The sequence below is a fragment of the Buttiauxella brennerae ATCC 51605 genome (assembly GCF_001654925.1).
Lineage (GTDB): Bacteria > Pseudomonadota > Gammaproteobacteria > Enterobacterales > Enterobacteriaceae > Buttiauxella > Buttiauxella brennerae.
Genome location: NZ_LXER01000022.1, coordinates 1 through 57,671, shown reverse-complemented (window position 1 = coordinate 57,671; position 57,671 = coordinate 1). Strand labels below are relative to the sequence as shown.

54 protein-coding genes and 6 tRNA genes (1 of these 60 running past the window's edge) are annotated in these 57,671 nt (G+C 49.8%); 33 read left to right on the top strand and 27 right to left on the bottom strand.

The genetic code is table 11. The features are described 5' to 3' along the window. Together hemF and amiA are read right to left on the bottom strand one after the other, a co-directional pair. Window positions 1-165 carry the start of an oxygen-dependent coproporphyrinogen oxidase gene (gene hemF, locus M975_RS13460; protein ID WP_064560193.1) on the bottom strand. It extends 741 nt beyond the left edge of the window, so 165 of the gene's 906 nt are visible here — the first part of the coding sequence; the start codon lies at window positions 163-165; its stop codon lies off the left edge, out of view. Window positions 166-170: 5 nt separating this feature from the next. Continuing rightward, window positions 171-1,043 (bottom strand): N-acetylmuramoyl-L-alanine amidase AmiA, encoded by an 873-nt coding sequence (amiA, locus tag M975_RS13455; RefSeq protein WP_064560389.1) that lies wholly within the window; start codon window positions 1,041-1,043, stop codon window positions 171-173. Window positions 1,044-1,249: 206 nt separating this feature from the next. On the opposite strand from amiA, the gene M975_RS13450 reads away from it, so the two are divergent. From M975_RS13450 to M975_RS13395, 12 genes are all read left to right on the top strand, one after another. Beyond that, complete coding sequence (locus M975_RS13450) at window positions 1,250-1,675, top strand: GNAT family acetyltransferase (RefSeq protein ID WP_064560191.1); 426 nt, start codon at window positions 1,250-1,252, stop codon at window positions 1,673-1,675. Beyond that, on the top strand, window positions 1,675-2,121 hold the full coding sequence (locus tag M975_RS13445; protein WP_064560189.1) for a DUF2919 domain-containing protein: 447 nt from the start codon (window positions 1,675-1,677) through the stop codon (window positions 2,119-2,121). Before M975_RS13450 ends, M975_RS13445 begins: the two co-directional genes overlap by 1 nt. A 64-nt stretch (window positions 2,122-2,185) precedes the next feature. After that, entirely contained in the window at window positions 2,186-2,761 is a 576-nt protein-coding gene (locus tag M975_RS13440; RefSeq protein ID WP_064560187.1) for an RpoE-regulated lipoprotein, read from the top strand. 101 nt (window positions 2,762-2,862) lie between these two features. Next, window positions 2,863-3,762 carry a Dyp-type peroxidase gene (locus M975_RS13435; protein ID WP_064560185.1) on the top strand — a complete coding sequence of 300 codons (900 nt, stop codon included), beginning with the start codon at window positions 2,863-2,865 and terminating at the stop codon, window positions 3,760-3,762. A gap of 297 nt (window positions 3,763-4,059) precedes the next feature. Beyond that, window positions 4,060-5,076, top strand: coding sequence for a sulfate ABC transporter substrate-binding protein (locus M975_RS13430; RefSeq protein WP_064560183.1), 1,017 nt, complete (start codon window positions 4,060-4,062; stop codon window positions 5,074-5,076). After that, window positions 5,076-5,909, top strand: coding sequence for a sulfate/thiosulfate ABC transporter permease CysT (gene cysT, locus M975_RS13425; protein WP_064512920.1), 834 nt, complete (start codon window positions 5,076-5,078; stop codon window positions 5,907-5,909). The genes M975_RS13430 and cysT overlap by 1 nt, the downstream gene beginning before the upstream one ends. Continuing rightward, complete coding sequence (gene cysW / locus M975_RS13420; protein WP_064512918.1) at window positions 5,909-6,784, top strand: sulfate/thiosulfate ABC transporter permease CysW; 876 nt, start codon at window positions 5,909-5,911, stop codon at window positions 6,782-6,784. Before cysT ends, cysW begins: the two co-directional genes overlap by 1 nt. Next, window positions 6,774-7,874, top strand: a complete 1,101-nt coding sequence (gene cysA, locus M975_RS13415) for a sulfate/thiosulfate ABC transporter ATP-binding protein CysA (protein ID WP_064560181.1) — start codon at window positions 6,774-6,776, stop codon at window positions 7,872-7,874. Before cysW ends, cysA begins: the two co-directional genes overlap by 11 nt. 71 nt (window positions 7,875-7,945) lie before the next feature. Further along, a complete protein-coding gene (gene cysM / locus M975_RS13410) occupies window positions 7,946-8,857 on the top strand; it encodes a cysteine synthase CysM (RefSeq protein WP_064560179.1) in 912 nt (303 codons plus the stop codon). A gap of 212 nt (window positions 8,858-9,069) precedes the next feature. After that, complete coding sequence (locus M975_RS13405; protein ID WP_064560177.1) at window positions 9,070-9,927, top strand: helix-turn-helix domain-containing protein; 858 nt, start codon at window positions 9,070-9,072, stop codon at window positions 9,925-9,927. 75 nt (window positions 9,928-10,002) lie between these two features. Further along, window positions 10,003-11,307 (top strand): MFS transporter, encoded by a 1,305-nt coding sequence (locus tag M975_RS13400; RefSeq protein ID WP_064560175.1) that lies wholly within the window; start codon window positions 10,003-10,005, stop codon window positions 11,305-11,307. Between the two features lie 45 nt (window positions 11,308-11,352). Continuing rightward, entirely contained in the window at window positions 11,353-14,019 is a 2,667-nt protein-coding gene (locus M975_RS13395; protein ID WP_064560173.1) for an alpha-L-rhamnosidase, read from the top strand. A 91-nt stretch (window positions 14,020-14,110) separates the two neighbouring features. Here the strand turns inward: M975_RS13395 and crr are convergent, their stop codons facing one another. The 5 genes from crr to cysZ form a co-directional block, all read right to left on the bottom strand. After that, the gene (gene crr, locus M975_RS13390) at window positions 14,111-14,620 is read right to left on the bottom strand and encodes a PTS glucose transporter subunit IIA (RefSeq protein ID WP_034459029.1); all 510 of its coding nucleotides are present in this window, start codon (window positions 14,618-14,620) and stop codon (window positions 14,111-14,113) included. 40 nt (window positions 14,621-14,660) lie between these two features. Beyond that, a complete protein-coding gene (ptsI, locus tag M975_RS13385; protein ID WP_064560171.1) occupies window positions 14,661-16,388 on the bottom strand; it encodes a phosphoenolpyruvate-protein phosphotransferase PtsI in 1,728 nt (575 codons plus the stop codon). A gap of 44 nt (window positions 16,389-16,432) precedes the next feature. Next, window positions 16,433-16,690 (bottom strand): phosphocarrier protein Hpr, encoded by a 258-nt coding sequence (gene ptsH / locus M975_RS13380; protein ID WP_034459025.1) that lies wholly within the window; start codon window positions 16,688-16,690, stop codon window positions 16,433-16,435. A 393-nt stretch (window positions 16,691-17,083) separates the two neighbouring features. Further along, entirely contained in the window at window positions 17,084-18,055 is a 972-nt protein-coding gene (cysK, locus tag M975_RS13375; RefSeq protein ID WP_064560169.1) for a cysteine synthase A, read from the bottom strand. 152 nt (window positions 18,056-18,207) lie between these two features. Continuing rightward, a complete protein-coding gene (cysZ, locus tag M975_RS13370; RefSeq protein WP_064560167.1) occupies window positions 18,208-18,969 on the bottom strand; it encodes a sulfate transporter CysZ in 762 nt (253 codons plus the stop codon). Window positions 18,970-19,199: 230 nt separating this feature from the next. Here cysZ and zipA point away from each other — a divergent pair, with 230 nt between their 5' ends. The 3 genes from zipA (at window position 19,200) to M975_RS13355 (ending at window position 22,505) form a co-directional block, all read left to right on the top strand. After that, window positions 19,200-20,204: a cell division protein ZipA gene (zipA, locus tag M975_RS13365; RefSeq protein WP_064560166.1), complete on the top strand. Its 1,005-nt coding sequence runs from the start codon at window positions 19,200-19,202 to the stop codon at window positions 20,202-20,204. Between the two features lie 68 nt (window positions 20,205-20,272). Beyond that, window positions 20,273-22,291 (top strand): NAD-dependent DNA ligase LigA, encoded by a 2,019-nt coding sequence (gene ligA / locus M975_RS13360; RefSeq protein WP_064560164.1) that lies wholly within the window; start codon window positions 20,273-20,275, stop codon window positions 22,289-22,291. 1 nt (window position 22,292) lies between these two features. After that, window positions 22,293-22,505: a DUF3820 family protein gene (locus tag M975_RS13355; protein ID WP_064560162.1), complete on the top strand. Its 213-nt coding sequence runs from the start codon at window positions 22,293-22,295 to the stop codon at window positions 22,503-22,505. Window positions 22,506-22,515: 10 nt separating this feature from the next. Here M975_RS13355 and M975_RS13350 read toward each other — a convergent pair whose 3' ends face one another. Then, window positions 22,516-23,505, bottom strand: coding sequence for a bile acid:sodium symporter family protein (locus M975_RS13350; protein ID WP_064560160.1), 990 nt, complete (start codon window positions 23,503-23,505; stop codon window positions 22,516-22,518). A gap of 90 nt (window positions 23,506-23,595) precedes the next feature. Between M975_RS13350 and M975_RS13345 the strand changes: the two genes are divergently transcribed. Next, entirely contained in the window at window positions 23,596-24,525 is a 930-nt protein-coding gene (locus tag M975_RS13345) for a LysR family transcriptional regulator (protein ID WP_064560158.1), read from the top strand. On the opposite strand, the gene M975_RS13340 is transcribed toward M975_RS13345, so the two are convergent. The 5 genes from M975_RS13340 to M975_RS13320 all read right to left on the bottom strand — a co-directional run bounded on the left by M975_RS13340 (window position 24,522) and on the right by M975_RS13320 (window position 25,437). Next, a complete protein-coding gene (locus M975_RS13340; protein WP_064560156.1) occupies window positions 24,522-24,866 on the bottom strand; it encodes a FlxA-like family protein in 345 nt (114 codons plus the stop codon). The two genes, M975_RS13345 and M975_RS13340, sit on opposite strands and share 4 nt — an antisense overlap. Window positions 24,867-25,054: 188 nt before the next feature. After that, window positions 25,055-25,130 (bottom strand) — tRNA-Lys (locus M975_RS13335). Between the two features lie 3 nt (window positions 25,131-25,133). Then, a tRNA-Val gene (locus M975_RS13330) sits at window positions 25,134-25,209 on the bottom strand. Window positions 25,210-25,242: 33 nt separating this feature from the next. Then, window positions 25,243-25,318: transfer RNA gene (locus M975_RS13325), tRNA-Val, on the bottom strand. Between the two features lie 43 nt (window positions 25,319-25,361). Beyond that, window positions 25,362-25,437: transfer RNA gene (locus tag M975_RS13320), tRNA-Val, on the bottom strand. A 374-nt stretch (window positions 25,438-25,811) separates the two neighbouring features. Here M975_RS13320 and gltX point away from each other — a divergent pair. Further along, window positions 25,812-27,227 carry a glutamate--tRNA ligase gene (gene gltX / locus M975_RS13315; protein WP_064560154.1) on the top strand — a complete coding sequence of 472 codons (1,416 nt, stop codon included), beginning with the start codon at window positions 25,812-25,814 and terminating at the stop codon, window positions 27,225-27,227. A 63-nt stretch (window positions 27,228-27,290) separates the two neighbouring features. On the opposite strand, the gene M975_RS13310 is transcribed toward gltX, so the two are convergent. Beyond that, window positions 27,291-27,644 (bottom strand): YfeC-like transcriptional regulator, encoded by a 354-nt coding sequence (locus tag M975_RS13310; protein ID WP_064560152.1) that lies wholly within the window; start codon window positions 27,642-27,644, stop codon window positions 27,291-27,293. A 223-nt stretch (window positions 27,645-27,867) separates the two neighbouring features. Between M975_RS13310 and M975_RS13305 the strand changes: the two genes are divergently transcribed. From M975_RS13305 to M975_RS13290, 4 genes are all read left to right on the top strand, one after another. Further along, window positions 27,868-27,943: transfer RNA gene (locus M975_RS13305), tRNA-Ala, on the top strand. A gap of 48 nt (window positions 27,944-27,991) precedes the next feature. Beyond that, window positions 27,992-28,067, top strand: a tRNA-Ala gene (locus M975_RS13300). A gap of 290 nt (window positions 28,068-28,357) precedes the next feature. Further along, the gene (locus M975_RS13295) at window positions 28,358-30,553 is read left to right on the top strand and encodes an EAL domain-containing protein (protein WP_064560151.1); all 2,196 of its coding nucleotides are present in this window, start codon (window positions 28,358-28,360) and stop codon (window positions 30,551-30,553) included. A 36-nt stretch (window positions 30,554-30,589) separates the two neighbouring features. Beyond that, window positions 30,590-32,230 carry a diguanylate cyclase gene (locus tag M975_RS13290; protein WP_064560149.1) on the top strand — a complete coding sequence of 547 codons (1,641 nt, stop codon included), beginning with the start codon at window positions 30,590-30,592 and terminating at the stop codon, window positions 32,228-32,230. Window positions 32,231-32,283: 53 nt separating this feature from the next. Here the strand turns inward: M975_RS13290 and M975_RS13285 are convergent, their stop codons facing one another. Then, entirely contained in the window at window positions 32,284-33,471 is a 1,188-nt protein-coding gene (locus M975_RS13285; protein WP_034458999.1) for a NupC/NupG family nucleoside CNT transporter, read from the bottom strand. A 289-nt stretch (window positions 33,472-33,760) separates the two neighbouring features. On the opposite strand from M975_RS13285, the gene M975_RS23590 reads away from it, so the two are divergent. Then, the gene (locus tag M975_RS23590; protein WP_420535613.1) at window positions 33,761-33,850 is read left to right on the top strand and encodes a hypothetical protein; all 90 of its coding nucleotides are present in this window, start codon (window positions 33,761-33,763) and stop codon (window positions 33,848-33,850) included. Next, window positions 33,831-35,069, top strand: coding sequence for an Nramp family divalent metal transporter (locus M975_RS13280; RefSeq protein WP_064560147.1), 1,239 nt, complete (start codon window positions 33,831-33,833; stop codon window positions 35,067-35,069). The genes M975_RS23590 and M975_RS13280 overlap by 20 nt, the downstream gene beginning before the upstream one ends. A 77-nt stretch (window positions 35,070-35,146) precedes the next feature. Here M975_RS13280 and M975_RS13275 read toward each other — a convergent pair whose 3' ends face one another. Together M975_RS13275 and mgrA are read right to left on the bottom strand one after the other, a co-directional pair. Beyond that, the gene (locus M975_RS13275) at window positions 35,147-35,503 is read right to left on the bottom strand and encodes a DUF2502 domain-containing protein (RefSeq protein ID WP_064560146.1); all 357 of its coding nucleotides are present in this window, start codon (window positions 35,501-35,503) and stop codon (window positions 35,147-35,149) included. 152 nt (window positions 35,504-35,655) lie between these two features. Then, complete coding sequence (mgrA, locus tag M975_RS13270) at window positions 35,656-36,645, bottom strand: L-glyceraldehyde 3-phosphate reductase (protein WP_064560145.1); 990 nt, start codon at window positions 36,643-36,645, stop codon at window positions 35,656-35,658. 258 nt (window positions 36,646-36,903) lie between these two features. On the opposite strand from mgrA, the gene M975_RS13265 reads away from it, so the two are divergent. After that, complete coding sequence (locus M975_RS13265) at window positions 36,904-38,562, top strand: alpha-keto acid decarboxylase family protein (RefSeq protein ID WP_064560143.1); 1,659 nt, start codon at window positions 36,904-36,906, stop codon at window positions 38,560-38,562. Here the strand turns inward: M975_RS13265 and M975_RS13260 are convergent. Then, window positions 38,559-39,794, bottom strand: a complete 1,236-nt coding sequence (locus M975_RS13260; protein WP_064560140.1) for an ion channel protein — start codon at window positions 39,792-39,794, stop codon at window positions 38,559-38,561. The genes M975_RS13265 and M975_RS13260 overlap by 4 nt on opposite strands. Before the next feature lie 222 nt (window positions 39,795-40,016). Here M975_RS13260 and glk point away from each other — a divergent pair, with 222 nt between their 5' ends. Beyond that, complete coding sequence (gene glk / locus M975_RS13255) at window positions 40,017-40,982, top strand: glucokinase (RefSeq protein ID WP_064560138.1); 966 nt, start codon at window positions 40,017-40,019, stop codon at window positions 40,980-40,982. A gap of 47 nt (window positions 40,983-41,029) precedes the next feature. Here glk and M975_RS13250 read toward each other — a convergent pair whose 3' ends face one another. The 3 genes from M975_RS13250 to M975_RS13240 all read right to left on the bottom strand — a co-directional run bounded on the left by M975_RS13250 (window position 41,030) and on the right by M975_RS13240 (window position 44,817). Beyond that, window positions 41,030-41,761, bottom strand: coding sequence for a LytR/AlgR family response regulator transcription factor (locus M975_RS13250; protein ID WP_064560137.1), 732 nt, complete (start codon window positions 41,759-41,761; stop codon window positions 41,030-41,032). Beyond that, window positions 41,758-43,464, bottom strand: coding sequence for a sensor histidine kinase (locus M975_RS13245; protein WP_064560135.1), 1,707 nt, complete (start codon window positions 43,462-43,464; stop codon window positions 41,758-41,760). Before M975_RS13245 ends, M975_RS13250 begins: the two co-directional genes overlap by 4 nt. A 111-nt stretch (window positions 43,465-43,575) precedes the next feature. Further along, window positions 43,576-44,817, bottom strand: coding sequence for a DUF1479 domain-containing protein (locus M975_RS13240; RefSeq protein ID WP_064560133.1), 1,242 nt, complete (start codon window positions 44,815-44,817; stop codon window positions 43,576-43,578). A gap of 242 nt (window positions 44,818-45,059) precedes the next feature. Between M975_RS13240 and alaC the strand changes: the two genes are divergently transcribed. Next, the gene (alaC, locus tag M975_RS13235) at window positions 45,060-46,298 is read left to right on the top strand and encodes an alanine transaminase (RefSeq protein ID WP_064560131.1); all 1,239 of its coding nucleotides are present in this window, start codon (window positions 45,060-45,062) and stop codon (window positions 46,296-46,298) included. Between the two features lie 65 nt (window positions 46,299-46,363). Here alaC and M975_RS13230 read toward each other — a convergent pair whose 3' ends face one another. Then, complete coding sequence (locus M975_RS13230) at window positions 46,364-47,221, bottom strand: LysR family transcriptional regulator (RefSeq protein ID WP_064560129.1); 858 nt, start codon at window positions 47,219-47,221, stop codon at window positions 46,364-46,366. Between the two features lie 97 nt (window positions 47,222-47,318). Here M975_RS13230 and M975_RS13225 point away from each other — a divergent pair, with 97 nt between their 5' ends. Further along, window positions 47,319-47,825, top strand: a complete 507-nt coding sequence (locus M975_RS13225; RefSeq protein WP_064560127.1) for a phenolic acid decarboxylase — start codon at window positions 47,319-47,321, stop codon at window positions 47,823-47,825. 92 nt (window positions 47,826-47,917) lie between these two features. Here the strand turns inward: M975_RS13225 and ypdK are convergent, their stop codons facing one another. From ypdK to M975_RS13215, 3 genes are all read right to left on the bottom strand, one after another. Beyond that, window positions 47,918-47,992, bottom strand: a complete 75-nt coding sequence (gene ypdK / locus M975_RS23585) for a membrane protein YpdK (protein WP_115631778.1) — start codon at window positions 47,990-47,992, stop codon at window positions 47,918-47,920. 345 nt (window positions 47,993-48,337) lie between these two features. Beyond that, complete coding sequence (locus tag M975_RS13220; protein ID WP_064560124.1) at window positions 48,338-48,541, bottom strand: hypothetical protein; 204 nt, start codon at window positions 48,539-48,541, stop codon at window positions 48,338-48,340. Between the two features lie 148 nt (window positions 48,542-48,689). Then, window positions 48,690-49,385: a TetR/AcrR family transcriptional regulator gene (locus M975_RS13215; RefSeq protein WP_064560122.1), complete on the bottom strand. Its 696-nt coding sequence runs from the start codon at window positions 49,383-49,385 to the stop codon at window positions 48,690-48,692. Window positions 49,386-49,467: 82 nt separating this feature from the next. Here M975_RS13215 and M975_RS13210 point away from each other — a divergent pair, with 82 nt between their 5' ends. The 4 genes from M975_RS13210 (at window position 49,468) to M975_RS13195 (ending at window position 52,851) form a co-directional block, all read left to right on the top strand. Continuing rightward, window positions 49,468-50,964, top strand: a complete 1,497-nt coding sequence (locus M975_RS13210) for an MDR family MFS transporter (RefSeq protein WP_064560120.1) — start codon at window positions 49,468-49,470, stop codon at window positions 50,962-50,964. Between the two features lie 51 nt (window positions 50,965-51,015). Beyond that, a complete protein-coding gene (locus M975_RS13205; protein WP_064560118.1) occupies window positions 51,016-51,783 on the top strand; it encodes a LamB/YcsF family protein in 768 nt (255 codons plus the stop codon). A gap of 102 nt (window positions 51,784-51,885) precedes the next feature. Then, window positions 51,886-52,392, top strand: a complete 507-nt coding sequence (locus M975_RS13200) for a hypothetical protein (protein ID WP_064560116.1) — start codon at window positions 51,886-51,888, stop codon at window positions 52,390-52,392. 12 nt (window positions 52,393-52,404) lie between these two features. After that, the gene (locus M975_RS13195; protein WP_064560114.1) at window positions 52,405-52,851 is read left to right on the top strand and encodes a DUF421 domain-containing protein; all 447 of its coding nucleotides are present in this window, start codon (window positions 52,405-52,407) and stop codon (window positions 52,849-52,851) included. A 45-nt stretch (window positions 52,852-52,896) separates the two neighbouring features. Here M975_RS13195 and M975_RS13190 read toward each other — a convergent pair whose 3' ends face one another. Beyond that, window positions 52,897-53,805, bottom strand: a complete 909-nt coding sequence (locus M975_RS13190) for an SDR family oxidoreductase (protein ID WP_064560111.1) — start codon at window positions 53,803-53,805, stop codon at window positions 52,897-52,899. A 196-nt stretch (window positions 53,806-54,001) separates the two neighbouring features. Between M975_RS13190 and M975_RS13185 the strand changes: the two genes are divergently transcribed. Further along, window positions 54,002-55,213, top strand: coding sequence for a multidrug effflux MFS transporter (locus M975_RS13185; protein ID WP_064560109.1), 1,212 nt, complete (start codon window positions 54,002-54,004; stop codon window positions 55,211-55,213). Between the two features lie 177 nt (window positions 55,214-55,390). Here M975_RS13185 and M975_RS13180 read toward each other — a convergent pair whose 3' ends face one another. Beyond that, the gene (locus M975_RS13180) at window positions 55,391-56,191 is read right to left on the bottom strand and encodes a MipA/OmpV family protein (RefSeq protein WP_064560107.1); all 801 of its coding nucleotides are present in this window, start codon (window positions 56,189-56,191) and stop codon (window positions 55,391-55,393) included. 912 nt (window positions 56,192-57,103) lie between these two features. Between M975_RS13180 and M975_RS13175 the strand changes: the two genes are divergently transcribed. Then, the coding region (locus tag M975_RS13175) for a retention module-containing protein (RefSeq protein WP_157093383.1) at window positions 57,104-57,671 on the top strand (568 nt) is incomplete at its 3' end.

Here is a 57,671-nt window from a genome sequence, read left to right as displayed (position 1 = left end):
GATATTCCCACCGCGCAACACCCGACTGCGCCCGCCACCGCCGCCTTCGCGCTGCCAGCTGTCTTCTTCAAATGCAGCGCCATCAATATTGCTCAGTTGCTGGCAAATGGTGTCCTGCAATTGCAGCAGGAATTGTTTTACGGCTTGAATATCAGGCAAGTTCATAGGGTTCAACGTTTCTTACTGTGGGCTTTTTGGTTATCAAACCAATGGAAGTAGCTAATGATGCCGGAGGCAATCGCATTAGCAATTTTCTGGCGAAACGCGGGAGTGCCTAATAACTTCTCTTCACCAGGGTTGGTGATGAATGAAGTCTCAACCAGCACAGACGGAATCGAGGGTGATTTCAGTACCACAAACGCCGCTTGTTCGGTATTGCGGCTGTGCAGTTTGTGCACGGGCTTTATCTGTTTAAGGATATGCGAGCCGAGCGTAAGGCTGTTTTTGATGGTGTCGGTTTGCACCAGGTCGAACAGAACCTGTTGCAGGTACTGATCTTTATGTTTGACCTTGCTGCCCGCGACATCATCGGCGGCGTTTTCTTTATCAGAAAGGTATTTTGCCATTGCACTACTGGCACCGCGATTGGAAAGGGCAAACACCGACGCACCGGCAGCAGACGGGTTGGTAAAACCATCGGCATGAATCGACATAAAGAGATCGGCCCCGTGTTTGTGGGCGATTTCTACGCGATCATACAGCGGGATAAATTCATCGCTGGTACGTGTGAGTTTGGCCTCTATCCCATTGCTTTTAAGGATGTTTCGTACATTTTTAGCAATGGCCAGTACGACATGTTTCTCTTTAGAACCATTATGACCAATTGCGCCGGTATCTATACCGCCGTGGCCTGGGTCGAGCATCACTACCCGACGGCCACCCGATTTTTTAGTCGGTTTGCTGTGGTTAGTGGTGGTTTTAAGAGGTTTCGTCTCGGAGCTGGCCAAAGCCTTATTTACGCCCGTTAAAGTTAAAGCAGCCAACCCAGTAAGCAGTAACTGGCGGCGGGTAGTCAGATGCGTCAGTGATTTAATTTTGCTCATGCGGCTAATATTTTTATCTTTAAAATTGCAGATAGGCATTTATAGCGTATCGGCAAAGGGTAAACGACAAGCATTTGTGGGATTTTCATTACCAAAAATGAATGAGTGGCTAGTATGTCATTTTTTGCCTCGTTTTGCGGCAGATATTGGCTAAACAGAAACTTAACGCCATAATCACTGTTTTAGACTTTCAGGTGGCTAATACCATGGAAATACGTGTTTTTCGCCAGGATGACTTCGAAGAAGTCATTACGCTTTGGGAACGTTGCGACTTACTGCGTCCATGGAACGATCCTGAAATGGACATTGAGCGCAAACTCAATCATGACGCGGATCTGTTCTTAGTCGCAGAAGTGGGCGGTGAGGTCGTTGGCTCGCTGATGGGCGGATATGACGGCCACCGGGGTTCAGCTTATTACCTCGGCGTTCACCCGGAATTCCGTGGTCGCGGCATCGCCAATGCGCTGCTTAGCCGACTGGAAAAGAAGCTTATCGCGCGTGGCTGCCCAAAAATCCAAATCATGGTGCGTGAAGAAAACGACCTGGTGATTGGCATGTATGAGCGGCTCGAGTATGAGCAGCAAGATGTCATTTTGCTCGGTAAACGGCTGATTGAAGACCAGGAATATTAATGCCTGATCTGTATCCACCTGCGGATTACGATGCTCACGGTAATCTGAAAACACCTTTTTTGTTCTGGTGTACCCTTCTTTTGCAAGCGCGAACCTGGTTTGTCCTCGTGCTGGCGGCAGCATCCCGCCAACAAGGTGACGCCATCCTCGGCGTGTTTTATCCCGACCGCGATAATTTTTGGTTTGGGCTGCTACCGGGTGTCCCTGCCGCACTGGCATTTATGATCAGTGGCCGCCGCCATTTATACCCACGATTGTGGGCCGCCTGGCGCTGGGTATTGGTTGCCGCACAATGGGTGGTCCTTGGCTGGCAACTGCTGATGATCTGGCAGGGGGAAGAGCTGACTGGCGTGACGCTGGCGCTGTTAATTGCCGATATTTTTGCCTTGTGGTGGCTCATAACCAGCCGCCGTTTACGCGATTACTTCACTCTCAGCCAGGAATAACCTGGCACTTTTGGGAAAGTTTGCACTCCAAAGCGCGTATCCATGCTTAACAAAGGAATTTCTAATGAAAACACTGCGCCTGATGTTGTTAGGGTTGCCACTGGTATTGACGGGTTGTTCGACGCTTTCGTCCGTTAACTGGTCTGCGGCAAATCCGTGGAACTGGTTTGGTTCGTCGATTGAAGTCAGCGAAAAGGGCGTCGGGGAGCTAAATGCCAGCACGCCGATGGATGAAAAAGCAGTCAGCAGCGCATTGAATGATAACTACCGTTTACGCAGCGGCATGAAAACCGATAACGGTGAGATTGTTCGCTTCTTTGAAGCGATGGATGACAAAACCGTGATGGTCGTCGTCAACGGAGAAAAAGGTACTGTCGGCCGTGTTGATGTCATGGATAGCAACATCGAAACCGACAGCGGCGTGAAGATTGGCACTACCTTTAGCGACCTGTATGACAAAGCATTTGGCGCATGCGTCAAAGGGACGGGGGATGATAGCGAAGGTGTTGAATGCAAAGCTAAAGATAGCCAGCACATCAGCTACATTTTTAGCGGCGAATGGCATGGCGGGCAAGAGTTGATGCCGTCTGACGATACGCTCAAAACCTGGAAGATCAGCAAAATTATCTGGCGTCGATAAAAAGTCACCGCTGGCTTGCGCCTTCTCAAGAAGGGGGCGCCGGAATTAGGTATCATAGGATGATCAACGCCACGGTGAGTGGCGTGCATTTAGGAGGATTCATGTCTCGTGTTCAAACTGGCATTCTGCCAGAACATTGTCGCGCCGCCGTTTGGCTGGAAGCGAGTGTGCAGGGCGATTTCGACGCTATTCGCCAGGGCTGCAAAACCTTTAATCAGTCACTGAGTGCGCTTCAGGATAAATTCCCTGATGCGAATTTAGGTGCAGTGGTGGCATTTGGTTACGACCTGTGGCGCGATTTAAGCGGCGGTGTGGGTGCGACTGAGCTGAAAAATTTTGCTCCGTTAGGCAAAGGCCTGGCTCCTGCGACGCAGCATGACGTGATGATCCATATTCTTTCTTTGCGCCATGATGTGAATTTCTCTGTGGCTCAGGCAGCGCTTGCGGCCTTTGGCGATGCACTGAAGATTGAAGAAGAAATCCACGGTTTCCGCTGGGTTGAAGAGCGCGATCTGAGTGGTTTTGTTGATGGCACCGAAAACCCGCAGGGCGAAGAAACGCGCCGTGAAGTCGCGGTGATTAACGACGGTGTGGATGCAGGCGGCAGCTATGTGTTTGTCCAGCGTTGGGAGCATAATCTCAAGCAGCTTAACCGCATGAGCACCCAAGAGCAGGAAATGATCATTGGCCGTACTAAAGAGGCCAATGAAGAGATTGACGGTGATGAGCGCCCGGAAACATCTCACCTGACGCGTGTCGATTTGAAAGAAAACGGTAAAGGCCTGAAAATTGTGCGCCAGAGCCTGCCATACGGCACGGCGAGCGGTACCCACGGCCTGTACTTCATCGCTTATTGCGCCCGCTTGCATAACATTGAGCAGCAACTGCTGAGTATGTTTGGCGAAACCGACGGTAAACGTGACGGCATGCTGCGTTTCACTAAGCCAGTGACCGGTGGTTATTATTTCGCGCCGTCTTTAGACAAGCTTCTAAACCTGTAAGGGCTACCTTACTCGCCATTCTGGCACCGGGCAGTGCTCAAAATCCTCACGTACTTCATGTACGCTCCGGTTTTTGCGCGCTGGCCGTCGTCAGACTGCCTTCGCCGCTAACGCCCTACCTTTGGATACCTGAAATAATTAGACCCAACACAGCCGTAACTTGAGGGCTGACGGGTATATATCCCTTTCTTATTGCAAATCACCAAACGATATATAAAACCGTTACAGCTTTGACACTCGTTATAAATACACTGGTAACCATAAAGCTCGATCGTTATCACATTTATAAGGGTGCCAATGGCCATAACGTCCGTTAAAAAAGTCTGGAGCGCGATTGTTGTTTCTGCATTGCTGGCAGGTTCAGCTCATGCTACAGAACTGCTGAACAGCTCTTATGATGTGTCTCGCGAGCTGTTTGCCGCGCTCAATCCGGCCTTCCAGAAACAGTGGGCTGAGGAAAATAACGGCGACAAGCTGGTGATTAAACAATCTCATGCCGGGTCATCAAAACAAGCGCTGGCGATTTTGCAGGGCTTAAAAGCAGACGTTGTAACTTATAACCAGGTTTCTGATGTGCAGATCCTGCATGACAAAGGCAACCTGATTCCAGCCGACTGGCAGGCGCGTTTGCCAAATAACAGTTCGCCGTTCTATTCCACCATGGCGTTCCTGGTGCGCAAGGGCAACCCTAAAAATATTCACGACTGGAGCGACCTGGTTCGCCCGGACGTAAAACTGATTTTCCCTAACCCAAAAACTTCTGGTAACGCCCGTTACACCTACTTAGGTGCATGGGGTGCAGCCAACAAAGCTGACGGTGGCGATAAAGCCAAAACCGAACAGTTTATGACGCAGTTCCTGAAAAACGTTGAAGTGTTTGATACCGGCGGTCGCGGTGCAACCACCACTTTTGTTGAGCGTGGTTTGGGTGACGTGCTGATTAGCTTTGAGTCCGAAGTGAATAACATCAGTAAACAATACGAAAAAGACGGCTACGAAGTGGTTGTGCCAAAGGTCAATATTTTGGCTGAATTCCCGGTCGCCTGGGTCGATAAAAACGTCAAAGCCAACGGCACTGAAAAAGCAGCAAAAGAATATCTGAACTTCCTGTATAGCCCGGCGGCACAAACCATCATTACTGACTATTACTACCGTGTGAATAACCCGGAAGTGATGGCAAAACTGAAAGACAAATTCCCTCAGACTGAACTGTTCCGCGTGGAAGATGAGTTCGGTGGCTGGCCAGAAGCGATGAAAACCCACTTTGCCAGCGGCGGTGAGTTTGACCAGTTGCTCGGCAAGGGGCGTGAGTAATGTTTTCTGTTGCCTCCAAACGGGTGTTGCCAGGCTTTACCTTAAGCCTCGGCACCAGTTTGCTGTTTGTTTGCCTGATTTTACTACTGCCGTTAAGTGCGCTGGTAATGCAACTTTCCGAGATGACGCTGGCTCAGTATTGGGAAGTGATCACCAACCCGCAGGTGGTGGCGGCATATAAAGTCACGCTGCTGTCTGCGGGTGTGGCGTCTATCTTCAACGGTTTCTTTGGCATGTTGATGGCGTGGATCCTGACGCGCTACCAGTTTCCTGGCCGTAGCCTGCTTGATGCATTAATGGATTTACCCTTTGCTCTGCCCACTGCCGTAGCGGGTTTAACGCTTGCCGGGTTGTTTTCAGTCAACGGCTGGTACGGCGAATGGCTGGCGCAGTTTGGCATTAAAGTGACGTACACCTGGCTGGGTATCGCCGTGGCAATGGCATTTACCAGTATCCCGTTTGTAGTGCGCACCATTCAACCCGTGCTTGAAGAGCTCGGGCCAGAATACGAAGAAGCTGCGGAAACGCTGGGCGCGACGCGCTGGCAGAGTTTTCGCCGCGTGATTTTACCGGAGCTTTCTCCGGCGCTGATGGCGGGTGTAGCACTTTCATTCACCCGTAGCCTGGGTGAATTCGGCGCAGTAATTTTCATTGCCGGCAACATCGCCTGGAAGACCGAAGTCACCTCACTGATGATTTTCGTGCGTTTGCAGGAGTTTGATTACCCGGCAGCCAGTGCGATTGCCTCGGTAATTCTTGCCGCGTCACTGCTGCTACTGTTTACCATTAACACGTTGCAAAGTCGCTTTGGTCGGCGCGTGGTAGGTCACTGATGACGGACGTAACTGAATTGAAAAGCTATCGCCGTACTGGATTTAACTGGGGCAAATGGACGCTGATCGGCCTCGGCGTACTGATTTCGTTTTTGCTGCTGGTGGTGCCAGTGGCATCGATTTTCGCTCAGGCCTTCTCGAAAGGGCTGATGCCTGCGCTGCGCAATATTGTTGATCCGGATATGCTGCACGCCATCTGGCTCACCGTAATGATTGCGCTGATTACCGTGCCGGTGAACCTGGTGTTCGGTATTTTGCTGGCATGGCTGGTGACACGCTTTGATTTCCCAGGCCGCCAATTGTTACTGACGCTGCTGGATATTCCATTCGCGGTTTCACCCGTAGTTGCAGGCCTGGTTTATCTGCTGTTCTATGGTTCCAACGGTCCGCTGGCAGGCTTCATGGATGCGCATAACATCCAGATTATGTTCGCCTGGCCGGGTATGGTGCTGGTGACTATCTTCGTGACTTGCCCGTTTGTGGTGCGCGAACTTGTGCCGGTGATGTTGAGCCAGGGCAGCCAGGAAGACGAAGCAGCGATTTTGCTCGGCGCTTCGGGCTGGCAGATGTTCAGACGCGTCACATTACCCAATATCCGCTGGGCGCTGCTGTACGGCGTAGTGTTAACCAATGCCCGAGCGATTGGTGAGTTTGGTGCCGTGTCGGTGGTTTCCGGTTCTATCCGTGGTGAGACATTCTCACTGCCGTTACAGATTGAATTGCTACAGCAGGACTACAACACCGTTGGCTCGTTTACCGCCGCGGCGTTATTAACCCTGATGGCAATCGTTACGTTGTTCTTAAAGAGTGCGGTGCAGTGGCGTTTGAATAGCCAGGAAAAACGCCTGCAACAGGAGGGGAATCATGAGCATTGATATTACCAATATTAAGAAATCTTTTGGTCGCACCCAGGTGCTGAATGATATCTCGCTGGATATCCCTTCTGGCCAAATGGTGGCATTGCTGGGGCCGTCAGGTTCCGGTAAAACCACACTGCTGCGTATTATCGCGGGCCTTGAGCACCAGAACAGCGGGCGCATTAGTTTCCACGGCACCGATGTGAGCCGCATTCACGCGCGTGACCGCAAAGTGGGCTTCGTGTTCCAGCATTACGCACTGTTTCGCCATATGACGGTGTTCGACAACATCGCTTTTGGCCTGACGGTTCTGCCGCGCCGCGAACGTCCTTCTTCCACTGCGATTAAACAGAAAGTCACTCGTTTGCTGGAAATGGTGCAGTTATCCCATCTGGCAGATCGTTTCCCGGCACAGCTTTCCGGTGGGCAGAAGCAACGTGTGGCGTTGGCACGTGCGCTGGCGGTTGAACCGCAAATCCTGCTGCTTGATGAGCCATTCGGTGCGCTGGATGCACAGGTACGTAAAGAGTTGCGCCGCTGGTTGCGCCAGTTGCATGAAGAACTGAAATTCACCAGCGTATTCGTGACCCACGACCAGGAAGAAGCGATGGAAGTCGCGGACCGCGTGGTGGTCATGAGCCAGGGGAATATCGAGCAGGTTGATACACCGGAAGCAGTATGGCGCGAACCCGCGACTCGTTTCGTGCTGGAGTTCCTTGGCGAAGTGAACCGTATGAAAGGCGTTGTGCGCGGTAGCCAGTTCCATGTCGGTGCACACCGTTGGCCGCTTGGCTTTACACCTGCGCACCAGGGGCCTGTCGATTTGTTCTTACGCCCTTGGGAAGTCGATGTTAGCCGCCGTACAAATCTGGATTCGCCGCTACCAGTTCAGGTGCTGGAAATCAGCCCACGCGGGCATTACATGCAGTTGGTTGTGCAGCCGTTGGGCTGGTATGACGAACCGTTAACGGTTGTGCTGCGAGAAGACCATGTTCCTGTGCGTGGTGAGCGCCTGTTTGTCGGCCTGCAACATGCGCGCTTGTATGATGGGAAGGATCGAATCCAGCGAGTTTTTAATGGCCAGGTAGACCTGGCGCAGACTGCCTGATAAGTTTACCGCACAACACGACACGCAAAGGCGGCCCACGTGGCCGCTTTTCTTATTTTTTGGACAGGCAAGTGAACACCTTAGAAAGCACGATTGGCAATACGCCTCTGGTTAAATTGCAGCGCACCGGCCTTGATAACGGCAGTGAAATTTGGGTCAAGCTGGAAGGGAATAACCCGGCAGGCTCGGTTAAAGACAGAGCCGCACTTTCGATGATTGTGCGTGCCGAATCTCGTGGTGAAATTTCCCCAGGGGATACGCTGATTGAAGCGACCAGCGGCAATACCGGCATTGCTCTGGCGATGATTGCGGCACTGAAAGGCTATCACATGAAGCTTTTAATGCCGGACAACATGAGTATGGAACGCAAAGCGGCGATGCAGGCTTATGGCGCAGAATTGATTCTGGTGACCAAGGAGCAGGGCATGGAAGGCGCGCGTGAACTGGCTCGTTTGATGGATGAACGAGGCGAAGGCAAAGTTCTCGACCAGTTCAACAACCCTGATAATCCGTATGCGCATTACAGCACTACCGGGCCGGAGATCTGGCAGCAGACTCAGGGCCGTATTACTCATTTTGTTTCCAGTATGGGAACCACGGGTACAGTCACGGGCGTCAGCCAGTTTATGCGCGAACAAGACAAACCGGTTAAAATTGTTGGTTTACAGCCTGAAGATGGCAGCAGCATTCCGGGGATTCGCCGCTGGCCGGAAGAGTGGCTACCGAAGATTTTCAACCCTGCTTTGGTTGATGAAGTGATTGATATGTCGCAGGTCGAAGCTGAGAGAACGATGCGCAAACTTGCCCGTGAAGAGGGGATTTTCTGCGGCGTGAGTTCCGGCGGTGCAGTCGCGGGTGCATTGCGTGTGGCGCAGGCAAACCCTGGCGCTGTTGTCGTAGCAATTATCTGCGATCGTGGCGATCGTTATTTATCGACAGGCGTATTTGGTGAAGAGAGTTATTCGCAAGGCTCAGGAATTTAGTTTCAGCATGTTAATCGTGTAGGGTGATGAGCAACACCCTACAAAACCTTTTCCCCGCTACCATCCTTTCAAATCTTACTTATTCAGCAAAAATGATAGTAACGTCACGGCGACTTACGCTGTAGTGCCATTTTTGCATAATGACTTGTCATTAATATTAAGCTCTAATATCTCTATCACCACGATGTAATAAATAATTGGCAGGTGAATAGATGGAAATTAAGCAGCCAGAGGATTTTTTTCTTTCAGAGGCGCACGCCTTCTGTTTATTTATGTTGAATAATCAGGAAATGGCAGACGCACATGGTCATGATTTTGATGAATTGGTTATTGTGCGTAGCGGCAGTGGCTTCCATATTATTAATGATCAGGTAGAGTTGGTCTATGCTGGCGACTTCTTTTTTGTTTCGGCGAATGACACTCATTATTATGAATCAACCAATAACCTTTCACTTATTAACCTCTTATTTCATAAAGATCGGCATTTTAGATTTATACATAATATTGATGCATTGCTCGATGTAGTTAGACAAACAACCCGGCCATCAGCACGAGAACTTCTCTCTCTAACGGAAAGTGAACTGAATAAAATCGTCTGTCTTACGCAAGAGGTTACAGCCAGGCGTGATGATCATTTTGATGTGGTTTACTTTTCTGCCACAGAGGCTGCGATTCTGGAAATTATCTCCTTGTTGTGCAGCTGCATTGCTCGTCGGGGAGAAAGAAACCGTAACAATGATAGTAGCGGGCAAAAAATACTGAATTATGTTCGTCATAACTATTCCCGGCATATTAATTGGGATGCTTTATGCGAAGAGTGCGGCATGGCTAAACGCACCATGTTTCGTTTCTTTAAAGATATGACTGGTACTACACCTGAAAAATTTCAACAAATTTGTTGCTTGTTAAAGGCTCAGGAGCTTTTACGGACTACCGACCGGCCAATTAAAGAGGTGGCATTATTTTGCGGGTTTATTAACGCCTCGCGTTTAACTGATGTGTATAAAAAGAGATTCTCCCGTACTCCCTCGCAGGAAAGACATCTCAGCTTTTCAATTACAGATTCATAGCCGTATTTTCGTATTCATAAATTTTTGGGAATAAGTCATACATGATGTAAGCGATAATTTAATGGAGTCAATGTTATGGATAAAACAAAAATCATTAACCCCTGGTACGTGGGGGTTGTTTCGGGAATGGCATCTTATATCGACTCGGCCGCTATTGTTTCCAATGGCACAGCGTTAGTTATTTATCAGAAAGCGATTGGTATTACTTCGGCTGATATTGGTGTTCTTTCCGGCGTATTAACTCTATGCATTGCTATTGGCGCATTTTTAGGTGGCAGGTTAGGCGACCGTCTCGGCAGGCGAAGAGTGTTTATTACCACCATGGCAATGATTGTTTTAGGATCACTGATGCTGACGTTTGGCAAAGTCTTTGCTGTCTTGTTAGCAGGGACGATGTTTGTTGGCCTGGCGACAGGGGCTGATTTACCGGTTTCTTTGGCGACTATTGCAGAAGCGGCCTGTGATAAAAACCGCGGCAAGATTATCGGATTATCCAATTTGCTGTGGCTGGTGGGTATCAGCACCACGATGGGCGTTTCAGCAGTCGTCGGGGGCTGGGGGCAACTGGGTGCACAAATTATGTATCTCCATGTGGGCATTGTTGCCGCCGTTTTGCTGTTATTGCGTTGGACGATTCCTGAATCACCAATGTGGCTACTTGCACGTGATGAGAAACGCCGGGGGGCTACAACGATTCGCGCGCAAAAGTCGTCGTTTAAAGATCTGCTGCATGGTAAATATTTATGGCCGTTTGTCGCGCTATGCTTTTTTTATACATTAGTGAATCTGGCGGCAAATACCGGCGGGCAATTTGGGACTTATGTCGCCGTGAATGTCGTCGGTATTACGGTTGAGAAAAACTCGCTGTGGAATTTGTTGTTGATGCCTGTGGGCGTGTTATCTGGTTTGTTATTTATGAAGATGGTTGATACATCAAAAAGAATGCTGATTTTTATTATTGGCGCATTCTTTTTTGCTGGCGGTTTCTTTATGCCTGTATTACTAAATTTCTCACCATTATCATGGTTCTGCTTCCTTTTATTTACAGCGACCGGCAGCGGCATGGCCTTTGAAGGTATTATGAAAGTGTGGTCGCAGGAGTCATTCCCGACCATGCTCCGTTCAACAGCGCAGGGGGCGATTGTGGGTGTGGCACGTTTATCATGTGCATTATTGGCCTTCGTGACACCTGTTTTACTCGATGCGGGACCGGTAGCACTTTATTCCATTCTTTCAGCAATTGTTGCTCTTGGTATGTTTATTGGCTGGTTGTGTTTCCATCGCCAACAAAGAAATGAATTTTCCAGTGAGGGTGAAATGGTGGTGGAAAAACATTTCAGCGCATCTGTATTACCTGTTGAAGCGATTCATACAAAATAAATATCGGATCTGCAAAATATTGAGTTATCAAAGGAGTCTTTCATTATGCTGTCAGTCAAAAAGGTCACGCTTGACTATGAGTTATCTTTATCGGGTATCGATGGTTTTCCAGTTATCGGTTGGGAGATTGAAAGTAACCAAAGGAATGTGAAGCAAGTTTGTTATCAGTTACAGGTGAGTGATGATAAATACTTCGATGCTGTTTTATTTGATAGCGGAGTAATCAGTAGTGACGCTTCGGTGAATGTGAATATTAATGAAATTTTACTGCATCCCTCAACACGTTATTTTGTCCGTGTGAAAATTAAAGATAACCATGGTGAGGAAAGCCTGTGGAGTACCGCAGCAGGATTTATTACCGGGCTGCTGGACACCCCCTGGTCAGGGGATTTTATTTCTGCTGAAACTCTTGCAGATAAAGACAATTCAAAAGTCACACTATTAAGAAAAACCTTTTCACTCAACAACGACAGTGCGGTGGCTTCCGCATATTTGCATGTATCGGCTTTAGGGGTTTATCAGTTTTATCTTAATGGAGGCAAAGTCGGTAATGATGAGCTAACGCCTGGCTGGACGAGCTACCACAACCATTTGCTTTATCAAACTTACGATTTGAGCGAGCAACTCAAGCCGGGTGAGAACGCTATTGGCGCTGAGCTGGGGGCTGGCTGGTATAAAGGTGATATGGGCTTTACCCGCGACAGGAATTATTACGGCGAACAGACCGCACTCATCTGCCAACTGGTGATTCATTATGAGGATGGAACCCGACAGATTGTGGTCACCGATAATTCCTGGCGTGGCGACGATTCACCTATTCTCTTCTCTGAGATTTATGACGGTGAAATTTGTGATGCAAGCTTTGAGCAAGAAGGCTGGAATAAAACGGGTTTTGATGACGCTCACTGGCGACCTGTCAGCCTGGTTTCTTATGATAAAAAAGTGCTCACCGCGCAGGGCGCCTGCAAAGTAAAAAAAATAGCCACGCTGGAACCCACTTCGATTATCACGACGCCGCAGGGCGATACGGTTATCGACTTCGGGCAAAACCTGAGTGGCTGGGTTGAATTCAAAGTAAATGGCAATTGGGGTGACAAAGTTATTCTGCGCCATTTCGAGACGCTGGATGCTCAGGGAAATGTTTATCTGGATAATCTGCGTTCAGCGAAACAACGCGTGGAGTATGTTTTAAAAGGCGGGGCGACGGAGGTTTATCACCCTCGCTTTACCTGGCAGGGTTTTCGCTACGTAAAAGTCGAAAGCTACCCTGGAAATGTCAGCCCTGAGAATTTCAAAGCTGTGGTGCTGCATTCGGATATGGCACAAACCGGGCAATTCAATTGTTCAAATGAAGATTTAAACCAGCTTCATCACAACATTCTGTGGGGGTTAAAAGGGAATTTCATTGATGTCCCGACCGACTGCCCCCAGCGCGATGAAAGACTGGGCTGGACAGGGGACGCACAGATATTTTGCCGCACGGCCAGTTACCTGATGCATACGCGTAATTTCTTTGCGAAATGGCTCCGGGATCTGCAACACGACCAGACGCCAGAAGGCGGTGTGCCGCACGTCATTCCTGATATTCTCACAGGGCATTGCGCGAATGATATCAACCTGGCCGAGGGAGGAACGCACTCAGCAGCGGCGTGGGCAGATGCCGCGGTTATCAATCCATGGACGATGTACCTGATGTATGGCGACACTCGCGTTCTGGAAAACCAGTATCAGAGCATGAAAGGTTGGGTGGATTTTATGCTCACGCATTCCGAGAATCTGATCTGGCGCTATAAATTGCAGTTTGGCGATTGGGTTGCGCTGGATGCGAAAGAGGGGAGTTATTTTGGCGCGACGCCGACGGATCTTGTCTGCACGGCCTATTTTGCTTACTCCACGCAGTTGTTCAGCCAGGCCGCCAAAGCGCTCAATCGAACAGAAGATTTTGAGCGCTACAGCGCTTTGCATCAGCAAATCGTTCAGCGTTTTCAGGATGAGTTTTTCACGCCGTCAGGCAGGCTGGCGGCCAGAACGCAGACTGCACATATTCTGGCGCTCTATTTTAACCTGGTGCCAGAATCCTTCCGTGAACGCACTGTGAATACGCTTGTAGAACTCCTGCGCGAGCATGATGGCCATCTGGTGACCGGCTTTGTGGGAACCCCTTATTTTTGCCATGCACTAAGCCAGAATGGGCGGGAAAAAGAGGCGTGGGAACTGCTGCTTAAGGATGATTTTCCCTCCTGGTTGTATCAAGTAAAAGCAGGTGCAACGACCATCTGGGAGCACTGGGATGGTATGAAGCCTGACGGCTCGATGTGGAGCGCCGATATGAACTCGTTTAACCATTATGCGTATGGTGCGGTGGGGGAGTGGTTGTATCGCTCCGTGGCGGGTATTGAGGCAGACGCCGATGAACCTGGCTTTAAGCATGTGATTATCGCGCCGACTATTGGTGGTAACGTTTCCTGGGTCGATGCGGCTTATGACTCCGTTTACGGAGAAATTAAGGTTCGCTGGCAAGTGAGACAAAGCAGTGCGGGGGATATTGTGACGTTGGATGTTAAGGTTCCACATAACACACATGCGACCCTAAAACTTTCGGGCATCGGAGAGCTGCTGTCAGCTCGGGATATGACCTTTAAGCTGCAAAAGAATAGCGGATTTGCAGAGGTAGGATCGGGAGATTATAAGGTCGAATATCTGCGCGCATAAAATTCAGTGCCAGACATAGACGAAAAAAAACCGGAAATAGACATTTCCGGTTTTTTTATTCATTGCAGGGAGATGACCTGCCGCGTGAATCTTACTTCTTGATGCGGATTACTGGGGTTTCACCCACAGTCACGCTACCAGTCAGTTTGATCAGCTCTTTGATTTCGTCCATGTTGGAGATAACAACCGGAGTCAGGGTAGACTTCGCTTTCTCTTCCAGCAGGGCCAAATCAAATTCAATTACCACGTCGCCTTTCTTAACACGCTGGCCTTCTTCAGCGATACGCTTGAAGCCTTCGCCTTTCAGTTCAACAGTGTCGATACCGAAGTGAACGAACAGCTCAATGCCGCTATCAGATTCGATAGAGAAAGCATGGTTAGTTTCGAAGATTTTACCGATGGTGCCGTCAACCGGGGCAACCATTTTGTTGCCAGTCGGTTTAATTGCAATACCATCACCAACAATCTTCTCGGCGAAAACCACATCTGGAACATCTTCAATATTGACGATTTCGCCAGAAAGTGGGGCAACAATCTCAATGGTTCCGGTGTCTTTTTTATCATCAGAAACCAGAGATTTCAGTTTATCAAACAAACCCATGATCTTCTCCTAAGCAGTAAATTGGGCCGCATCCGGTGGATTAGCAGATTGTTTTTTCTTCAATGAACTTGTTAACCAGCATCATTAACTCGTCCGTTGTCGGTTGAGCAAGTGCTTGCTCTGCTAACACCTTCGCATCTTCGAAGTTCGTGTTACGAATAATCTTCTTAATGCGCGGGATAGAAATGGCACTCATACTAAATTCGTCCAGACCCATACCCAGCAACAGAAGTGTAGCACGTTCGTCGCCTGCAAGCTCACCACACATACCGGTCCATTTACCTTCAGCATGAGAAGCATCAATAACTTGCTTAATCAGAGTCAGTACGGACGGTGACATTGGCTGGTAAAGATGTGAAATCATATCATTACCACGGTCAACTGCCAGGGTGTACTGCGTCAGATCATTGGTACCGATACTGAAGAAGTCGACTTCTTTTGCCAGGTGGTGAGCAATCGTGGCCGCAGCCGGAGTCTCAACCATCACGCCAACTTCGATAGTTTCGTCAAACGCTTTGCCTTCTTCACGCAGCTGCGCCTTCATGATTTCAATTTCTGCTTTCAGTGCACGCACTTCTTCAACAGAGATGATCATTGGGAACATGATGCGTAATTTACCGAATACAGAAGCACGCAGGATAGCGCGAACCTGAGCGTACAGGATCTCTTTACGATCCATGGCGATACGTACTGCACGCCAGCCCAGGAACGGGTTCTCTTCTTTCGGGAAGTTCATGTACGGCAGCTCTTTATCGCCACCGATATCCATGGTACGCACGATAACTGCTTGTGAGCCACAGGCTTCAGCAACAGCTTTGTACGCCGCGAACTGCTCATCTTCAGTTGGCAGTGAATCACGGTCCATGAACAGGAATTCTGTACGATACAGACCTACACCTTCTGCACCATTGCGCTCAGCACCGTCGACATCACGAACAGTACCAATGTTTGCGCATACTTCTACCTGATGACCATCGAGAGTGATTGCTGGCAGGTCTTTCAGTTTTGCCAGTTCAGCTTTCTCAGAAGCTTCTTGCTGCTGTACAGCACGCAGGGCTTCGATCTCGTCGTTGGTTGGGTTAACGTAAACTTTATTGTTAACAGCATCGAGGATCAGGTAATCGCCGTTCTTCACCTGGCTGGTCACGCTACCCGTACCCACGATCGCTGGCAGTTCAAGAGAACGCGCCATGATAGAAGTGTGGGAGGTACGACCGCCGATATCGGTGATGAAACCCAGAACCTTCTGCAGGTTAAGTTGTGCGGTTTCAGACGGAGTCAAATCTTTAGCAACCAGGATAACTTCATCCTGAATAGAGCTCAGATCGATAATCGCTAAACCAAGGATATTGCGCAGCAGACGCTTACCGATGTCACGTACGTCAGCCGCACGTTCTTTCAGGTACTCATCGTCTAATTCTTCCAGCGCGATAGCCTGGCCTTCGATAATTTCATGAGCAGCTGCATCAGCCGTCACTAATTTATCTTTGATAAGGGCTATGATTTCCTGCTCAAGCTCTTCGTCTTCCAGCAACATAATGTGGCCTTCGAAGATAGCTTCCTTTTCTTCACCGAAGGTCTCGCCAGCTTTAATTTTGATCGCTTCTAATTGAGATGACGCTTTGGCGCGCCCACTTAAGAAACGCTCAACTTCCTGCTCAACTTTGTCGGCAGAAATTTTCTTCCGGTCGATGACAATTTCATCTTCCTTCAGCAAAAGTGCCTTGCCGAAAGCGATACCCGGGGATGCTAAAATGCCTGAAATCATAACCCTACCTTACTTGTGACTGATATTTACGAAGAACCCAGAACTTACTCGAGCTCAGCCATCAGTTTTACCAGATGCTCAACTGCTTTCTGATCATCTTCGCCTTCAGCGGAGATGGTCACAACTGTACCTTGAGTCAGGCCCAGAGTTTGCAGTTTGAACAGGCTTTTCGCGCTTGCGCTTTTGCCGTTGGAGGTCACAGTGATCTCAGAAGTGAAGCCTTTAGCTTCTTTAACGAACTGAGCAGCAGGGCGGGTATGCAGACCGTTTGGAGCGGTGATGGTAACTTCTTGCTGGAACATTGTATTTCCCCAACTTATAGGTTTAGTGTTGTGGAACTAAAGTCTAGCCTGGTGGCAAAACTTTAGCCTGTATAGTTAGAGCCGCGTTAACTTTTACTGTACGCGACACAGGATGCTTTCGGGAATCGCGAAATGTGCTTTGGCATTCACCATGCGCTTCGCGGTTCGCTCGTCATTAATCATTATGCCGTGAAATGTGTTTTTCCACCAAATCGTTAAATCGATTCAGCAGATCTATCTCACATTCCGATTAATTTCGCGCATCAAAATAATTTGCTGGATAGATACCAGACCTGACGAACTGACGCAATGGCAGGTTAACCAAAAGTTTGACGAACACCACAAAAAAGCACCCATTCGGGTGCTTTTTTACACTGTTTTACCTGACTGGCATCACTGTTGCAGTTCTTTTTCAGTGAAAAGATCGGCAAAGAGGGCAGTACTCAGGTAACGCTCCCCTGAGGATGGCAGTATAACCACAATGTTTTTGTTGGTAAATGCTTCATCTTCCTGAAGTTTTAATGCGGCGGCAACAGCAGCACCGGATGAAATTCCGGCCAAAATGCCTTCTTCTTCCATCAAACGACGTGCGGTTGAGATTGCTTCATCGTTGGTGATGGCAATCACTCTGTCGATAAGTTTCAGATCAAGGTTACCCGGGATAAAACCGGCACCAATACCCTGAATTTTGTGCGGGCCTGGTTTGAGTTCTTCACCCGCCAGCGCCTGAGCGATGACCGGAGAGTCAGTTGGTTCGACGGCAACGCTAATAAGATCGGTTTTGCCTTTGGTGTTTTTGATATAACGGCTCACACCGGTCAGCGTGCCACCCGTACCCACGCCAGCAATAAATACGTCCACTTCGCCGTCGGTATCTTCCCAGATTTCCGGGCCGGTGGTTTTTTCGTGGATTTCCGGGTTTGCAGGGTTACTAAATTGTTGCAGCAGCAGGAATTTCTCTGGGTTGCTGGCAACAATTTCTTCAGCTTTCTGAATCGCGCCTTTCATGCCTTTCGCGCCTTCAGTCAATACCAGGTTAGCACCCAGCGCTTTGAGCAGCTTACGACGTTCAATACTCATGGTTTCAGGCATGGTCAGCGTCAGTTTGTAACCACGTGCAGCAGCAACATATGCCAGAGCAATACCGGTGTTACCACTGGTTGGTTCAACGAGCTCAATGCCAGGCTTGAGTACACCGCGTTTCTCGGCGTCCCAAATCATATTGGCTCCGATACGGCATTTGACGCTAAAGCTCGGGTTACGGGACTCTACCTTGGCCAGGATGCGCCCATTACCGATGCGGTTCAGTCGAACCAGCGGCGTATGGCCGATAGTCAGAGAGTTGTCTTCATAGATCTTGCTCATAGCCCGTCCTTAACTGTATGAAATTTGGGAAACGTCATCAGCATACCTGCTTAGAAGTTATGCGGAAGTAAAGAAATCGCATATCTATATGTAGAAGGGAAATAAGCAGAAGCCAGAAGGAATAAGGAGCAGCATAAGCCGCTCCTCAGAAATCACTTCCACATGGCGTGTTTCGGCCGATAACAATCGACCCACATGGCGGTAGCACCACAGACTGCGACGGGCATGATGACCAGGTTCAGGAAGGGGATAAGCGTAAACAGGCTGACCATCGAGCCAAACTGCATATTGATGATTTTCTTCTCACGCAGCGCAATGCGCATCTCTTTAAATGGCACTTTATGGTTATCAAATGGATAGTCACAATACTGAATTGCCAGCATCCATGCGCTAAACAAGAACCATAAAACCGGGGCAACGGTTTGACCGATACCCGGTATGAAATAGAGCACCAGCAGTACCAGCGCACGTGGCAGATACCAGGAGAGCTTTTGCCATTCACGTTTCATGATGCGCGGGATATCTTTCATGATGCCAAACACGCCGGTATCTGGCGGTGTCGCACCCGTCAGTCGCGCTTCAAGCTGTTCTGCCAGCAAACCATTAAAAGGCGCGGCTATCCAATTCGCAATGGTTGAGAAGAAATAACCAAAAACCAACAGGATAGAAACAACCGCAAGCGGCCAAATCAGATAGCTCAGCCACTGCAACCAATCTGGAACGTAGGAAAGTAGCGTAGGGACCCACACATCCAGGCGCGTAAATAACCACCAGAATGCGCCACCCATCAGTAAAATATTGACCAGCAGCGGCATGAGCACGAAACGTTTAATTCCTGGCTCACGGACCAACTTCCAGCCCTGCGAAAAATAATAAACGCCACTGCGTGGCACGGTTCCTGACGTTGAAACCATAACTGAACGAACTCCTTTTTGGGCTTTGCTTTGAGATGCAGAGCTATCATAACTGACTGTCAGGATAAAAACTTATTAGGAAATGGTCGAAAAAACAGCATAAAGTCGATTTTAGACCATCTTTATGCTGAGAAAACCGTGCGCGGACTTGCACTTGAGCAGATGGGCAAATACTCTTAGTGAGTAAATGTTTGCCGCGGTGGCAAGGTGTTAGAACAACAGAGAATATAATGATGCAGGATTTGCGTCTGATATTAATTATTGTTGGCGCGATCGCCATAATAGCCTTACTGGTTCACGGCCTGTGGACGAGTCGTAAGGAACGTTCTTCCGTTTTTCGTGATCGTCCAATGAAGCGCCTGAAGTCTAAGCGTGACGAATACGAGCCAGAAGACGACCAGGCTGACGATGATCAAGATGATGGAGTAGGTGAGGTGCGTGTGCGTCGGGTTAATCCTGCGCCGGAAGCAACGACTCGCGAGCCAGAAATGTCTCGTCAGCCGCAAGCCCCTCAACATCAGTACGAGCCGCCTTACGCCTCTGCGGAGCCGCGTCAAAGCGCGCCTGTGCATCAACCTGAGCCGGTAGCCCCTCGTCAGGAAGTGCCTGTTACGCAGACACACCAATCTGCGCCTCAGCAGTATGTGCAGCCTGTTGTTCACCAGACAGCGGCTCACCAGCAGACGGTTCAACAGCCAACTGTGCAGCAACCAGAAGTACCGCCAGCGCCAGTTCAACCTGTTCAGCATGTTGAACCTGTCGCGGAACCCGTGGTTGCTCAACCTGCACCTGAAGCACCAGCACGCCGTAAAGAGACAGTGATTGTGCTGAACGTTTCGGCTCATGCGGGTAGCATGATTAACGGCGATGTGCTGTTAAACAGCATTCAGCAAGCTGGGTTTATCTTTGGCGAAATGAACATTTTCCACCGCCATTTAAGCCCGGATGGTAGCGGCCCGGTTCTGTTTAGCCTTGCCAATATGGTTAAGCCTGGTTCGTTTGACCCGGAAAGCATGACCAATTTTGCAACGCCTGGCGTGACCATCTTCATGCAGGTGCCGTCTTATGGCGACCCGGCGCAGAACTTTAAGCTGATGCTTCAGTCTGCCCAGCATATTGCCGATGAAGTCGGTGGTGTGGTGCTTGACGACCAACGCCGCATGATGACACCGCAAAAAATGCGTGAGTACCAGGACCGTATCCGCGAAGTGGTTGAAGCTAACATCAGCCACTGATACGCGCTCTGAACATGTTTTTCTTTGAACCCTCGGATTCCGGGGGTTTTTTATATTGATGGTGCGATATGGACACAATCGAACAAAAAATCACTCAACTGCGAACCACGCTTCGCCATCATGAATATCTCTATCATGTGCTTGATACCCCAGAAATCCCGGATGCTGAATATGATCGCTTGATGGGTGAGTTGCGCGCATTAGAAGAAGCGCACCCTGAGTTCATCACTGCAGATTCACCGACACAACGCGTGGGTGCGGCACCCTTAAGCGAATTTACCCAGGTTCGCCATGAAGTGCCGATGCTGTCGCTCGATAATGCCTTTGATGAAGCGAGCTATCTCGCGTTTAATAAGCGAGTCCAGGACCGCTTAAAAAGTGCAGAAGCCATTACTTTTTGCTGCGAGCTGAAACTCGATGGCCTCGCAGTGAGCCTGCTTTATGAAGATGGAGTACTGGTTCGTGCCGCCACTCGTGGCGATGGTACGACGGGCGAAAACATTACCGCCAACGTGCGCACCATCCGCTCTATCCCGCTTAAACTGCGTGGCGAGAACATCCCTCGTCGCCTGGAAGTCCGTGGTGAGGTATTCCTGCCTCAGGCGGGCTTTGAAAAGATTAACGAAGAAGCGCGCCGCACAGGCGGGAAAATCTTTGCTAACCCGCGTAACGCGGCAGCCGGATCTCTGCGTCAACTCGATCCTCGCATTACGGCAAAGCGCCCGTTAACCTTCTTCTGCTACGGCGTGGGTTTGCTTGAAGGCGGTGAATTGCCAGCCAGCCACCATGGGCGTTTGCAGCAGTTTAAAGAGTGGGGGTTGCCGGTGAGCGACCGCATTCGTCTGTGTAATACACCGGAAGAAGTGCTGGCGTTTTATCATCAGGTTGAAGCCGATCGCCCGAAATTAGGTTTTGATATCGACGGCGTTGTTATCAAAGTTGACTCGCTCGCGCTGCAAGAAACTCTGGGCTTTGTTGCGCGTGCACCGCGTTGGGCGGTGGCGTTCAAGTTCCCGGCTCAGGAACAAATGACCCTTGTGCGTGACGTTGAGTTCCAGGTTGGGCGCACCGGGGCGATTACCCCAGTTGCCCGTCTTGAACCCGTTCAGGTCGCAGGCGTGCTGGTTAGCAATGCCACACTGCATAATGCGGATGAAATTGAGCGTCTGGGTTTGAGAATCGGCGATCGTGTTGTCATTCGCCGCGCGGGTGATGTTATCCCGCAGGTTGTTGGTGTTGTGGAGTCTGAACGCCCGGAAAATACCACCGAGATTATCTTCCCGACGCATTGCCCGGTTTGTGGCTCTGACGTTGAACGTGTGGAAGGCGAAGCAGTTGCGCGTTGTACCGGCGGCCTGATTTGCGGTGCGCAGCGTAAAGAAGCACTTAAACATTTTGTTTCGCGTCGCGCGCTGGATGTTGACGGTATGGGCGACAAGATAATCGACCAGCTGGTTGAGAAAGAATACGTTCACACGCCTGCGGATCTTTTCCGCCTGACGGCCGGTAAACTTACCGGACTCGATCGTATGGGGCCGAAGTCGGCACAAAACGTGGTTGATGCACTGGAAAAAGCAAAAGAAACCACTTTTGCCCGCTTCTTATATGCGCTCGGTATTCGTGAAGTGGGTGAAGCGACAGCGGCAGGTTTAGCGGCGCATTTTGGTACGTTGGATGCGTTAATTGCGGCAAGTATCGAAGATCTGCAAAAGGTCCCTGACGTGGGGATTGTGGTCGCCACTCATACATTTAACTTCTTTGCTGAAGAGAGCAACCGTGAAGTGATTCGCCAGTTGACTGAAGAAGCAGGCGTTCACTGGCCAGCTCCGGTTATCATCAAAGCGGAAGAGATCGACAGCCCGTTCGCCGGTAAAACGGTAGTGCTAACAGGGTCACTGAGCATCATGTCGCGTGACGATGCGAAAGCACGCCTGGTGGCGTTAGGTGCGAAAGTTGCGGGCAGCGTATCGAAGAAAACCGATTTGGTGATTGCCGGTGAAGCAGCGGGCTCAAAACTTGTCAAAGCTCAGGAGCTTGGCATTGAAGTTATTGATGAAGCGGAAATGATTCGCTTATTAGGTGCCTGAGATGGACAAAGAACAGCTTATCGAGATAGCGAATACGGTAATGCCGTTTGGCAAATATAAAGGCCGCGTGCTGATTGATGTGCCGGAAGAGTATTTCCTGTGGTTTGCGCGTAAAGATGAATTTCCGCAAGGCCATCTTGGTGAGCTTATGCGCCTGACGTTGCTGATTAAAACCGAGGGATTGGAGGGGCTGGTGAAGCCCCTCAAAAGATAATTACCATTCACTATGCGTTTTCGGTGGTGGCTTTTGCCGCCACTTGCGTCTGTGCCTGATAACGGCGAGCAAGAACCGCGCATATCATTAACTGCAACTGGTGGAAGATCATTAGCGGCAGTACCATCATCCCCACGCTTGCTACCGGGAACAGAATATTTGCCATTGGGATACCGTTCGCCAGGCTCTTTTTCGAGCCGCAGAACACAATGGTAATTTCATCCGCCTTACTAAAGCCCAGACGCCTTGCAACGAACATATTAAGGCTGATGACAATAGCCAGTAATACCAGACTGACCACCACAATAAACAGCAGTGAGCCCAGGCCGACTTTGTGCCAAATTCCATGCCTGACCGCTTCGCTAAATGCCGTGTAAATGACGAGTAGAATTGAAGTCTGATCCGTTTTACCAATCCATTTTTTATGTTTTGCTACCCAATTACCAATCCACGGGCGAGAAAGATGACCCGCCACAAACGGCACCAGTAACTGCATCATAATGCTGCCGACCTGCTGCAAACTGCCGCTCGCGCCATGAACATGCATCACCATGCCCACCAATAGCGGCGAGAGGAAAATACCCAGCAGGCTTGAAGCAGAGGCAGCACAGACGGCCGCTGCCACGTTGCCACCGGCAAGGGAAGTAAACGCAATCGCCGATTGCACTGTGGCAGGCAAAATACACAGATACAAAAAGCCGGTATAAATCTCCGGGCTGACATTGACCGGAGCCCACCAGGCGAACAACACGCCCAGCACCGGGAATAGCACGAAGGTGCTACACATAACCCACAGGTGCAAACGCCAGTGGCTACTGCCTGCAATAATCGCTTCGCGCGAAAGCTTGGCGCCGTGCATAAAGAATAACAGTGCGATTGCCGCTGTCGTCAGCCCTTCAAAAAAGCCAACAAAGCTGCCTTGTGCGGGAAAGAAAGACGCCAGTAATACGGTAACAACTAGCGTCAGCGTGAAAGGGTCGAGTACGCGAAAGAGTTTCATCATTATTCCTCAAACTGTTGTAGGGCTATTGTGCTTTTATTGTTTTTAGAAATAAAATTGATTTATTGAATGCATTGATGAAAAAAATAGATGAATTACTCTCTGCGCCAGTTAAAAGTGTTCGTCGCCGTGGCTCATGCCGGAAGTTTTAGCCGGGCAGGGGAGCAAATTGGCCTGAGCCAATCAGCGGTCAGCCATAGCGTAAAAGAATTAGAGAATGAGATTGGCGTAAAGCTGCTGGATCGTACCACCCGAGAAGTGGTGTTGACCGAAGCGGGCCAACAACTCGCGGCAAGGCTTGAACGCCTGCTGGAAGAATTGACCAGTACGCTACTGGACACGCGCAGCGTTGGCCATCAGCTAAGCGGATCGGTGCGTGTTGCTGCCAGCCAGACCATTTCTGCCCATTTAATGCCGCAATCCATTGCTGCTGCGGCTCAGGAATTCCCGTCCATCCGTTTTGTGCTTCATGACCGCCCGCAACAGTGGGTGCTGCAAAGCATTCGCCAGGGGGAAGTGGATTTTGGCATAGTGATCGACCCGATTCAGGCAAACGATTTGGATTGTGAAGTGGTGCTTTCCGAGCCGTTTTTATTACTTTGCCGCAATGACCACCCGTTAGCCGCGCAGTTACAAGTATCGTGGCAGGCCTTACAAGGTGAAAACCTGGTGCTACAGGATTACGCATCAGGAAGCCGCCCGTTAATTGATGATGCATTAATGCGTCAGGGGATTGAGGCCAATATTGTTCAGCAGATTGGCCACCCAGCAACACTGTTTCCAATGGTCGAAGCGGGGATTGGTATTAGCGTTCTCCCGGCGCTGGCATTGCCATTGCCCAAAGAGCGCCCGCTCGTGGTCAGGCAGTTGGTTCCGGTTGTCGATCGGCAATTAATGTTGGTGCGGCGAAAGAATCGCTCACTTTCTCGTGCTGCTGAGGCTATCTGGCAGGTTATGCGTCAACAGGCGCAGCAGTTAACGGCTGCTCGCCTGGGAGATCCACTGTTTAATAAAGATTAAATATAGATATCAATCTGATGGTCTTCGGAGGGTTTATTCACGCCTTCTACTCGGGATTGCTGCTGTTCCTGTTTTTTATCTGCGGCTTCAACCTGCTCGCGTTGTAGCTGTGCCAGTTGCGCCTGAAGCATGTTAATTTGTGACTGAATCAGCTCTTGTTGTTTTTGCTTTTCTTCCGTAGTGCCGCTGCCGTTAGAAATATCTTTTGCTTGCTGAGTCAATTTGGTTATTTGCTCAGTGAGTCGGCTGATTTGTGACGCCAGGCTGTTGCCAGAGTTTGCTGAAGCACTGCTTGTGCTGGCCTGCGGCGAAGGTGTTGATGTATTGATAGTGCTGCTCATAATAATTCCCTGAAGGATGAGATGGAGCAGTTATCGTCTGAATGCGCAGATATCTTGAGGGGGAGAAGGTGAAAACCACTATTTTTGGCAGTGTGTTAGTGAGAACCTGCCGCAGGTTCGAACCCAGCATGAAAAAGATCGAGCCTTAGAAACAACAAAAGCGCCCCGAAGGCGCTTTTGTCTAAATTTGGTGGGGCGTGCAGGATTCGAACCTGCGACCAATTGATTAAAAGTCAACTGCTCTACCAACTGAGCTAACGCCCCGAATGGTGGGTGATGACGGGCTCGAACCGCCGACCCCCTCCGTGTAAAGGAGGTGCTCTACCAACTGAGCTAATCACCCAAACTTCGGTACTGCTATTGCAAGAGGAGATAATGGTGGGTGATGACGGGCTCGAACCGCCGACCCCCTCCGTGTAAAGGAGGTGCTCTACCAACTGAGCTAATCACCCAAATCTTATCTCTTGCTACACTGCGGAATCACTCACAAATGAATGGTGGGTGATGACGGGCTCGAACCGCCGACCCCCTCCGTGTAAAGGAGGTGCTCTACCAACTGAGCTAATCACCCCGCTGTGTGGAGTCGCATTATAGGGAGAGTTGAAAATGAGTCAACGCCTTTTCTAAAGATTTTGTTCGTTCGTCGTAAAAATAAACAATGCGATCACGAATTGTTCTTTGGCGATTGATTTGCCAACAGAATATAAGGATTACAGACAAGAAAGGGTATCTACATTGAGGAATCAGCGCACAGTGGTAGAATGTTGCCCACTGAATGACTCGTCATACTTCAGGTTACAGCGGTATTGGCATCCAGCCACTGGCCCATGCCAGCTCGTGAGGGCTCACTCCCTTGCCGTCTGGCTGTAACTCGAATTATGTAGAGTAAAATATTCCCTGGCATTTGCCGGTACCCCGGTACTTTTGCGTAATTAAGGCCGTTTAATGAAAATCAAAACTCGCTTCGCGCCAAGCCCAACTGGCTATTTGCACGTTGGTGGTGCTCGTACTGCTCTCTACTCCTGGCTTTTTGCTCGTAACCATGCGGGCGAGTTCGTGCTGCGTATAGAAGACACTGACCTTGAGCGTTCAACTCCAGAAGCTATCGAAGCTATTATGGATGGCATGAACTGGTTGAGCCTTGAGTGGGATGAAGGCCCGTATTACCAGACTAAACGCTTTGATCGCTACAACGCGGTTATCGACGAGATGCTGGAAGTGGGTACCGCATATAAGTGCTACTGCTCTAAAGAACGCCTTGAAGCACTGCGTGAAAAACAAATGGCAGATGGCGACAAGCCTCGTTACGACGGTCGCTGCCGTCACGGTCATGAACATCACGAAGCTGACGAACCTTGCGTTGTGCGTTTCGCTAACCCGCAAGACGGTTCTGTCATTTTCGACGACCAGATCCGTGGGCCAATCGAATTCAGCAACCAGGAACTCGACGATCTGATCATTCGCCGTACCGATGGTTCCCCAACCTATAACTTCTGTGTAGTTGTGGATGACTGGGATATGGAAATCACCCACGTGGTTCGTGGTGAAGACCATATCAACAACACACCACGCCAAATTAACATCCTGAAAGCGTTGAATGCGCCAGTGCCCGTTTATGCACACGTTTCCATGATTAATGGTGATGACGGCAAAAAACTGTCTAAACGCCACGGTGCAGTCAGCGTAATGCAGTATCGTGATGACGGTTATCTGCCAGAAGCACTGCTGAACTACCTGGTGCGTTTAGGCTGGTCACACGGCGATCAAGAGATCTTCACCCGTGAAGAGATGATCAAGCTGTTCACCTTAGATTCAGTGAGCAAATCTGCCAGCGCATTCAACACCGAAAAATTGCAGTGGTTGAACCATCACTACATTAACCACCTTGCACCTGAATATGTTGCCACGCACCTGCAATGGCATATCGAGCAGCAAAATATTGATACCCGTAATGGCCCGCAACTGGCTGAACTGGTGACACTGCTTGGCGATCGCTGCAAAACGCTGAAAGAGATGGCAGAAACTTGCCGCTACTTCTATGAAGACTTCAGTGAGTTCGATGCAGACGCGGCGAAAAAACACCTGCGCCCGGTTGCTCGCCAGCCGCTGGAAGTGGTGCGTGACAAACTGTCCGCATTGGCTGACTGGACTGCGGAAAATGTCCATAACGCTATTCAGGCAACGGCTGATGAATTGGAAGTGGGTATGGGCAAAGTTGGCATGCCACTGCGCGTTGCAGTAACAGGAGCAGGGCAGTCACCTGGTCTTGACGTCACGGTTCATGCTATTGGCAAACAACGTTCTATCGCGCGTATTAACCAAGCGTTGGAATTTATCGCCCAGCGTGAAGCGCAACAGTAACGAACACAGTTGTTATGAGTAGTTGCTAAAAAGCCGGCTTATGCCGGCTTTTTCATATTCGTTTTACTCATCACGAATATCTAAACGTTTCAAAACGCCTGCAATCCCTTCTCGCAACAGCAGTGCTGACATTTTTTCTTGCTCTGTCAGCGACATCTGTTTCATCGCATTAAGCAGCAACCCTTCCAGAGAAGTGTCATTAACGTGGTAACTGCCGATTTTTTCCGAAACACGTTTTGCACTATTGATAAAATCGCGAACACGTTCATCAACATGGATCAGGCGGGCTTTCCCTCCCTGAACACCGGGTTTTTGCGTGGTAAGCCAGCTTTCTTTACGCACCCATTTGTTAATTGTTTGGCGACTGTATCCGGTAATCATCGCCAGCTCTTCTGGTGTCATACGTTCCTTGAGCACAGTGTTTTCCTTAAATTCAAAAGGGTTATTAGTGGTTCATTTTATGGGATCATTTTACTGGAAACTGTGACAGGATTAACTACCAGGGGATGATATGCAATTTGCTTTTGTCCGCATTGTTTGCTTTTTCGACGATTGATCGCAGAAGCGGAATTTGACGTTGACACTCTTGAATGGGTTTCATATGATGCCGCCCGTCGATACGACACGGTGTTCACGGTATGGGGCTATAGCTCAGCTGGGAGAGCGCTTGCATGGCATGCAAGAGGTCAGCGGTTCGATCCCGCTTAGCTCCACCAAATCTTAACCAGCAAGATTTGAACCGTTTACACAGTAAGACCCTTCGTGGGGCTATAGCTCAGCTGGGAGAGCGCTTGCATGGCATGCAAGAGGTCAGCGGTTCGATCCCGCTTAGCTCCACCAAAATATGAAACCCTCGCCTGATGGCGAGGGTTTTTTCGTTTTTGCGCCAGAAAAACGCAGCAAAATAGCGACGCCAGTACGCCTTTCTTTATACAAACTCTCGAGTATTTAAATACGACTTATTCTCAGTATGAATATATCAAACTATTTCTCTTTGTTGGATTGTATAAAAAATCAATAAATTGAATGGCATGTAATAATCACTCAACTTGATTTGCGCAACAAATAAACGTATTATTTATCACCGAATAATGCTGCAAAGCCATTACAGAATTCTTATACCAGGGCTTATGATTTTTCAAAAATCCATCAGAAAATACGTCACAGCACTGGTTTTATCTCTCCTGCTTGTCCCTTTTTCTCGCTACATTTCACCGTTAACAACTATTGATGGTATTCAGGTTTATCTCGCCTATCTGCCGATGAGTTTGATGATTGCCATGGTGTTTATCTATGGCCGTGTCGCGATTATTCCTCTGATAATTGCGTCAGCAGTGACATTCTCATTACTCCTTCATATGTCATGCGTGGCGTTAGCATCGTTTGTTTTTTGCCTGATATTTCCAATCATTGTTTGTAGCATGATGGTGCGTAATTATCTTGGAGCACGGTGGCGCCATGCTCTGACCGATAAAGGTGTGGGGATCCGCATATTCTGGTTCGGGTTTGTTGCACCCTTTAGCACGAAATTATTGATGTATCTGGCCGGGCACTATATTCAATTCCCGGCAGCAGTGGCTGCGTATTTCGGTGACAATTCACTGATGTTTATGGTGGTGGATTTTCAAAACTTAATTGCCGCCTCGCTGATATTCACTTTTCTGTTTTATTACCCGCTCAGAATGATCCTGAACCCAAATTATGCACGAGCCTTCTGGCGTCGCTGCGTGATGCGTGATTTCGTTGGGCCGCGTCGTTTTTATTCATTTACGTGGGTATTGTGCCTGGCGGTTCTGCTGGTGGTGCTGTGCTCGTCGTGGGGCATATTGCAGGTTTCAGGCTATCTGGTGCCTGTTATCTTTGTATTGTTTACACAGGGGATCCGCCATTTTGGCCCGCGCATCATGGGGCTGCTGTGGGCCATCTCCGTGTGGCTACTGCTGACCTATAACGACGGTTTCCTGTACGGCGTTAATACAGAATTTGCCCTGTCATTTGTTCTTTCTGTTTTCATCTCTTTTTCCGTCTGCATGTCGTACATGACGATGATGTTTAAGAAAAACGAATGGATGAAACACATTTATCAGTCGCAAGCATTAACCGACCCATTAACGCAATTGCCGAATTTACGTGCGCTGGAACATCATGTGCAATGCTACCCGGAAGGTACGCTTTGCTGCCTGCGGATGTCGAACCTGGAGTTTTTAAGTCGCCATTACGGCATGATGATGCGAATTCACTGCAAACGTATTATCACCAGTCAGATAACCCCTTTCCTGCATGAAGGCGAGCAGGTATTTCAATTACCAGGAAGTGAATTACTCATTTTCCTGCGTGGTCAACATACTGATGCGCGGCTTGAGCATATTGTCGATTTACTCAATAGCAAAAAAATAACCTGGCATAACACCATGCTGGAAATTGAATATGGCGCTTCCTACAGCGTTATCGACAATAGCCTTGAAGAATTGCACCATACATTAGGGCAATTAAGTTACCTTTCCGATCAGGCGAGTGAATCTCTGGGCGTGCTCAGCCTCAACACCCGGGTAGAATATGTCTCTGACAAGACGACCGAGCGTGTTTTGCTATTGCAAAAAATTAAACGTGCCTTGAATGAAGAAGAACCCGTCACGCTTTATGCACAACCTATTGTTAATAAAATGGGGCATGGGTATCACGAAATACTGAGTCGGATAATTTTTGAAGACGAGTTAATTACGCCGGATAAGTTTATTCCTGTCATTGCTGAGTTTAACCTCAGCACGCGCTTTGACATGTTAGTGGTGAAGAAGCTGGTGAATTACTTGTATCTTCACCCGGAGAAGGGCGAACAGTCGCGTTTCTCGGTAAATCTTATGCCATTAACATTGATGCAAAAGGATATTGCGCAGAATATTATTTCTTTGTTTACCCAATTCCAGGTACCAGCAAGTAGCGTCATTATTGAAGTCACCGAGGAACAGGCGTTTTCAAACTCAGAAACCTCAATGCAGAACATTACGTTACTGCGTGACTACGGTTTTAAAATCGCTATAGATGACTTTGGCACCGGCTATGCGAACTACGAACGGCTGAAAAGGCTACATGCAGACATTATCAAGATTGATGGTTGCTTCATCAAAGATATCACTACGGACTCCCTTGACCCGCTGATTGTGAAATCTATCTGTGATATGGCTCGCGCGAAGCAATTAGTTGTTGTTGCTGAATTTGTTGAGACGGAAGAACAGCGCGTGCTGTTAAATGAACTTGGCGTACACTTTTTACAAGGGTACCTGCTTGGTAAGCCAGAACCACTCACATCAGTCCATTCATTAAGGTAGCCGTATGTTGCGAGCATATGATCACAGGACTGTATTGTGAGTACTTCAAGAGCGAGTCGATTTCGTTTGCCGTTGAATAACACGCTACGTGTTATTCACCTGTGCTTCATTTTTGTTTTTGCCCTGACCGCAATCCTGTTCTGGCAGCAAGGGCAGCTGTTTAGTCAGGGTTATCGCACCAGCCAGTTAAGTCATCTGGAAAGTGTGATTGCGCGCATAGAAAGCCGGGCGCAGTACAAGATTGATAACCTTCGCTATTTAAAAAGAATATTTATTGAAGCCATGGATGATCCGATCTTCCCCGGCAGCCCAGTGACGCCATGGGAAGTGAATGAAAATTCGATTCAAAGGCCGCTGTGGATAGGCGAGTTGCCCTTGCCTGATAGTGTCACTGAGGATGATGAATTACCGGATCAGGAGTCACTGGAGGTGCGCCAACAACTCAACGGGTTGCGTAAAATCCAGGGGCTTTTCCCCCTGGCAACCGGATCCCATGAACTGTTTGCCGATTTGTATTACATCTCGCGCGAAGGCGAATTTATCGCCTCTTTGTCGAAAGAGGTGAACTCGCTGCTGATCAATAGCTATAACCCACACGAAAAGCTGGGCAGTTTTGTGCTGGCATCCCCGCTGTTAAATCCCAAACGAACGGCTTTCTGGACGCGACAAAATATTGCTAACAGCGATGAGACGCTAATCAACGCCTCTATCCCTGTCGATTTTGGGGGGGAATGGATTGGCTTGCTGGGCATTGCATTTGATAGTCAGTCAGTTCAGAAATTCCTCTCATCTTCGTTACCGGAAGACACCCAAAGTGCCTACCGACTGTATGATGCACAGTTAAAACCTCTGACGAAATCTGTGGGCGCGGAAAATAACGTTCAGTTAAGCGTGAAGCAGAAAGAAACCATTCTCCGAATGTTGGCGGATAATCCCCGTGGTAGCTTCCGTTCCGGATTGGTCTATATCACGTTTGGCCAGCTGAGAGGGACTCACTCGGTGCTGGTGAGCACCCAGACCGTGAGTCAGGGGCTGCATGAGGATTTTGGGCGATTCAGTTTACTTCTCATCACGATGTTTTTGATTTTCTCGCTTTCCCTGTTGGGTGCCTACCGCATTATTTGCCGTCTGGTGCGGAATATGGGCAATTTGCAACGTGAAATGCACCATCATGCGCTTCACGATGATTTAACCGGGGCGCTTAACCGGCGTGGATTCTTCGATAAAACCTCACAAACTATGCCGGACAATGTGGATTACACGTTGGTACAACTCGATCTCGACCACTTCAAGAAAGTGAACGATGTTTACGGGCATCAGGTCGGTGACAATGTGCTGGTGCATGCCACACAACGTATTCAGCGAGCTATCCGTAACCAGGACATTTTGGGGCGTATCGGCGGGGAAGAGTTCTGTATTTACTTACCGAATTCCGACCTCAAGGCCGGGATTATGGTCGCAACACGAATTAAGTGGGAGCTTGAGTCTTCTGTAATGATTATCGAGGACGGTTCATCGTTGCCTGTTACGGCATCACTGGGCGTGGCTTCACACAGTGAGTTTCCAGAATACACGTTAGACCAAATCCAGGCGCGGGCTGATATGCGAATGTACCGGGCTAAAGAGCGTGGCAGGAATCAGGTGTGTTGGCAGGATGATAGTGTGAGCCAGGCATAGAAATTTGGGCATAAAAAAACCGGGGCAAATGCCCCGGTTTTTTATTGTGAGAATTACAGGAACAGACCAGCGATAGACGCTGACAAAATACTCACCAGAGTTGCGCCGTAAACCAGTTTCAGGCCGAAGCGAGAAACCACGTTACCTTGCTCTTCGTTCAGGCCTTTAATCGCACCCGCGATGATCCCGATAGAAGAGAAGTTGGCAAATGAAACCAGGAACACAGACAGGATACCTTCCGCACGTGGGGAAAGCGTACCGGCCAGTTTTTGCAGATCCAACATCGCAACGAATTCGTTGGAAACCAGTTTGGTGGCCATGATGCTACCAACTTGCAACGCTTCATGTGATGGAACACCCATTACCCAGGCAACAGGGTAGAAGATGTAACCCAGGATGCCCTGGAAGGAGATGCCAAAGATTGCTGCAAACAGTGCGTTCAGTGCGGCGATCAAGGCAATGAAGCCAATCAGCATCGCTGCAACGATAATCGCAACTTTAAAACCTGCCAAAATGTATTCACCGAGCATTTCGAAGAAGCTTTGACCTTCATGCAGGTTAGACATCTGGATATTTTCTTCGCTCTCATCCACGCGGTAAGGGTTAATCAGCGACAGTACGATAAAGGTACTGAACATGTTCAACACCAGCGCGGCGACCACATATTTTGGCTCGAGCATCGTCATATAAGCACCGACAATCGACATGGACACGGTAGACATGGCCGTAGCGGACATGGTGTACATGCGGTTGCGCGACATTTTGCCGAGAATATCCTTATAGGCGATAAAGTTTTCTGATTGTCCCAGAATCAGCGAGCTTACGGCGTTAAAGGATTCCAGTTTACCCATACCATTCACTTTAGACAGAACGGTACCGATAAAGCGGATAACAATCGGCAGAACACGGATGTGCTGCAATATCCCGATCAAAGCCGAGATAAAGACGATTGGGCAGAGAACTTTCAGGAAGAAGAAGGCGAGTCCTTCGTCATTCATCTTACCGAATACAAAGTTTGTCCCTTCGTTAGCAAACGACAGCAGCTTCTCAAACATTTCTGAGAAACCTCTCACGAAGCCCAGACCAATTTCTGAGTTCAGGAAGAACCAGGCGAGAATGAGTTCGATCACTAACAGTTGAACAATAAAGCGAATACGAATCTGCTTACGGTTGCTACTCAGCAATAAAGCAAGTAGCGCTACCACGGCAAGCGCTAAGACAAAGTGAAGAACGCGGGACATATTTGCTCCAAACATGAGGCAGGTTTAATTTCGTTGCACATTCTATGAAACAAGCAATAAGAAAACGAGACTAATCGCACACTATAGTGATGTCCTGTGACCAAACTCAAAATTAGTGATCAACCATACATTTCTGCTATGTTAAGTAAAGAAGGTAAAAGTTGCGTCAACGCACATATCTCTAACATAGTGCTTGCCGCAGTTCATGAAAGTTAACTGACATATAAAATTGTCACTGCAAATTCCTCATTGTTTCCGTCTATCAAAATAATCGGTTTAAGCATTTTAAATGAATTTGATAATCATTCTCATTTTTGATAGCTTGAAACATAGCAAAGGCTATATCTCAGAGGCAGATGATGACAAACAGTCGCGTTGACAACAGTGGTACCCGCACAGCGCGCAGATTACGCCTGGCGCTGATGGGGCCGGCTTTTATCGCTGCCATCGGGTATATCGATCCCGGCAACTTTGCGACTAACATCCAGGCCGGGGCAAGCTTTGGCTACAAATTGCTATGGGTAGTGGTGTGGGCAAACCTGATGGCGATGCTTATCCAAATTCTCTCGGCAAAACTGGGGATTGCCACCGGCAAGAACCTCGCGGAACAAATCCGTGACCACTATCCGCGCCCGGTGGTGTGGTTGTACTGGATACAAGCCGAAATCATTGCCATGGCGACCGATCTGGCGGAGTTCATCGGTGCTGCGATTGGTTTTAAATTGATCCTGGGCGTTTCGTTACTCCAGGGCGCAGTGCTGACCGGTATTGCAACGTTCCTGATACTGATGCTGCAACGGCGCGGCCAGAAACCGCTGGAAAAAGTCATCGGTGGTTTGCTGCTGTTTGTGGCTGCGGCTTACATTGTTGAACTGATTTTCTCGCAGCCCAAACTGGCTGAACTGGGTAAAGGGATGCTGATCCCAAGCTTGCCGACCAGCGAAGCGGTGTTCCTGGCCGCTGGGGTTCTGGGGGCGACAATTATGCCGCACGTTATCTATCTTCACTCATCGCTTACCCAACATATGCACGAAGGCAATCGCGCCGAGCGTTACAGCGCGACCAAATGGGATGTGGGTATCGCAATGACGATTGCCGGTTTCGTCAATCTGGCGATGATGGCAACCGCTGCCGCGGCGTTTCACTTCACAGGCCACACCGGCGTTGCCGATCTGGATGAGGCGTACCTCACGCTGGAACCTCTTTTGAGCCATTCAGCGGCGACTATCTTTGGTTTGAGTCTGGTCGCGGCGGGTCTGTCTTCGACCGTTGTCGGTACGCTGGCAGGGCAGGTTGTGATGCAGGGGTTTGTACGCTTCTATATTCCGCTGTGGGTACGCCGCTCAGTCACTATGGCACCGTCATTTATTGTCATCCTGATGGGGCTTGACCCAACGCGCGTTCTGGTGATGAGCCAGGTATTGCTCAGTTTCGGTATCGCACTGGCGTTGGTGCCGCTGCTGATTTTTACCAGCAATGAAAAATTGATGGGCGATCTCGTCAATACCCGGCTGGTAAAACATATGGGGTGGGTGATTGTGGCTATAGTGGTAGCGCTTAATCTGTGGCTGCTGATTGGTACGGCATTGGGCCTGTAAGACATAAGATTTAATGGGTCAAGGCAAATTCAAAGCAAAAAATGGGAGCCGAAGCTCCCATGTGTCAATCTTTCGTATCAGTGGCGATGACCGCCGCCGTGACCATGCCCATGATCGCCACGGCCTCGGCCACGATGATCGTCACGGTCGTTCCATCCCGCGCGGTAGCCCTTCTCAAAGCTGTTGCGGCCACGGTCTTTATACCAGCCACGATGGTAGCCATTGTCATGGCGATGCCAGCCACGGTCACGCCATTCGTAATTACGGTGCCAGTAATCACGGTCGCGCCAGCCGCCGCCATCCCAATAATTACCGCGATAATCCTGATCGCCAATTTGAAGCTTAACTGACGGCAGCAGGGTGATTTCGCCCGCATTCGCCATCATTGGTGCAGATGCCAGTAATGCTATCGCAAGAATCAGTGACCTGAACATACTCTTTCCCCCTACACGGTAACCGCCAGAGCGGCTTGTTAGCGGTATATTAAGTTGTGGTAACTAAGTGTTTCATCGCCACAACTCCTAATTCGCTGGGGAGAGCACTTTTTGCTAATTCAGTTCACAATTAAACCAGTCAGTGATAACGATTACACTAAAATGGCTTCAATTTCTGCAAGCTCTTCTGCTGTAAAGTGACGGTTGGCTAACATGCCTACGGCATCATCAATCTGGCTGGTTTTACTGGCACCAATCAGAACCGACGTGACTTTGTCGCCGCGCAACACCCATGCCAGTGCCATTTGAGAAAGCTTCTGCCCACGACGTTGTGCTATCGCATTTAATTTACGTACTTTTTCAAGCTTCTCAGAGGTTAACTGATCGGCGTTGAGGAACTTGCTACCGCTTGCGGCGCGGGAATCAGCAGGGATCCCATCCAGATAACGATCCGTCAACTGGCCGCCCGCCAGTGGTGAAAAGGCAATGCTGCCCACGCCCTTGTCCTGCAATATTTCCAGTAAACCACCTTCAACCCAACGCTCGAACATCGAATAACGAGGCTGGTGGATAAGGCATGGCGTACCCAAATCATTCAGAATATCAATGGCTTTAGCGGCCAGTTCTGCCGGGTAATTTGAAATACCGACATACAGCGCTTTACCCTGGCGCACCACGGTGTCCAGCGCACGCATTGTCTCTTCAAGTGGCGTTTCCGGATCAGGGCGGTGGTGGTAGAAGATATCAACGTACTCAAGCCCCATGCGCTTCAGGCTTTGATCAAGACTTGATATCAGGTACTTACGCGAACCCCAGTCACCATACGGGCCATCCCACATGGTGTAGCCCGCTTTGGAAGAGATAACCAGTTCATCACGATATGGAAGGAAATCTTCCCGCAGGATGCGGCCAAAGTTTTCTTCGGCAGATCCCGGCGGCGGCCCATAGTTATTGGCCAGATCCAGATGCGTAATCCCCAAGTCGAACGCGCGGCGTAATAGCTGGCGGCTATTGTCCAGAAGTGTTGCATCACCAAAGTTGTGCCATAAGCCCAGCGAAATTGCCGGGAGTTTGAGTCCGCTGCGCCCACAACGACGGTATTCCATTGATTCATAACGCGCAGAATTTGCCTGATAGACCATGTGAATTCCTTGGTAAGTAAATAAAGCATGACTAAGTGGAGACTGACGACACACCCTCTCTTGCTGATGAGGTAAGCCCAACGCAATCGGTAAAAATGACAGAGAGATAAATGTATACGTTTACACTGCATTTGTGGCAATCAGACTACACCCTGGTTAAGTGTAAATCCCTCTTTCCACGGCCATATTCTCCCGGAACCTCGACAGTGATCACATATGCTCAATACTCACAGTAAGCCCTTTGAGAAGGAATGACTCATGTCTTACTGTGTTGCAGACTATCTTCTGGACAGATTAACCGAAGCTGGAATACGCCATCTGTTTGGCGTCCCCGGTGACTACAACTTACAGTTTCTGGACAATGTTATTGAGAACCCAACCCTCGCCTGGGTGGGGTGCGCCAACGAACTTAACGCAGCCTATGCCGCCGATGGCTATGCCCGCTGTCACGGTGCTGCAGCATTACTCACCACGTTTGGTGTCGGTGAATTAAGCGCCATTAATGGCATCGCTGGCAGCTTCGCTGAATATGTACCGGTTATTCATATAGTCGGTGCACCCTGCATCGGTGCGCAGCGGCGGGGTGAACTGATGCACCACACGCTTGGGGACGGTGATTTTGGCCACTTTGCGCGTATGGCACAGGAAGTGACGGTCGTTCAGGCGTCACTGACCGCAGAAAATGCCTGTTACGAAATCGACCGTGTGTTAATTCAGGTACTTAGCCAGCGCTTACCCGGTTATTTGCTGCTGCCCAGTGATGTGTCCCAGGCACCTGCCACTCGCCCGACAAAATCTCTCCTGTCACCACCCGTTTCCACCGACCCCACTTTACTGACCGAGTTTCGCGCCTGCGCTCAGGCGCGCCTGGCGGAAAGTCGCAGTGTGGCGTTACTGGCTGATTTCCTCGCTATGCGCTTTGGGCAACAAAAAACGCTGCAACAATGGATGGATGACACGCCTATGCCGCACGCCACCTTGCTGATGGGTAAAGGTTTATTCGATGAAGGCCAGCAGGGGTTTGTCGGTACCTATAGCGCGGCGGCAAGTGATGCATCGGTCATTCAGGCGATAGAAAAAGCAGAGCTGGTGATTTGCGTCGGCGTGAAATTTACCGACACCCTCACCGCCGGGTTCACGCAGCATTTCTCACTTCAGCAAACCATCGACATCCAGCCAAACGCCACCCGCATTGGCGAGCGCTGGTTCAGCGGCATTGTGATGGAAGAAGCAGTCTCAGTGCTGCATCAGTTGTGCAAACGCCAGGTTTCCGGGTGGCCCGTGCCGAAGCAAAAGCCACCCGCACTCCCCGAAGCCACTAACGGGGAACTCGACCAACACGCATTCTGGCAACTGATGCAAAAATTCCTGCAGGCGGGGGATATCATTCTTGCCGATCAAGGAACAGCCGCTTTTGGCGCGGCCACGCTGACCTTACCGGCAGGAGTAACCTTTATCACCCAACCGTTATGGGGCTCGATAGGTTTTACACTGCCCGCCGCATTCGGTGCGCAAACCGCATGCCCGAACCGTCGCGTGGTTTTGCTGGTGGGAGATGGCTCAGCACAGCTCACTATCCAGGAAATAGGGTCAATGTTGCGCGATGAGCAACGCCCCATTATTTTCCTGCTCAACAACGATGGTTACACCGTTGAGCGGGCCATTCATGGTGCCGAACAGCGCTATAACGACATCGCGCCCTGGAACTGGACGCAAATCCCGAAAGCCTTAAATATTCATAACCAGGCGCAGTGTTGGCGGGTAACGGAGCAGGTACAGCTCGAAGAGGTGATGCAGAAAGTGGCGAAAGCAGAACGACTCACACTGGTGGAAGTCGTTCTGCCTAAACAGGATATTCCTGAATTGCTGCAGGCCGTTACGGCATCGCTTGCGAAACGCAATGCCGCGAAGGATTAAGGTTTTGCCTTATCGACCATCATCACCGGTTTGCCCGCCAGCAGCAGCCAGGCTGGCAACATCACGATACACAGCAATGGCAGCAGTTTGATATCGGGCACCACCGCCAGTGCCATAAACAGACTCAGCCAGCCATCACGTGTAACGACCAGTACCAGGCCAAGGATGGCGCAGGACATGGTAATTGCAGCAGGAACAGCCTCGACATGTTGATGGAGCATCATGCCGAGCGCGACCGCGACGAAGACGACCGGGAAAATGCGCCCACCACGGAAACCGCAGGCTGACGCAATCACCAGTGCGGCCAGTTTGACCACCGCAAACATCAGTAACGTTGCGACAGAATAATTCTGGCTGGTGCTTAACTGGCGCATTTCATCAAGCCCTTTAAACAGAGTAACTTCACCGCCAATCAGCCCCAATACGCCTAACAAAAAGCCACCCACGCCAAGAATTAATACCGGGTGTTTTAGCTGGTGAATAAGACGGTGTGCACGCGGCAAGCACCAGACCGCAACCATGCCCAGCGCAATTGCAATCGCTGCCACCACCGCACCGCTGAAAATATCCACCAGGCGCATTTCAGGGTATTGCAGTGCAGGGATAGAAAAATCGGGATGGAAGAAGATATCGGTTGTCAGCGCACCTGCTGCAGCGGCCATTAATGGGGCAAATAATCTGTCCCATAACGGCACGTCATTACTGCCATTAAGCGTTTGTGAAAATACCAGGGCTGCGGCAACCGGTGTGCCAAAAAGTGCACCGATGGTTCCGGCGGCGGCAAGAATCGTCCAGTCTAATGCGCCGACTCTGGGTAACAGGCGTGCGCCAATGGCAACGGCGAGGGCAATATTCACCGCCATAATCGGGTGTTCCGGCCCAAGGCTTACGCCACCGGCAAGCCCAAGTACCAGAGCAATAATTAAACCTGGCAGCGCCATCACAGAAACCGGCGCACCAATTAACGGCTCGGTAGCGGGGTCTGGCCCGGCGTGGCCCGGCATATAACGAATGACCAACCCCACCGCAATCCCCGTGAAAGTCAGCATCAATAAAATCCACAATGGTGAATTCATATCGAGATCAAACTGTGCGGGCAGGGATACCCACAGATAACGCTGTAAAACAGCGGCAACTTTCATGACCATGACAAGAATAAGACTGGAAAATATTCCAATCACAATTGCTGGCACGGAAAGAACCAACATGGTTCTGGCTCGCGGATGGAGCATGTTTATTCCTTAACAAAAATTTTTTTAGCACCGATTGCCACGGCAAAACAGTCTGCCAGACAACTTTACACGTCGCTATGCAAAAGAGGCTGAAACGCTCAAGCTAATCTGTGACGAAGATCTATAATCCCAAGGCACTTTTCATCTGGTCGTTGTTGTTTAGGCTAGCTAATTTTACAGTGATGCCAGGACTTATTTTGACTTTAGCGGAGCAGTGAACGAATGACAAAATATGCTTTGGTGGGAGATGTCGGCGGCACCAATGCGCGTCTGGCTCTGTGCAACGTTGAAAATGGTGACATCACCCAGGCAAAAACCTATTCAGGCCTCGATTTCCCAAGCCTTGAAGCGGTCGTGGTGCATTATCTCAAAGAGCACAATGTCAGTGTGACAGACGGTTGTATCGCCATTGCTTGCCCGATTACCGGTGATTGGGTGGCGATGACCAACCATACCTGGGCCTTCTCAACGGCTGAGATGAAAAAGAACCTTGGCTTTGAACACCTGGAAATTATTAACGATTTTACCGCCGTTTCCATGGCTATTCCGGCTCTCAAAAAAGAGCATCTGATTAAGTTCGGCGGCGATGAACCGGTCGAAGGTAAGCCTATCGCGGTTTATGGTGCAGGCACTGGGCTTGGCGTTGCACATCTCGTTCACGTTGATAAACGCTGGGTGAGTTTGCCGGGTGAAGGCGGCCACGTTGATTTCGCGCCAAACAGCGAAGAAGAGGGGATTATCCTCGAAGAGCTGCGCACTGAAATCGGCCATGTTTCTGCCGAGCGTGTGCTTTCAGGACCAGGGCTTGTGAACCTGTATCGCGCGATCGTCAAATCCGACGGGCGCGAGCCGGAAAACTACAAACCAAAGGATATTACCGAGCGTGCGCTGGAAGATAGTTGCACCGACTGCCGTCGTGCGCTGTCGCTGTTCTGCGTCATCATGGGGCGCTTTGGTGGCAACCTGGCACTGACGCTGGGAACCTTCGGCGGTGTGTATATCGCGGGCGGCATCGTGCCACGTTTCCTCGAGTTCTTTAAGGCGTCCGGTTTCCGTGGCGGCTTTGAGGATAAAGGGCGTTTTAAAGAATATGTGCACAACATCCCGGTGTACCTGATTGTTCACGATCAACCGGGGCTACTCGGCGCTGGCGCTCATTTGCGTCAAACGTTGGGGCAAATTCTCTAACGGCTTTAGTAAGTCGGATTAGCGCAGGCGACATCCGACATTACGGTCTACAAGCGCATCAACGCGCGAAATTCTTTCACCTTGCTGCGACTCACCGGCACCTGAAAATCCAAATCCCGTAAACGCAAAATATAGGTATTGTTAAACCACGGCTCTATCTCGCGGATTTTGCTCAGGTTAACGCAATACGAACGGTGGCAGCGGAAGAAGTGGCTTTCGGGCAATCGGTGACAAAACTCGGTGATGTTCATCGACATCACGTAGGCTTCGCGCCGCGTATAGACAAACGTCATTTTCTCGTGCGCTTCTGCATAATAAATATCGTTAATATCAGTAACGATAATTCGCTCATCTTTCACCAGGTTAATGGTTAGCGTTTCACGGCCAGAGCTGTTGGCAGAGGCGGGGGCATTTTGTTGCTGGTATGCGGCTTCAAGTTTTTGCAGCATGCCAATAATGCGCGATTCCTGGTAAGGCTTCAGAATGTAGTCGAATGCTTCCAGTTCAAACGCTTCCACCGCGTGTTCTTTCCAGGCAGTGATAAAAACAATAAAGGGCTTATGGGCAAACTTACTGATGTTTTGCGCCAGCAGCACCCCGTCTAATGACGGAATGTTGATGTCGAGAAAAATAGCGTCAACTTCATGATGTTGCAGGTATTTAAGCACATCCATGCCATCATCAAAGGTGCCAACCACGTCCATCTGACTGTGTTCTTTGATAAGCCAGTTCAACTCTTGCTGCGCCAGCACTTCATCTTCTACGATGATAACTTTCATGCACTTCCTCCTTGCTGCGACAATAGTGGCGGAACGGCGGTCGCGGCGTGAGGAACGTAAAACGCAATTTCCGTTCCCGGCTCAAGACGGCGGATAACCAACCCCTCTCCATAGAGTAATTTTACCCGGTGATGCACATTTAACAGGCCAATTTTATTGCCTGGCATTTCGTTGGCTTCCACGCGCTCAATCACTTGCGGATCGATACCGTGCCCGGTGTCACGCACGGCAATACGCACACGGTTACCGCTCTCTTCAACACTGATGGTCACCACGCCTTTGCCTTTACACTGCTGGACGCCATGAACAATCGCGTTTTCAACCAGCGGTTGAATCAGCAGGCTTGGGATCAGGCAAGTCACCTCTTCATCAATGTTATAAATCACCGTTAGCTTGTCGCCAAAACGTGCCTGCTCAATGGCGATGTAATCTTTAATTTGATACAGCTCTTTTTTGATATCGATCTGCTCATCGTCTTTTAATTCAATGTTGTAACGCAGGTAGCGCGACAAATTATAAATAAGCTGGCGAGCGGTATCCGGATTCATGCGGATAGAGGAAGAAATTGCATTCAGCGCATTAAACAGAAAATGAGGGTTAATTTTACTTTGTAGCGCGCGCAATTCCGCTTTATTGGCCATCTCACGCAATTGCTCGGCGCGGGAGACTTCCAGTTGAGTAGAGATAATTTGCGAAAGCCCGACCGCCATCTCCTGCAAGGTCGACGTAATCTGGTGCGCGTGGCGGTAATAGATTTTCAGCGTGCCGGTGACAACACCTTTTTCCCAAAGCGGGATAATGATCAGCGAGTGAATTTCTGGCGTCCGATAGGCTTCATCATCATTGCGGATAATGATTTTACCTTCGCGGATAGCAAGCTGCGTTCTTGGGCTGATGCCGTCATCATTCTGTTTATAGTTGTCTTCACCAAAGCCCACGTAAGCCAGAACTTTGTCGACATCGGTAATGGCTACCGCGTCAGCATTAATATCATCGCGGATAATATTGCAAACCTGGCGCAGCGATTCGCTATTCACGTTGCGGAAAAGCGGCAGCGTTTTGTTGGCAATATCCAGCGCCAGTTTCGCCTGGCGGGCCGCGCTGGCCTCTTTTTCCCCCTCAACACTCTGCACCAGCACCACGATCAAGCCAATCGAGACTGTGCCAAGGATCATGGGGATGCCGATTTTCGAGACAATATCGATGCCCAACCCAACGGACGGTGCCCACAGCACCACCAGAATCATGGTCATGGTTTCGCACAGCATCCCGGCGATAATGCCGACACTCCAGTGTTTCTCTTTCGGGACTTTACGGTTGATAGCACCGGAAGTTATCCCCGCAACGATACTGGTTATCAGACAGGGAATCGCGGTGATTCCACCAATATCAATAAGATAACGGTGTGTCCCGGCAATAATACCGGTGATGATGCCAACCCAGGGGCCAAATAAAATCCCGCCCGCCATCACCGCAATAATGCGTACATTGACCAGCGAGCCTTCAACGTGAACGCCGGACCAGGTGCTGAACAATGCAAACATGGAGAAAATCGCGGTAACCGCTAATAACTCTTTGGGCGTGTGGGCGTTTTTATGCAGAAGCTCGCGGAAAAGGCGGATGCGAATTAGAAAGAACAGGCAAATAAGCATCAACGCCGCCCGGTCAAATACCGCCAGCAGCATGTTAAAAATTTCGTGCACGTGTAACTCGCGTGACAAAGAATGGAAAGGCAATGATAAGGAAATTACAGAGTGGTTACCAGAAAGGGGATTAATTCCCTCTCCCTGAGGGAGAGGGTGAGGGGAGGGCGCCTACTTCCCGCCCAACTGCTCGCGCCCGGCGTCAGTCAAATCAGCAGGCGTGGCTCGCCCCGAGAAATCGACTTCGAAGTCATCCGCGGCAAAATCTGGCGGCGACTTACCTTCCACAAATGCAGGCCACTGGCGCTCAAGATAGGCGGCATTTTTCTCGCACCAGGGTGCAGCGGCGATATACATCACATTACTGTCAAATTCGCCAAGGTGCTCATTTTCCACGGCATGAATCACATCGCAGTGCCAGAAAACCGTATCACCGGCTTCCATATCGGGAATTGAGGATATCCCAGTTAATAAAAGGGGATGCCACTGTTCGTTAATGGAAAGCGCACGACCAGGCTTCGCTTCACACAGTGATTCTTCCGGTACATCGTCTTGTAGCGCACGCAGTAAAATATAAGCCATCGCGTTTGCGACCGGCAGCAGAGTCAGCGTGCCGCCGTGTTTGCGCTGCGGGCTAAGTGCTGTCCAGCCCTGGAATGTACGGAACATGGAACACACCGCCGGGGACGGGAACTCACGCACTTCTGTGCGGCCTTCCGCAGCAAACGGGTTGTAATTTTGCCACTCGCCGGAGAACACATGGCGATAAACATGGCGGAAGTTCTCATCCAGCCAGCGTTCCACTGAGCCACCATCAACATGCGGTGAAAGCCCCAAAGAGTTAGAGCGTGGCGGGCGGCGACGGGTACGGTCGGCATAACTCACAACGCGATCCGGGTCGAAGTGCTGCTTACCGTTGCTTTCGGTTTCCCATAAATTATTCAGGAAAACCTGTACCGCTTTCATGCGGGCATGCTGGCGTGCTTCGACTTGCGGTTTGGACCAGTAAATGCCATAAATTTGCGGCTTACTGGCGGCAAGATTGCCGAAGTAGTTGTCTTCTGCCGCATTTTTGAGCTTCTCAACAAAGTTATTCCGCTCAAGATAATTCCCGACTTCTTCATTCCAGGCACGGGCCTGTGACTCAGGGAACACCTCTTTTACGGTGCAGCAACCGCGCTGACGAATCAGCGCTTTTTGCTGCTCGCTTACCCGATTATTCACAATATCGTCGGCATTAATTTGTGGTACCGGGTTTTCGCCACGATCCATCTCTGAGCGAATGGCATCAATCTGGCGCTTCATATCGCCTTCGAGTTGTTCAAATACCGCTTTGTAGTCCGGCAACTCGTGGCGAAGTTTTTGTTTTATTTCACGGATTGCGCGCGGTAAGTCATCAATGTGTAGGGTCATGGTAGGGCTCCACGTATTCAGGAAGAGGTTATTGTTTTGTTGCGACATAGTTAATATAGATCATGGCATTCAAATAAAATAGGGATTAGCTTCAAATGAAGCATCCTCTTTTGTGTCGTCACAAAAATATTTCGTTTTGCCTCTCGACAGATGATTTTTATTCAGGCTATTTTCTAAGCAAGCCACATCATGTGGCAGCGTCGCTCGGACGGTCCGGGCGCTAACGTTATTCAGAGGAATTTATGGCTGACTCCAGTCCAAAACGTCGTTTTTCGCGTATCGATCGTCTCCCTCCGTATGTTTTCAACATTACCGCTGAGCTGAAGATGGCGGCGCGTCGTCGTGGCGAAGATATTATCGATTTCAGTATGGGCAACCCTGACGGCCCAACTCCGCCGCACATCGTTGAGAAACTCTGCACCGTTGCGCAGCGTGAAGACACCCACGGTTACTCGACTTCCCGAGGGATCCCGCGCTTACGGCGCGCGATTTCGCGTTGGTACAAAGATCGCTACGACGTTGAAATCGATCCGGAAAGCGAAGCGATTGTCACCATCGGTTCAAAAGAGGGGCTGGCGCACCTGATGCTGGCAACGCTTGACCATGGCGACACGGTACTGGTGCCGAACCCAAGTTACCCCATTCATATTTACGGTGCGGTGATCGCCGGAGCGCAAGTGCGCTCGGTGCCGCTGGTGGAGGGCGTGGATTTCTTCGCTGAGCTTGAACGTGCGATTCGCGAAAGTTACCCGAAACCAAAAATGATGGTGCTGGGCTTCCCGTCAAACCCAACGGCGCAGTGCGTTGAGCTGGAGTTTTTCGAGAAAGTGGTCGCCCTGGCGAAGCGCTACGATGTGCTGGTGGTGCATGACCTGGCTTATGCCGATATCGTTTATGACGGCTGGAAAGCCCCGTCAATTATGGAAGTCCCAGGCGCACGTGATGTCGCTGTTGAATTCTTTACGCTGTCGAAAAGCTACAACATGGCCGGCTGGCGTATCGGTTTTATGGTCGGCAACAAAGAGATGGTTAACGCGCTGGCCCGCATCAAAAGTTACCACGACTACGGCACCTTTACCCCACTGCAGGTCGCGGCTATTGCGGCGCTCGAAGGGGATCAACAATGCGTGCGTGACATCGCCGAGCAGTACAAACGCCGCCGCGATGTGTTAGTAAAAGGCTTGCACGAGGCAGGCTGGATGGTGGAGTGCCCGAAAGCGTCGATGTATGTGTGGGCGAAAATTCCTGAACAATATGCGGCAATGGGGTCTTTGGAGTTTGCTAAAAAGCTACTTCAGGATGCGAAAGTGTGTGTCTCGCCAGGCGTTGGTTTTGGTGACTACGGCGATACGCATGTGCGTTTTGCATTAATCGAAAACCGTGACCGCATCCGTCAGGCGGTGCGGGGTATTAAAGCCATGTTCCGCGCCGATGGCTTACTTCCTGCAAGCCCGAAATCTTCCGCTGAAATCAGCGAATAGAACCTAATATCGGGAGCCTTCTGGCTCCCGTTTCTTATTTCATCCGTCAGGCCTTCCCGCAAATCTTATTCTTTGAGAAGCGACAGGAAAAAACTCACTGGCTCATCTGGCGGTGTTAGTTGCTGCTTAACGATTAAATGCAGTGGTGTTGCACGGCGGATACCATGGCTCAGCGGCAAGGTTTTAAGTTCGCCATGGTTGAGCTGGGCGCGGATATGTTCTTCCGGCAACCAGCCATAACCCACCTGCGACATAATGGCTTCGATAGCTGCATCCACGGTGGAAAACGTCCAGGCATCGCCTGCCGGTTGAGAAAGTGCTCCACTATCCGCAATTCGGATAAGCGGATACAGGCCCAACAAATCCTCCGTCAGCGGCTCGTCAGTGCAAAGAAGTGGGTGCTCACTGTGCGCCACGGCAATGAAATCAATATTCATTAACCATTCACCGCGCCCGGTCACATCGTGTCGGCGGGTGACAATCAATATATCCGCTTCGGCAAAAGCCTCGCTACTCTGCGTGGTACTTTCCAGCACTTCCGTCAGTTGCACCTGCACTCGCGGGTAGCGTTGCTGGAATTTGCGCAAAATCGCAAACAAACGCCCGCGAGGGTAAATACCGTCTACCACCAGATTAAGGCGCACTCGCTCGCCATCCTGCAAATTGGCAGCCCGCATTTCGATATACGAAAAGGCTTTCAGTAAGGGGCTCACCCGGCTAAGTAACTGCTCACCTGCCGGAGTCAATACCGCGCGACGGCCAAGTGGTGCCAACAATGTCACCCCTAAACGTTCCTGTAAAAGCGATAAATTGTAGCTGACCGATGACTGGCTTCGGTGCAGCATTTCCGCTGCTTTGGCAAAGCTACCCACCTCAACCACCTTTTCCAGAATGGCCCATTGCTCAAGCGTGCTTTTATGCATGACTTATCTAATTAATGAATGAATTTCATCTTAAATTAGCGTTATTCATCTGTTTTTTGAAGTCGTATGATGCAGGCAACAGATAAAGGAGCATTTTATGAGCACATTTGATAAGCATGATTTGAGCGGTTTTATCGGTAAACACTTGGTTTATACCTACGATAATGGCTGGAACTACGAGATTTATGTCAAAAATGGCCAGACGTTAGATTACCGAATCCACAGTGGCCTGGTCGGCAACCGTTGGGTGAAGGGGCAGCAGGCATACATCGTTCGTGTGGGAGAGAATATTTACAAGATTTCCTGGACTGAGCCGACCGGTACCGATGTCAGCCTGATTGTGAATCTGGGCGATAAACTGTTCCACGGCACCATTTTCTTCCCACGTTGGGTCATCAATAACCCTGAAAAAACGGTGTGTTTCCAGAATGACCATATTCCGCTGATGGAATCTTACCGCGAAGCAGGCCCGACCTATCCGACCGAAGTGATCGACGAATTTGCCACTATTACATTTGTACGTGACTGTGCCGCTGACGATGAGCATGTGATCGATTGCCCTGCCAGCGAATTACCGGCTAATTTTCCGCAGAATTTGATCTGATAGCGAAATACAAAGGGTGGGGAAGTTGCCTGCCCTGATTTCGTGGAAGGAAAAAGCAGGCCAGGCTGGGGATCTGTGTGCTACAGGTTGAGTTATTCAACCATCATGACAAATGTACCGACCCAAACTAACAAAATGAACGACAAGCCCATCATAAAATATTTCACGTTATTGCGCTCCGCACGTCTCTGCGTGCAATTTAGCTAAAAAATTCAGTATAGAAAGATGAAACCGCAGCCCGGGCATTTTGGGATTAACTTCACTCGTTACGGCTGTTTCATTTTGCATCAGGAGGGCGATTGAGTGATTCGCCGGCGCTAATGTACTCTCCCTTTCAGGCTGAATACAAGCGTCAGCAAAGCGTGATGATGATCATTTTTTAAACTTTACAATTCACAAATGATCATGGTGATAAAGTCACCAAAATTCAAAGGATTATGCAGGGAAGTATCGGGCGGGACGAGATGAAGAACAGGCTCTTTCGAGCCTGTATTGGCGATGAATTATTGAATTTATTTTACTGCGTCATGGGCATTTTCCATTGCCTGTTTCATCGCTGCGTTATTGACGGAGTTTTGTCGGTTCTGCTCGGAAAGGTAACAGGTATCTTTACTGATCCCCTGTGCCTGGCATTCAGCCATGCGCTGAGCAGGAGAGCTACAACCAGCCAGTGCTCCAGCCATTACCATCACCATCATCAACATTACTTTTTTCATTGCTGTTTAACCCAAAATTGAGAAGAAGCCGCCGAAGCGAAACGCCATCATCTGGCGCGAGCATAATCCATCATTTTTAATGCGGGTAAACTAAGAAAAAGCCTAATCATTGATGTGAGTGATGATTCATGGTGAAAGTATTTGATTATTAATCAATGGGCCGATTACCCACCCCAGATTTCAGCAGTGCAGCAATATGGCGCGAAAGCCGGTCGGTACTCAGGCTGGTATCGCCTCTACGAATATCCTGTTGCAGGCGGGCAACGGGCATAAGCGTTAAACCGAACAGAGAAATGAACAGAAACTCCGGTTCGAGATCGGGGTTTAAGCGGCCTTCATCCTGCCATTTGCGAATCCAGTTCACCGCCGATTGCTTTTCCTTCGAACCAAAACGGGCATCAATGCGTTGCTTGAGCAGACCAGTTTCACTCAACACTTCTCTTATCCAAAGCGGTGCGAACCACGGATGTAGCAAAGAGACATCAATAAACTTCTGCGTCAACGCGGTCAGCGCACTTACCGGGTCATTGGGGTGTTGCTCAAACGCGCCACCCATTGATGCCCGCGCTGGCATATAACGCTCATCAATTAATACATCCAGCAGCTGTTCACGGGTCTTGAAATAGTAATGCAGCATGGCGGGCGTGACACCCGCAGCAGCGGCAATGGCGCTCAGGGGAGTTTGTGCAATTCCCTGATTTGAAAACAGCTTTAGTGCAATATCAATCAGATGTTCACGTTTATCGGCATTCTTGCTGGCGCCCGCTGGGCGGCCAGGACGGCGGCGTATCTGGCCATTATCAGCATCTTTTTCGGATTTATCAGGGCCGTTTTCACGTGACATTTTGTGCGCACTCCATTGACCGTGTGAAACTAATCCATCTATATTAATTATCTAGTTAATTAATTACAAGCTGATGGATAAAATGACAGTCACCGAAACGCCCCAGGCAGAAACGCAGCACGCGACGTCGATTCGCTTGCTGTTTTCCGCGCTGATGCTGGTCATGCTACTTGCGGCACTTGACCAGACTATCGTGTCTACCGCCTTGCCGACCATCGTCAGCGAGCTGGGTGGGCTGGAAAAACTTTCCTGGGTGGTCACGGCTTATCTGCTTTCTTCCACCATTGTGGTGCCGCTGTACGGTAAATTTGGCGACCTGCTGGGGCGCAAAATCGTGCTGCAAACCGCGATAGTGCTGTTCTTACTCGGCTCCGTATTGTGCGGGCTTGCACAGAATATGACTCAGCTCATCCTGATGCGTGCGCTACAGGGGCTGGGTGGTGGCGGCCTGATGGTGGTAACAATGGCGGCCGTCGGTGACGTGATTCCTCCCGCCGACCGTGGGAAATACCAGGGGTTATTTGGCGGCGTGTTTGGACTTGCCACGGTCATCGGCCCATTGATTGGCGGTTTCCTGGTTGAACACTTCTCCTGGCGGTGGATTTTTTACATCAACTTGCCGCTGGGTATTTTCGCCTTGCTGGTGATTGGCGCGGTGTTAAAACCGCAAACGGCGCGTATTCGTCACCAGATAGATTTTCTCGGCGCAGGTTATCTTGCGGCGTCACTGACCTGTTTAATTCTGTTTACCAGCCAGGGCGGCACCGTGATGGCGTGGTCTGACCCGCAACTGTGGTGCATCTTTGCTTTCTTCGTGGTGACGCTTGGCGGGTTTATCTATGAAGAGCAGCGGGCTTTTGAGCCGATTATTCCGCTTGGTTTGTTCCGCGACCGCACATTCTTATTGAGCTGCCTGATTGGTTTTATCATCGGCATGTCGCTATTTGGTTCGATGACCTTCCTGCCACTTTATTTGCAGGTGGTGAAATCCTCCACGCCGACACAAGCAGGTATTCAGTTGCTGCCACTCATGGGTGGCCTGATGCTTACATCGATTATCAGTGGGCGCATCATTAGCAAAATAGGGCGCTATAGAATTTTCCCGATCCTCGGCACGCTGGTCACTTTCGTGGCGATGGCGCTGCTGGGTACGCTCAAAATAGATTCCTCGATTCACACGCTGTATCTGTATATCGCACTGCTTGGTTTTGGGCTCGGCATGGTCATGCAGGTGTTAGTGCTGGCAGTGCAAAACAGCGTTGAACAAAAACTGATTGGTGTCGCGACTTCAAGCGCTACGCTATTTCGCCAGATTGGTGGCTCGATTGGCGTGGCGGCATTTGGTGCGATTTTTACCAATGTGCTGCAAAACAAACTTATTGAGCTGATTCCGCCAGACGTTCAACTGCCGCGTCAATTGGGGGCAAAAGCGGTGCATGAACTGCCCGCCGCACTTCAGAACGATTATCTGCAGGCGTTTGGCGCGGCATTGCATTCGGTGTATTTGATCTCAGCCTGTGTCGTGGTGTTAGCATTCCTGCTTTCCCTGTTGATGAAAGATGTGCCGCTGCGTAAATAGTTAGATGTATGCTAAACATCTATTGATTGCGGATGAGCAAAGAGGATAGCAATGGTCACGGCGATAGATTTAAACAGCGATTTGGGTGAAAGCTTCGGGGCATGGACGATGGGGGACGACACCGCCATTTTGCAACTGGTAAGCAGCGCCAACGTCGCTTGCGGTTTTCATGCCGGTTCGCCTGCCGGGCTGTTATCAACGCTGCGCATGGCTAAACAGCAGGGCGTGGCAATTGGCGCACATGTCTCCTATCCAGACCTCGTCGGCTTCGGCCGCCGCAACATGGATGTCTCGAGCGACGAATTAACTGCTGATGTGATTTATCAGATTGGTGCACTGCAAGGTCTGGCGCGTGCGGCGGGTACTGAAGTGCGCTATGTGAAACCACACGGTGCCTTATACAACACCATCGCCCATGACGAACGCCAGGCGCTGGCTGTTATCAACGCCATTCAATCCATTGATGCAGGCTTACCGCTGGTGGGCCTTGCGGGTTCACGTGTGCTGGAACTGGCGCAAGAAAAAGGGCTGCGAACCATCGCCGAAGCCTTTGCTGACCGCGCCTACCATACGGATGGCTCGCTGGTGTCACGCCGCGAGGCGGGTTCGGTGTTGCACGACGCACAGCACATCGCCGAACGAATGTTGCAACTGATCACCCTGGGCGGTGTGACTTCTATCGAAGGTGAGTTTACCCCGGTAAAAGCTGATTCCATCTGCGTGCACGGTGATAGCCCGGGCGCTATCGAAATGGCACGCCAGATTCGCAACTTGCTGGAAGAAAAGGGCATTGCGATTCGTGCCTTTGTCGGGGCTTAACTAAAGCGCTACGGTGGCGCACGTTCGTTGCGTTGACTAGACTTCACAAAGTCGCACCGAACGTATTCTCGCGGCACCCTTTTCCTGGCCGGATGAATAATAATGAAAACCGCCCCTGCCGATAAACCCTTACCCGTGGTTGAAAAACCGTTCTGGCTGCGCTTTGAGTTTCAGGTGCGGCGCTTTGGCTTTGTGCTGCTGTTACTGATTGTCGGCGCAGCACTAGCCGGGCTGTTCTCAAAGGGCTATTTGAGCGACTCCCGCCTGACAAATGCCGATGGCACGCTTTCCCTTCATTACGAAAAATTCAACCGCCTGCTCAGTGATGCAGACATGAAAATTATTGCAGTTTCATCTGGCGGGAAACGTGACCGTATTATTCTCGGCAGTGAATTTATGGAGAGTTTCCGGATAGATAACCTGCAACCGCAGCCGGATAAAATGTACAGCCGCAATGGGAAATTGATTATTGAATATGAAAACCCGCAGGCAGGGGTACCACAAACAATGTGGCTAAGCCTGACGCCAATGAAAGCAGGGTTTATCAAAAGCACCGTTGCCGTTAATGACGGCCAGGAAACTACGTTCCGGCAACTAATTTACCCCTGAGGTGCGCAGACAATGGATATGGTACTAAGAGCGCTCGCCATTTACCTGATACTGATGGTGGTTTTCAAAATTGCAGGCCGCCGCGCGCTACTGCAAATGACCTCTTTTGACCTGATATTATTGCTGATTATTAGTGAAGCTACCCAACAGGCACTGCTGGGAAGTGACTTTTCAGTCACCGGCGCAATGCTGACCATCGTCACGTTAATTGTGGTGGATATGCTGTTTGGCATTATTAAAAAATACCTGCCAGGAGCCGACGATCTATTGGATGGGTCTCCTGTTATTCTGGTGGAGAATGGCTACCTTTTTCAGGATAAAATGAAAAAAGCCGATATTTCCTGTGACGATATTTTGCTGATGGCCAGAGTTGACCACGGTATTACCCGGCTTGATGAAATTAAGTTTGCGATTCTGGAACGCAATGGGCACATATCCATTGTGCCCGAATCGAAATAACCCTCGCCAGAACGGAGACTGGCATCTCCGTTCTGCGCCAGTGATTTACAGCGTCCCGGTACCGCCGTCCGAACACCACACCTGGCCTGATGTAAAGCTTGATTCACCCGAGGCCAGCGTCACATACATCCCGGCAATTTCCGCAGGCTGCCCCGGTCTGCCAAGCGGCGCGGACTCACCAAACTTTTCAATCTTCTCTTGTGGCTGACCACCGCAACATTGCAAAACTGTCCAGTAAGGGCCGGGAGCGACCGCATTCACCCGGATGCCTTTCGGGCCAAGCTGCTTCGCCAGCGACTTGGTGAATGCCACGATAGCGGCTTTGGTTTGGGCGTAATCGAGCAAAATTTCGCTGGGGAGATAAGCCTGAACCGACGAGGTATTAATAATGGACGCGCCACGCGGCAGGTAATCTAACGCGGCTTTGGTTATCCAGAACATGGCGTAAACATTGGTTTTGAACGTCGCGTCAAAGGCTTCGGTGGTGAGATCTTTAATCGACTCGCAATACTGCTGGCGACCCGCATTGTTCACCAGCAGATCGAGCCCTTCCAGCTCTTGCGCTGCCTGTTTCACCAGCTTCTGGCAAAACGCTTCGTCGCGAATATCACCGGGAATGGCAACCGCATTACGCCCGGCAGCACGAATGAGTTCGATAACCTCTCTGGCATCTTCCTCTTCCGCAGGTAAATAGTTGATTGCGACATCCGCACCTTCACGTGCAAAGGCGATGGCCACCGCGCGGCCAATCCCTGAATCGCCACCGGTTATCAGCGCCTTTTTCCCTGCCAGACGGCCACTCCCTTTATAAGAGGTTTCGCCATGATCGGGGCGTGGTGTCATTTTCCCGGCAAGCCCTGGGAAAGGCTGCTTTTGATGGGGAAAGGGTGGCGTGGGGAAGTGATCGGCGTGCGGTTCGTTACGGGTGGTGGGTATGTTTTTGTTATCACTCATACTTTTCTCCTGTTGGCATTCCATACGCAGACCATAAGCATAGGACAAACTCGCCAGGCTGGAGGGCAACCAGGATTTTCCCTGGAGTTATATACATTCATGAGCACGATTCATAATGGCTATCCGATTATGCAGGATTATCTTTTCGTGCTCAGCCGTTACTATAAGTGCCTCTCTTATTCTCGTACGGATTCCTATGATTGACTCTCAGACGCGCGTGCAGACCGCAGCCAGTAAAACGGCCGGCCTCTCTTTCGTGATTATTCTCAGCGCGTTAATGGCGTTCACTTCTTTATCGACTGATATTTATTTGCCAGCCATGCCGTTAATGGCCCAGGACCTGCACGGCAATGCAGAACTGACGATCACCGGGTTCTTAATGGGTTTTTGTGTCGCCCAGTTGATTTGGGGGCCATTAAGCGACCACTTTGGCCGCCGCTTGCCGCTGTTTATTGGTATGGCGCTGTTTATGATTGGCTCAGTCGGTTGCGCACTTTCCACCGATATTTCCCAGATTGTTTTCTGGCGCGTGTTCCAGGCTCTGGGGGCATGTACCGGACCGATGCTGGCGCGAGCGATGATCCGCGATTTGTTCAGCCGTACACGCGCCGCACAAATGCTTTCTACATTAATGATAATTATGGCGATTGCACCAATTGCCGGGCCATTGGTAGGTGGGCAGATGATCAAATTCACCACCTGGCACGCTATTTTTTGGCTGCTGGCGGTGATTGGCGGGATGATGTTTATTTCACTGTTCTGGTTGCCTGAAACCTTACCGGAAGAAAAACGAGTAAAAGCCTCATTACCCAGCGCATTTCGTAACTATTTTGCACTGCTGACCAACACCACTTTCATGCGTTTTACCCTGTGCCTGACCTTCTATTATGTTGCGGCATATGCGTTTATTACCGGCTCGCCATTTGTCTATATCACTTACTTTGGCGTTGAACCGCAGCACTACGGCTGGCTGTTTGCATTGAATATTGTCGGGCTGATGGGCATGAGCGTGATAAATCGCCGTCTGGTGCAGCGTTATCCGTTGGAAGTGTTGCTTAAATTCGCCGTCGTTACTGCGGCGATTGCCGCTCTGGTTCTGGCAGCCGCAGCGAAACTGGAAGTGGGCGGGCTGATTTTGATTGTGGCTGCAGTTTTTGTCTTCTTTTCAATGAACGGCATTATTGCCGCGACATCCACCGCTGCTGCACTCGACTCCGTACCCAACGTTGCCGGTTCCGCCTCAGCATTTATGGGTTCGCTGCAATACGGCAGCGGGATTATCTCTTCTTTGTTGCTGGCGCTGCTCAGCGACGGAACGCCGTGGACAATGGCGTGGATCATTGGCTTATTCACCGTGGCCAGTGCGGTAATGGCACTGACCACGCGAACCACTCCAGTGGTTCGTTAGATATTTTTATCGAAGAAGGTCAAGAGAAAAATCGGCAATAAATAATGGCGCATAACGCCGTGTTCAAGCGGCTGTTTATGAACACCGCTAATAAACCCTGGCGGATTAGGGTGTCTAATCTAATAAGCCTTGCTGAGTCAGTGTCATAGAATATAAACCTGACTCAGCAAGCTTTTGCTACCAGATATAACCGACGGCAACAATCCCGTACAACTCCCCGTTGTGCTGAACGATTGGACTGTCTGCAATGTCTTTGTCATAAAATTCGTAGTTGGCGGCAAACATACCCATCCATTTAGAATTAAAGCGGTAGCTGGTTATGACAGCGGCCATGGGTGAAAAGGTTGTGCCGGTGTCCCATTCCGGGCGCTGTGCCGTGGCTTCACTATCCGATACCCCACCAAAATAGTAGTTAGCCATTTTATCACTGCGAATCATCATCCCCATGCCCGGCATAATGAGTAAGTTCTCTTTAATGATTGGGAAATCGGCCCATAACAGCAATTCCTGCCCATTACTGCGCCCGGTGACATCTGAACTTAAACGCGCACTGAGCAATGCATAAGGCGTGATTATTGTCCCGCCGACACCTGCTTCCAGTTCTGACTTACGTTTTTTCATGCCATCGAATGCGTCTTCGTCGTCGGGATCAAGGTTGCCAAAACGAAACCGGCCATAGCCATAAACCGCTACCGTATCGTCGAGGTGAAAGTAGTAACGGGCACGGTCGCCCAGATACATAAACTTCTCACCAAAGTAGAGCGCGCCGGGAATGACGTAGGTTTCATTTTTTTGCGCCTCATAACGTGCCGTGCCGCTTAACACGGCGCCGCCCAAAACCAGACCTTTGGGGATAGGGCTGGTGACATTGTCTTTAGAGAGGAGATCTAAGGTGCCGAGATCCACCTCGGCGTGAGCGCAGGCGCCCATAAACAGCAGTGGGCTGAGTGCAACAGCAAAATGTCGGTCTAGTCTCATTAGGTTTCCCAAAAGTAGTGAGCGCGTCTGGTTTACTCATTCTTGCCACAATTTCTGTTCCGCCTTCATCATTGTTGATGATTTCATTATAGAAATGACGGATCTTCTCCCTGGCGGGCTACCTGAAAAGTCTAGTTCACAGTAAAGGGAGATAGCGGAATTATTTCACTGGAATCAACGCTATGTCATGGTGTGGTTTATGGCGATGGCTTTTGGTCTGTGGACCATGAAGGGCAAGCAACATAAAGCACTTGCAAATAGTGCCGTGTAAACTCAATGAGAAGAACCGCTAATCAATATCAGCGGTAAACAGCCAATTAAGCCAGTTTTATATATTAACCAGTTTGTTTTGTCGGGTTGTCATTGTCAGTGCAAATGTAAATTCTTTTACTGCTTTCCTTTTTAGTGATTGCCTCTGTCGGCTTTTGTATCGGTATTCCCGCTGATTCGTTATTTGTATTTTATTGGCTATATTTCGGGTGGCATATTTTGTGCTATATAGAGAATGATAGTAGAAATACATTCATATGAAACTCTTTAATAAATCATGGCTGATAGATAACATTATGTTTTAGCGTGCATTTTATGCAATTCGTATTTTTATCAAGATAATAAACAAGAGTAACTATTCAACATTTAATATGTTTTATTGGTTGAGGTAGTAGGGTGAAAAAGCCATTTATGCTGCCATAAGAAAGGCATGTTTTATTATTTGGTGCATTACCCGGTATGATTTTTCGTGTAAATTATCCGCTATCTGATAGCGACTTAAATTTCAGTCTGAATATATTGTAAATAAAAAGTTAATATTAATATTTTGATTAAAGTTTGATGTCTATTTCGTAATGGAATGACATGCCAGACTTATTTTTTGTTGCATCTTTGTAATATCAATAGCCAGGGGCACGCAGTTTGCACAACATTCTCGGTATCGTAAAAGTAGTCATTGGGCAGGTTTTTGCTATTGCTGTTGATGGAACACAGCGCCAGTTACACGAAGGGGACCGAATCTTAGCCGGTGAGGAAATCGTAACCAGTGCTAATGGCGCATTAACGGTAAGTTTATCCGATGGTCATACCATGGATATGGGGCGAAATAGCCACTGGAGCGACCAGGGTGGCGTGAGTACTGCGGCTAACACTGAGCACGCGACTGATGAGATTGCTTCCCTCCAGCAGGCTATTGCCGACGGCGTTGACCCAACAAAAACGCTTGATGCAACTGCCGCTGGTAATGAGGCTCCAATTGAAGCCGGAAGTGGCGGTGGCGGGCGTTTCATTACGCAAGTGGAACTCACCGGGGAGATTGTTGATGCGACTTCGGGTTTCCCAACCAACGGTCCTGGTTCCCCGGTTCAAAGCAACAATCAGTTTGATACTTATCTTGCTCCTGAAACGGATTCCGTCGGGATGGGGACTAACACTACCCCGACAGTCACTCAGACATTGACACAAGTGCCACTGACGGATCTGACTCCGG

What these genes read in the sequence shown, in the direction of transcription:
- amiA (WP_064560389.1), bottom strand. Translation starts at nt 1,043, where the DNA reads ATGAGCAAAATTAAATCACTGACGCATCTGACTACCCGCCGCCAGTTA.
- M975_RS13450 (WP_064560191.1), top strand. Translation starts at nt 1,250, where the DNA reads ATGGAAATACGTGTTTTTCGCCAGGATGACTTCGAAGAAGTCATTACG.
- M975_RS13445 (WP_064560189.1), top strand. Translation starts at nt 1,675, where the DNA reads ATGCCTGATCTGTATCCACCTGCGGATTACGATGCTCACGGTAATCTG.
- M975_RS13440 (WP_064560187.1), top strand. Translation starts at nt 2,186, where the DNA reads ATGAAAACACTGCGCCTGATGTTGTTAGGGTTGCCACTGGTATTGACG.
- M975_RS13435 (WP_064560185.1), top strand. Translation starts at nt 2,863, where the DNA reads ATGTCTCGTGTTCAAACTGGCATTCTGCCAGAACATTGTCGCGCCGCC.
- M975_RS13430 (WP_064560183.1), top strand. Translation starts at nt 4,060, where the DNA reads ATGGCCATAACGTCCGTTAAAAAAGTCTGGAGCGCGATTGTTGTTTCT.
- cysT (WP_064512920.1), top strand. Translation starts at nt 5,076, where the DNA reads ATGTTTTCTGTTGCCTCCAAACGGGTGTTGCCAGGCTTTACCTTAAGC.
- cysW (WP_064512918.1), top strand. Translation starts at nt 5,909, where the DNA reads ATGACGGACGTAACTGAATTGAAAAGCTATCGCCGTACTGGATTTAAC.
- cysA (WP_064560181.1), top strand. Translation starts at nt 6,774, where the DNA reads ATGAGCATTGATATTACCAATATTAAGAAATCTTTTGGTCGCACCCAG.
- M975_RS13405 (WP_064560177.1), top strand. Translation starts at nt 9,070, where the DNA reads ATGGAAATTAAGCAGCCAGAGGATTTTTTTCTTTCAGAGGCGCACGCC.
- M975_RS13400 (WP_064560175.1), top strand. Translation starts at nt 10,003, where the DNA reads ATGGATAAAACAAAAATCATTAACCCCTGGTACGTGGGGGTTGTTTCG.
- M975_RS13395 (WP_064560173.1), top strand. Translation starts at nt 11,353, where the DNA reads ATGCTGTCAGTCAAAAAGGTCACGCTTGACTATGAGTTATCTTTATCG.
- crr (WP_034459029.1), bottom strand. Translation starts at nt 14,620, where the DNA reads ATGGGTTTGTTTGATAAACTGAAATCTCTGGTTTCTGATGATAAAAAA.
- ptsI (WP_064560171.1), bottom strand. Translation starts at nt 16,388, where the DNA reads ATGATTTCAGGCATTTTAGCATCCCCGGGTATCGCTTTCGGCAAGGCA.
- ptsH (WP_034459025.1), bottom strand. Translation starts at nt 16,690, where the DNA reads ATGTTCCAGCAAGAAGTTACCATCACCGCTCCAAACGGTCTGCATACC.
- cysK (WP_064560169.1), bottom strand. Translation starts at nt 18,055, where the DNA reads ATGAGCAAGATCTATGAAGACAACTCTCTGACTATCGGCCATACGCCG.
- cysZ (WP_064560167.1), bottom strand. Translation starts at nt 18,969, where the DNA reads ATGGTTTCAACGTCAGGAACCGTGCCACGCAGTGGCGTTTATTATTTT.
- zipA (WP_064560166.1), top strand. Translation starts at nt 19,200, where the DNA reads ATGATGCAGGATTTGCGTCTGATATTAATTATTGTTGGCGCGATCGCC.
- ligA (WP_064560164.1), top strand. Translation starts at nt 20,273, where the DNA reads ATGGACACAATCGAACAAAAAATCACTCAACTGCGAACCACGCTTCGC.
- M975_RS13355 (WP_064560162.1), top strand. Translation starts at nt 22,293, where the DNA reads ATGGACAAAGAACAGCTTATCGAGATAGCGAATACGGTAATGCCGTTT.
- M975_RS13350 (WP_064560160.1), bottom strand. Translation starts at nt 23,505, where the DNA reads ATGAAACTCTTTCGCGTACTCGACCCTTTCACGCTGACGCTAGTTGTT.
- M975_RS13345 (WP_064560158.1), top strand. Translation starts at nt 23,596, where the DNA reads ATGAATTACTCTCTGCGCCAGTTAAAAGTGTTCGTCGCCGTGGCTCAT.
- M975_RS13340 (WP_064560156.1), bottom strand. Translation starts at nt 24,866, where the DNA reads ATGAGCAGCACTATCAATACATCAACACCTTCGCCGCAGGCCAGCACA.
- gltX (WP_064560154.1), top strand. Translation starts at nt 25,812, where the DNA reads ATGAAAATCAAAACTCGCTTCGCGCCAAGCCCAACTGGCTATTTGCAC.
- M975_RS13295 (WP_064560151.1), top strand. Translation starts at nt 28,358, where the DNA reads ATGATTTTTCAAAAATCCATCAGAAAATACGTCACAGCACTGGTTTTA.
- M975_RS13285 (WP_034458999.1), bottom strand. Translation starts at nt 33,471, where the DNA reads ATGTCCCGCGTTCTTCACTTTGTCTTAGCGCTTGCCGTGGTAGCGCTA.
- M975_RS23590 (WP_420535613.1), top strand. Translation starts at nt 33,761, where the DNA reads ATGAATTTGATAATCATTCTCATTTTTGATAGCTTGAAACATAGCAAA.
- M975_RS13280 (WP_064560147.1), top strand. Translation starts at nt 33,831, where the DNA reads ATGACAAACAGTCGCGTTGACAACAGTGGTACCCGCACAGCGCGCAGA.
- M975_RS13275 (WP_064560146.1), bottom strand. Translation starts at nt 35,503, where the DNA reads ATGTTCAGGTCACTGATTCTTGCGATAGCATTACTGGCATCTGCACCA.
- mgrA (WP_064560145.1), bottom strand. Translation starts at nt 36,645, where the DNA reads ATGGTCTATCAGGCAAATTCTGCGCGTTATGAATCAATGGAATACCGT.
- M975_RS13265 (WP_064560143.1), top strand. Translation starts at nt 36,904, where the DNA reads ATGTCTTACTGTGTTGCAGACTATCTTCTGGACAGATTAACCGAAGCT.
- M975_RS13260 (WP_064560140.1), bottom strand. Translation starts at nt 39,794, where the DNA reads ATGCTCCATCCGCGAGCCAGAACCATGTTGGTTCTTTCCGTGCCAGCA.
- glk (WP_064560138.1), top strand. Translation starts at nt 40,017, where the DNA reads ATGACAAAATATGCTTTGGTGGGAGATGTCGGCGGCACCAATGCGCGT.
- M975_RS13250 (WP_064560137.1), bottom strand. Translation starts at nt 41,761, where the DNA reads ATGAAAGTTATCATCGTAGAAGATGAAGTGCTGGCGCAGCAAGAGTTG.
- M975_RS13240 (WP_064560133.1), bottom strand. Translation starts at nt 44,817, where the DNA reads ATGACCCTACACATTGATGACTTACCGCGCGCAATCCGTGAAATAAAA.
- alaC (WP_064560131.1), top strand. Translation starts at nt 45,060, where the DNA reads ATGGCTGACTCCAGTCCAAAACGTCGTTTTTCGCGTATCGATCGTCTC.
- M975_RS13230 (WP_064560129.1), bottom strand. Translation starts at nt 47,221, where the DNA reads ATGCATAAAAGCACGCTTGAGCAATGGGCCATTCTGGAAAAGGTGGTT.
- M975_RS13225 (WP_064560127.1), top strand. Translation starts at nt 47,319, where the DNA reads ATGAGCACATTTGATAAGCATGATTTGAGCGGTTTTATCGGTAAACAC.
- M975_RS13220 (WP_064560124.1), bottom strand. Translation starts at nt 48,541, where the DNA reads ATGAAAAAAGTAATGTTGATGATGGTGATGGTAATGGCTGGAGCACTG.
- M975_RS13215 (WP_064560122.1), bottom strand. Translation starts at nt 49,385, where the DNA reads ATGTCACGTGAAAACGGCCCTGATAAATCCGAAAAAGATGCTGATAAT.
- M975_RS13210 (WP_064560120.1), top strand. Translation starts at nt 49,468, where the DNA reads ATGACAGTCACCGAAACGCCCCAGGCAGAAACGCAGCACGCGACGTCG.
- M975_RS13205 (WP_064560118.1), top strand. Translation starts at nt 51,016, where the DNA reads ATGGTCACGGCGATAGATTTAAACAGCGATTTGGGTGAAAGCTTCGGG.
- M975_RS13200 (WP_064560116.1), top strand. Translation starts at nt 51,886, where the DNA reads ATGAAAACCGCCCCTGCCGATAAACCCTTACCCGTGGTTGAAAAACCG.
- M975_RS13195 (WP_064560114.1), top strand. Translation starts at nt 52,405, where the DNA reads ATGGATATGGTACTAAGAGCGCTCGCCATTTACCTGATACTGATGGTG.
- M975_RS13190 (WP_064560111.1), bottom strand. Translation starts at nt 53,805, where the DNA reads ATGAGTGATAACAAAAACATACCCACCACCCGTAACGAACCGCACGCC.
- M975_RS13185 (WP_064560109.1), top strand. Translation starts at nt 54,002, where the DNA reads ATGATTGACTCTCAGACGCGCGTGCAGACCGCAGCCAGTAAAACGGCC.
- M975_RS13180 (WP_064560107.1), bottom strand. Translation starts at nt 56,191, where the DNA reads ATGAGACTAGACCGACATTTTGCTGTTGCACTCAGCCCACTGCTGTTT.